Annotated in this window: 49 protein-coding genes, 2 pseudogenes and 1 riboswitch (2 of these 52 cut by a window edge); of the genes and pseudogenes, 20 read left to right on the top strand and 31 right to left on the bottom strand. The window is 63.4% G+C overall.

All coding sequences use genetic code 11. The features are described from left to right. From NKH41_RS06565 to NKH41_RS06550, 4 genes and pseudogenes are all read left to right on the top strand, one after another. Positions 1-443, top strand: the 3' portion of a protein-coding gene (locus tag NKH41_RS06565; protein ID WP_352767649.1) for an N-formylglutamate amidohydrolase. Its footprint begins 355 nt before the window's first position; the window shows 443 of its 798 coding nt (coding positions 356-798); its start codon lies beyond the left edge, outside the window; it ends in the stop codon at positions 441-443. 26 nt (positions 444-469) lie between these two features. Then, positions 470-778 carry a DUF1244 domain-containing protein gene (locus NKH41_RS06560; protein ID WP_352471171.1) on the top strand — a complete coding sequence of 103 codons (309 nt, stop codon included), beginning with the start codon at positions 470-472 and terminating at the stop codon, positions 776-778. Between the two features lie 11 nt (positions 779-789). Then, positions 790-1,250, top strand: a pseudogene (locus tag NKH41_RS06555) (cupin domain-containing protein). A 146-nt stretch (positions 1,251-1,396) separates the two neighbouring features. After that, the gene (locus tag NKH41_RS06550) at positions 1,397-2,578 is read left to right on the top strand and encodes an MFS transporter (RefSeq protein ID WP_352767647.1); all 1,182 of its coding nucleotides are present in this window, start codon (positions 1,397-1,399) and stop codon (positions 2,576-2,578) included. Here NKH41_RS06550 and NKH41_RS06545 read toward each other — a convergent pair. After that, positions 2,536-3,447 carry a LysR family transcriptional regulator gene (locus NKH41_RS06545; RefSeq protein WP_352613446.1) on the bottom strand — a complete coding sequence of 304 codons (912 nt, stop codon included), beginning with the start codon at positions 3,445-3,447 and terminating at the stop codon, positions 2,536-2,538. The genes NKH41_RS06550 and NKH41_RS06545 overlap by 43 nt on opposite strands. 93 nt (positions 3,448-3,540) lie before the next feature. Between NKH41_RS06545 and NKH41_RS06540 the strand changes: the two genes are divergently transcribed. Then, positions 3,541-4,500: an SDR family oxidoreductase gene (locus NKH41_RS06540; protein WP_352613444.1), complete on the top strand. Its 960-nt coding sequence runs from the start codon at positions 3,541-3,543 to the stop codon at positions 4,498-4,500. 66 nt (positions 4,501-4,566) lie between these two features. Here NKH41_RS06540 and NKH41_RS06535 read toward each other — a convergent pair whose 3' ends face one another. From NKH41_RS06535 to NKH41_RS06510, 6 genes are all read right to left on the bottom strand, one after another. After that, positions 4,567-4,725 carry a DUF3309 family protein gene (locus tag NKH41_RS06535; protein ID WP_023678456.1) on the bottom strand — a complete coding sequence of 53 codons (159 nt, stop codon included), beginning with the start codon at positions 4,723-4,725 and terminating at the stop codon, positions 4,567-4,569. 99 nt (positions 4,726-4,824) lie between these two features. After that, positions 4,825-8,001 carry an efflux RND transporter permease subunit gene (locus NKH41_RS06530; protein ID WP_352767645.1) on the bottom strand — a complete coding sequence of 1,059 codons (3,177 nt, stop codon included), beginning with the start codon at positions 7,999-8,001 and terminating at the stop codon, positions 4,825-4,827. Between the two features lie 2 nt (positions 8,002-8,003). Beyond that, positions 8,004-9,215: an efflux RND transporter periplasmic adaptor subunit gene (locus NKH41_RS06525; protein WP_352540279.1), complete on the bottom strand. Its 1,212-nt coding sequence runs from the start codon at positions 9,213-9,215 to the stop codon at positions 8,004-8,006. Positions 9,216-9,497: 282 nt separating this feature from the next. Then, complete coding sequence (locus tag NKH41_RS06520; protein WP_352767681.1) at positions 9,498-10,628, bottom strand: patatin-like phospholipase family protein; 1,131 nt, start codon at positions 10,626-10,628, stop codon at positions 9,498-9,500. A 26-nt stretch (positions 10,629-10,654) separates the two neighbouring features. Further along, the gene (locus NKH41_RS06515) at positions 10,655-11,437 is read right to left on the bottom strand and encodes a 3-hydroxybutyrate dehydrogenase (RefSeq protein ID WP_352767644.1); all 783 of its coding nucleotides are present in this window, start codon (positions 11,435-11,437) and stop codon (positions 10,655-10,657) included. 201 nt (positions 11,438-11,638) lie between these two features. Next, the gene (locus tag NKH41_RS06510) at positions 11,639-12,727 is read right to left on the bottom strand and encodes a citrate synthase/methylcitrate synthase (RefSeq protein ID WP_352767643.1); all 1,089 of its coding nucleotides are present in this window, start codon (positions 12,725-12,727) and stop codon (positions 11,639-11,641) included. 92 nt (positions 12,728-12,819) lie between these two features. Between NKH41_RS06510 and NKH41_RS06505 the strand changes: the two genes are divergently transcribed. Further along, positions 12,820-13,968 carry a citrate/2-methylcitrate synthase gene (locus NKH41_RS06505; RefSeq protein WP_352767642.1) on the top strand — a complete coding sequence of 383 codons (1,149 nt, stop codon included), beginning with the start codon at positions 12,820-12,822 and terminating at the stop codon, positions 13,966-13,968. 66 nt (positions 13,969-14,034) lie between these two features. Here the strand turns inward: NKH41_RS06505 and phaR are convergent, their stop codons facing one another. After that, positions 14,035-14,643 carry a polyhydroxyalkanoate synthesis repressor PhaR gene (gene phaR / locus NKH41_RS06500; RefSeq protein WP_023678449.1) on the bottom strand — a complete coding sequence of 203 codons (609 nt, stop codon included), beginning with the start codon at positions 14,641-14,643 and terminating at the stop codon, positions 14,035-14,037. Between the two features lie 278 nt (positions 14,644-14,921). On the opposite strand from phaR, the gene NKH41_RS06495 reads away from it, so the two are divergent. The 6 genes from NKH41_RS06495 (at position 14,922) to NKH41_RS06470 (ending at position 22,910) form a co-directional block, all read left to right on the top strand. Further along, entirely contained in the window at positions 14,922-16,106 is a 1,185-nt protein-coding gene (locus NKH41_RS06495; protein ID WP_352540282.1) for an acetyl-CoA C-acetyltransferase, read from the top strand. A 104-nt stretch (positions 16,107-16,210) separates the two neighbouring features. Beyond that, complete coding sequence (phbB, locus tag NKH41_RS06490; RefSeq protein ID WP_352767641.1) at positions 16,211-16,936, top strand: acetoacetyl-CoA reductase; 726 nt, start codon at positions 16,211-16,213, stop codon at positions 16,934-16,936. A 730-nt stretch (positions 16,937-17,666) separates the two neighbouring features. After that, positions 17,667-21,074: a helicase-related protein gene (locus NKH41_RS06485; RefSeq protein WP_352767639.1), complete on the top strand. Its 3,408-nt coding sequence runs from the start codon at positions 17,667-17,669 to the stop codon at positions 21,072-21,074. 12 nt (positions 21,075-21,086) lie between these two features. Next, entirely contained in the window at positions 21,087-21,473 is a 387-nt protein-coding gene (locus NKH41_RS06480; RefSeq protein ID WP_023680553.1) for an RNA-binding S4 domain-containing protein, read from the top strand. A 148-nt stretch (positions 21,474-21,621) separates the two neighbouring features. Beyond that, complete coding sequence (gene fdxA, locus NKH41_RS06475; RefSeq protein WP_292664799.1) at positions 21,622-21,960, top strand: ferredoxin FdxA; 339 nt, start codon at positions 21,622-21,624, stop codon at positions 21,958-21,960. Between the two features lie 368 nt (positions 21,961-22,328). Continuing rightward, positions 22,329-22,910, top strand: coding sequence for a CarD family transcriptional regulator (locus NKH41_RS06470; RefSeq protein ID WP_006327799.1), 582 nt, complete (start codon positions 22,329-22,331; stop codon positions 22,908-22,910). Between the two features lie 78 nt (positions 22,911-22,988). Here the strand turns inward: NKH41_RS06470 and NKH41_RS06465 are convergent, their stop codons facing one another. The 3 genes from NKH41_RS06465 to NKH41_RS06455 all read right to left on the bottom strand — a co-directional run bounded on the left by NKH41_RS06465 (position 22,989) and on the right by NKH41_RS06455 (position 25,335). Next, the gene (locus NKH41_RS06465) at positions 22,989-23,762 is read right to left on the bottom strand and encodes an amino acid ABC transporter ATP-binding protein (RefSeq protein ID WP_352767638.1); all 774 of its coding nucleotides are present in this window, start codon (positions 23,760-23,762) and stop codon (positions 22,989-22,991) included. Beyond that, positions 23,759-24,439, bottom strand: a complete 681-nt coding sequence (locus NKH41_RS06460) for an ABC transporter permease subunit (RefSeq protein ID WP_352471183.1) — start codon at positions 24,437-24,439, stop codon at positions 23,759-23,761. The genes NKH41_RS06465 and NKH41_RS06460 overlap by 4 nt, the downstream gene beginning before the upstream one ends. A gap of 122 nt (positions 24,440-24,561) precedes the next feature. Beyond that, positions 24,562-25,335, bottom strand: coding sequence for an amino acid ABC transporter substrate-binding protein (locus NKH41_RS06455; RefSeq protein WP_352454874.1), 774 nt, complete (start codon positions 25,333-25,335; stop codon positions 24,562-24,564). A 323-nt stretch (positions 25,336-25,658) separates the two neighbouring features. On the opposite strand from NKH41_RS06455, the gene NKH41_RS06450 reads away from it, so the two are divergent. Further along, positions 25,659-26,516, top strand: coding sequence for an RNA polymerase factor sigma-32 (locus NKH41_RS06450; protein WP_254816490.1), 858 nt, complete (start codon positions 25,659-25,661; stop codon positions 26,514-26,516). Positions 26,517-26,529: 13 nt separating this feature from the next. On the opposite strand, the gene NKH41_RS06445 is transcribed toward NKH41_RS06450, so the two are convergent. From NKH41_RS06445 to thiB, 4 genes are all read right to left on the bottom strand, one after another. Beyond that, positions 26,530-27,999, bottom strand: coding sequence for a M48 family metalloprotease (locus tag NKH41_RS06445; protein ID WP_352767636.1), 1,470 nt, complete (start codon positions 27,997-27,999; stop codon positions 26,530-26,532). A 254-nt stretch (positions 28,000-28,253) separates the two neighbouring features. Continuing rightward, the gene (gene thiQ / locus NKH41_RS06440) at positions 28,254-29,045 is read right to left on the bottom strand and encodes a thiamine ABC transporter ATP-binding protein (RefSeq protein ID WP_352613421.1); all 792 of its coding nucleotides are present in this window, start codon (positions 29,043-29,045) and stop codon (positions 28,254-28,256) included. Further along, positions 29,042-30,661: a thiamine/thiamine pyrophosphate ABC transporter permease gene (gene thiP / locus NKH41_RS06435; RefSeq protein ID WP_352767635.1), complete on the bottom strand. Its 1,620-nt coding sequence runs from the start codon at positions 30,659-30,661 to the stop codon at positions 29,042-29,044. Before thiP ends, thiQ begins: the two co-directional genes overlap by 4 nt. Before the next feature lie 488 nt (positions 30,662-31,149). After that, positions 31,150-32,163, bottom strand: coding sequence for a thiamine ABC transporter substrate binding subunit (thiB, locus tag NKH41_RS06430; RefSeq protein WP_352724343.1), 1,014 nt, complete (start codon positions 32,161-32,163; stop codon positions 31,150-31,152). A 43-nt stretch (positions 32,164-32,206) separates the two neighbouring features. Next, positions 32,207-32,321, bottom strand: a riboswitch (TPP riboswitch). Positions 32,322-32,448: 127 nt separating this feature from the next. Here thiB and NKH41_RS06425 point away from each other — a divergent pair. The 4 genes from NKH41_RS06425 (at position 32,449) to NKH41_RS06410 (ending at position 35,547) form a co-directional block, all read left to right on the top strand. Next, positions 32,449-33,093: a thiamine diphosphokinase gene (locus NKH41_RS06425; RefSeq protein WP_352540290.1), complete on the top strand. Its 645-nt coding sequence runs from the start codon at positions 32,449-32,451 to the stop codon at positions 33,091-33,093. 15 nt (positions 33,094-33,108) lie between these two features. Next, complete coding sequence (locus tag NKH41_RS06420) at positions 33,109-34,929, top strand: ABC-F family ATP-binding cassette domain-containing protein (RefSeq protein ID WP_352767633.1); 1,821 nt, start codon at positions 33,109-33,111, stop codon at positions 34,927-34,929. Positions 34,930-35,005: 76 nt separating this feature from the next. Continuing rightward, positions 35,006-35,248: a type II toxin-antitoxin system CcdA family antitoxin gene (locus NKH41_RS06415; protein ID WP_254816484.1), complete on the top strand. Its 243-nt coding sequence runs from the start codon at positions 35,006-35,008 to the stop codon at positions 35,246-35,248. Beyond that, positions 35,248-35,547: a CcdB family protein gene (locus NKH41_RS06410; RefSeq protein ID WP_352450813.1), complete on the top strand. Its 300-nt coding sequence runs from the start codon at positions 35,248-35,250 to the stop codon at positions 35,545-35,547. The genes NKH41_RS06415 and NKH41_RS06410 overlap by 1 nt, the downstream gene beginning before the upstream one ends. A 31-nt stretch (positions 35,548-35,578) precedes the next feature. Here NKH41_RS06410 and NKH41_RS06405 read toward each other — a convergent pair whose 3' ends face one another. Both NKH41_RS06405 and NKH41_RS06400 read right to left on the bottom strand, forming a co-directional pair. After that, positions 35,579-37,264, bottom strand: coding sequence for a hypothetical protein (locus NKH41_RS06405; protein WP_352683372.1), 1,686 nt, complete (start codon positions 37,262-37,264; stop codon positions 35,579-35,581). Between the two features lie 73 nt (positions 37,265-37,337). Beyond that, entirely contained in the window at positions 37,338-38,636 is a 1,299-nt protein-coding gene (locus NKH41_RS06400) for an adenylosuccinate synthase (RefSeq protein ID WP_023680654.1), read from the bottom strand. A gap of 321 nt (positions 38,637-38,957) precedes the next feature. Between NKH41_RS06400 and NKH41_RS06395 the strand changes: the two genes are divergently transcribed. Beyond that, the gene (locus tag NKH41_RS06395) at positions 38,958-39,860 is read left to right on the top strand and encodes a DMT family transporter (protein WP_352767631.1); all 903 of its coding nucleotides are present in this window, start codon (positions 38,958-38,960) and stop codon (positions 39,858-39,860) included. Positions 39,861-39,919: 59 nt separating this feature from the next. Here the strand turns inward: NKH41_RS06395 and serA are convergent, their stop codons facing one another. From serA to glmM, 5 genes are all read right to left on the bottom strand, one after another. Continuing rightward, positions 39,920-41,518: a phosphoglycerate dehydrogenase gene (serA, locus tag NKH41_RS06390; protein ID WP_352613405.1), complete on the bottom strand. Its 1,599-nt coding sequence runs from the start codon at positions 41,516-41,518 to the stop codon at positions 39,920-39,922. 183 nt (positions 41,519-41,701) lie between these two features. Continuing rightward, on the bottom strand, positions 41,702-42,877 hold the full coding sequence (locus NKH41_RS06385; protein ID WP_352500779.1) for a phosphoserine transaminase: 1,176 nt from the start codon (positions 42,875-42,877) through the stop codon (positions 41,702-41,704). Positions 42,878-43,059: 182 nt separating this feature from the next. After that, positions 43,060-43,809 carry an outer membrane protein gene (locus NKH41_RS06380; RefSeq protein WP_352767630.1) on the bottom strand — a complete coding sequence of 250 codons (750 nt, stop codon included), beginning with the start codon at positions 43,807-43,809 and terminating at the stop codon, positions 43,060-43,062. Positions 43,810-44,043: 234 nt separating this feature from the next. Beyond that, positions 44,044-44,883, bottom strand: coding sequence for an outer membrane protein (locus NKH41_RS06375; RefSeq protein WP_352613400.1), 840 nt, complete (start codon positions 44,881-44,883; stop codon positions 44,044-44,046). Between the two features lie 226 nt (positions 44,884-45,109). Further along, positions 45,110-46,462: a phosphoglucosamine mutase gene (glmM, locus tag NKH41_RS06370; protein WP_352471193.1), complete on the bottom strand. Its 1,353-nt coding sequence runs from the start codon at positions 46,460-46,462 to the stop codon at positions 45,110-45,112. A gap of 534 nt (positions 46,463-46,996) precedes the next feature. Here glmM and NKH41_RS34130 point away from each other — a divergent pair. Then, positions 46,997-47,350 (top strand): annotated as a pseudogene (locus tag NKH41_RS34130) (hypothetical protein); the annotation flags it as partial. Beyond that, positions 47,336-47,998 carry a hypothetical protein gene (locus NKH41_RS06365; protein WP_502895648.1) on the top strand — a complete coding sequence of 221 codons (663 nt, stop codon included), beginning with the start codon at positions 47,336-47,338 and terminating at the stop codon, positions 47,996-47,998. The pseudogene NKH41_RS34130 and the gene NKH41_RS06365, both read left to right, overlap by 15 nt. On the opposite strand, the gene NKH41_RS06360 is transcribed toward NKH41_RS06365, so the two are convergent. From NKH41_RS06360 to tolR, 9 genes are all read right to left on the bottom strand, one after another. Beyond that, complete coding sequence (locus tag NKH41_RS06360) at positions 47,965-48,357, bottom strand: hypothetical protein (protein ID WP_352767626.1); 393 nt, start codon at positions 48,355-48,357, stop codon at positions 47,965-47,967. The two genes, NKH41_RS06365 and NKH41_RS06360, sit on opposite strands and share 34 nt — an antisense overlap. 170 nt (positions 48,358-48,527) lie before the next feature. Further along, positions 48,528-50,453 (bottom strand): ATP-dependent zinc metalloprotease FtsH, encoded by a 1,926-nt coding sequence (gene ftsH / locus NKH41_RS06355; protein WP_023677989.1) that lies wholly within the window; start codon positions 50,451-50,453, stop codon positions 48,528-48,530. 106 nt (positions 50,454-50,559) lie between these two features. Continuing rightward, positions 50,560-51,993: a tRNA lysidine(34) synthetase TilS gene (gene tilS, locus NKH41_RS06350; RefSeq protein ID WP_352683364.1), complete on the bottom strand. Its 1,434-nt coding sequence runs from the start codon at positions 51,991-51,993 to the stop codon at positions 50,560-50,562. Between the two features lie 54 nt (positions 51,994-52,047). Further along, positions 52,048-53,157 carry a tol-pal system protein YbgF gene (ybgF, locus tag NKH41_RS06345; RefSeq protein WP_352540300.1) on the bottom strand — a complete coding sequence of 370 codons (1,110 nt, stop codon included), beginning with the start codon at positions 53,155-53,157 and terminating at the stop codon, positions 52,048-52,050. A 175-nt stretch (positions 53,158-53,332) separates the two neighbouring features. Then, positions 53,333-53,839, bottom strand: a complete 507-nt coding sequence (gene pal, locus NKH41_RS06340; RefSeq protein WP_023677992.1) for a peptidoglycan-associated lipoprotein Pal — start codon at positions 53,837-53,839, stop codon at positions 53,333-53,335. A gap of 246 nt (positions 53,840-54,085) precedes the next feature. Further along, on the bottom strand, positions 54,086-54,442 hold the full coding sequence (locus tag NKH41_RS06335) for a four helix bundle protein (RefSeq protein WP_352767679.1): 357 nt from the start codon (positions 54,440-54,442) through the stop codon (positions 54,086-54,088). Positions 54,443-54,522: 80 nt separating this feature from the next. Beyond that, positions 54,523-55,833: a Tol-Pal system beta propeller repeat protein TolB gene (gene tolB / locus NKH41_RS06330; RefSeq protein ID WP_352471197.1), complete on the bottom strand. Its 1,311-nt coding sequence runs from the start codon at positions 55,831-55,833 to the stop codon at positions 54,523-54,525. Between the two features lie 28 nt (positions 55,834-55,861). Continuing rightward, on the bottom strand, positions 55,862-57,028 hold the full coding sequence (tolA, locus tag NKH41_RS06325) for a cell envelope integrity protein TolA (RefSeq protein ID WP_352932282.1): 1,167 nt from the start codon (positions 57,026-57,028) through the stop codon (positions 55,862-55,864). A 7-nt stretch (positions 57,029-57,035) separates the two neighbouring features. Further along, positions 57,036-57,351 carry the 3' portion of a protein TolR gene (tolR, locus tag NKH41_RS06320; protein WP_023677996.1) on the bottom strand. It continues 143 nt past the right edge of the window, so the window shows 316 of its 459 coding nt (coding positions 144-459); the start codon falls outside the window, past its right edge — the gene reads right to left on this strand; its stop codon occupies positions 57,036-57,038.

The following is a 57,351-nucleotide window of genomic DNA, read 5'->3' as shown; positions in this document are numbered from 1 at the left end:
GCTTTTACCGCCCCTATCATGATGCCGTCAGCGCCATGATCGCCTCTGTGGCGCGAGCATCCGCGCAGGCACCCTTCATCTTTTCGGTGCATTCCTTCACACCGACCATGCAGGGCTTCGTGCGGCCGTGGCACGTCGGCATATTGTGGGATCTGGACGACCGCGTTGCGCGGCCGCTGATCGACATGCTCGCCGAGGACAAGAGCCTCATCGTCGGCGACAACGAACCCTATGACGGCGCACTGCGCGGCGATACCATGTTCAGGCACGCCATCGTCAACGGCTTTGCCCATGCGTTGCTCGAGGTCCGCCAGGACCTGATCGCCGACCGCAAGGGTGCCCTCACCTGGGCCGAACGGCTGGCGCCGATCGTTGACGCGATAGACCGACGTGCCGATATACATGCGGTGAAAATATTCGGCTCGCGCACCGGGCCGGTATGATGAGGCCCAAGGGAGGCCAACATGACATGACCGAACTCAGCGAAGAACAAAAGCGCGATTTCGAAGCCGCTGCCTTCCGCCGGCTGGTCGCGCATCTGCGCGAGCATTCCGACGTGCAGAACATCGACCTGATGAACCTCGCTGGCTTCTGCCGCAACTGCCTGTCCAACTGGTACCGCGATGCGGCGCAAGCCGAAGGTGTCGAACTCAGCAAGGAACAGTCGCGCGAGATCATCTACGGCATGCCCTATGCCGAGTGGCAGGCACTGAACCAGGTCGAAGCCTCCGACGCCAAGAAGGCCGAGTTCGAGGCAAGGCGCCCTAGGGATCACTAGGGGAGGATGCCGTGCCTAAGATTGACGTTCCGACGTGCCAGGACGCAAGGGCTCATCCTATCCACCGCCGTTCGATGCACCCTGTGCCGAACGCGTGCGCCAGCGGCTAGGCAACGCAGGTGGGCTCACCGACTTCGGCATCAATCTCATGCGCCTGCCGCCGGGCAACTGGTCGAGCCAGCGCCACTGGCATTCGCACGAAGACGAATTCGTCTACGTGCTTGAAGGCGAGCTGACGCTCGTCGAAGATGCCGGCGAGACGGTGCTGCGCGCCGGTGATTGCGCGGCCTTTCCGAAAGGATCAGGCAACGGCCATCACATGATCAATAAATCGGGCGCGATGGCGATCTATCTCGAAGTCGGTTCGCGCTGGCCCGACGACGTCGCCACCTGCTCCGACATCGACATGATAAGCACCAACGCTGACGGCCGGTTTGTGCACAAGGATGGCGGGCCTTATCCCGAGCCGTAGGAATTTCGGAGTGGACCGCCGAGGTGGTTGGCCGACGCGAGAGGACGTAGCGTCTGGTCCAAGCACTTTCGGCGAAGAGCGCTTGACTGCGAATTGAATCGATCTAATTTGCCGCGCAACGCCATTTCCGGACCGGATTCTACCCGATGGACGCGCAGAAAATCACGCAGATCGCGATTCGTGGACGCTGGGCAGTGGGCGGCATCTTCCTCGCCAACGGCTTCTTGACCGGCAGTTGGGCGCCGCAGATCCCGGTGTTCCTGACGCGACTCGACATTTCGAAGTTCACGCTCGGCTTGCTGATTCTGTTGTTCGGTGCCGGCGCCGTCACCGCCATGACCTGGTGCGGCCATCTGATCTCGAAGCATGGCTCGCGCACGGTGCTGCGCTGGTTCGGACTTGCCGGCAGCTTCGGCCTTTTGGTTGTGGCTCTGGCCCCCAACGTGCCCCTTGCAGCCATCGCCATGTTCATCTTCGGCGGTTCGATCGGCGGCATGGACGTCGCCATGAATGCCAATGCAGTGGCAGTCGAACGGCGGCTGTCCCGTGCCATCATGTCGTCCTCGCACGGCTTCTGGAGCCTTGGCGGTTTCGCCGGCGGCGCTTTGGGCGGTTTCGCCATCCAGAACTACGGTCACCTCGCCCATGCGACAGTGGTGACGGCTCTTGCCTTTGCCGTCATCGCCGTAGCGATCCGCTACCTGATCGCCGAGGACAAGCACCCGGTCGCCGAGCACCACAAATTCGCGTTGCCGGCAAATCCGGTGGTCTATCTGGTCGGACTTATGGCGCTGCTGACGATGATCTCCGAAGGCGCGGTACTCGACTGGGCAGCGCTGTATCTCCGGCAGGAACTCGGCGCCGATCTTGCCGTCGCAGGCCTGGCCTATGCCGCCTTTTCCGGTGTCATGGCCGTCATGCGCTTCCTTGGCGATGGCGTCCGCAACCGTTTCGGTGCCGTTACGACGTTGCGCGCCTCGGCCCTTGCCGCTGCTGCCGGCATGCTGGTGGCCGGGCTGGCTCCCTCGCCTTGGCTGGCCATTGCCGCCTTTGCCTTTTGCGGCCTCGGCATTGCCAACATGGTGCCGATCATCTTTTCGGCCGGCGGCAACCAGGAGGGCATGGCGTCCGGCACCGGCATGAGCGTCGTCACCACAATGGGTTACTCAGGCATTCTGGTGGCGCCGTCGGCGATCGGCTTCATCGCCGAGCACTCGAGCTTCGGCCCGATCTTCGTCGCTCTGTCCGGGCTGCTGGTCGTCGTGCTGGTGATGGCCGGCCTCGCTCACCGTGCCGAATTCGCTGCCGAGCCTGCACCGGCTGAATAGCGCTTGAACTCTTCGTAGAGGAAATCCGCGACGCGGCGGATGCGGACGCTGGTACGCACGTCGCGGTGCATGGCCAGCCACACCGGCAGCGTCGGCAGCGGGAGACCCGGCAGCACTGTCTCGACCAGCGGATCACGGTCGGCGAGCGGCTGCTGGCCAAAGCCGATGCCGTTTCCCGCCCGCACTGCTTCCCACAGCACGATCTGATTATCGGTCCTGAAGCGGAAGGCATTGCGGGCGAGCGGGACGCCGAACTGGGCGAAGCCGCGAATGATCTCATCGCTGCGGTCGAAGCCGACCAGATCATGGCCGGCAAGATCGCGGGCCTCGCGCGGACGGCCACGCCGGTCGAGGTAGGATTTTGCCGCGCAGGCGCGGAGCGGAATGTCGGTCACCTTGCGCGCGACCAGTTCATTCTGCGCCGGCTTGACCATGCGAATGGCGATATCGGCGTCGCGACGCAGCAGATTCTCGACCTGGTTCGAGGCGACGATCTCGACCTCGATGCCCGGCTCCTCGGTCCCAAGCCTCGCTGTGATTTCCGGCAGCACATAGGCCGCCACCACCTCGCTGGCGGCAATGCGCACCGTACCCTCTATCGCCTCGACAGATCCCAGCGCCAGCAGCGAAAAGGCGCTCGCCTGCTCGCTCACCGCGCGACCCCGTTCAAAGAGCGTGCTGCCTGCTTCCGTGAGCGCATAGCCACGCCGCCCGCGCCGGAACAGGGTGACGCCGAGCGCCTGTTCCAGCTCGGCGATGTGGCGGCCGAGCGTCGGCTGGCTTGCGGCAAGTTTTCGTGCGGCCGCCGACAGGCTGCCGGTCTCCGCCACCGTGACGAAACTCTTGATCAGGTTCCAGTCAATATCCATTCAAAATTGAATATCACATCGCCAGTCGTAGTCAATTTCCATTCGTTTGCGGAGAGACAATATTGGGGTCGTAACGCAACACGGAGACGAACAATGACCACGATCGCAATTCTCGGCGCCAATGGCCGCCTCGGCCGCACGGTGGCCAAGGCCTTCATCGATGCCGGCTACGATGTCCGTGCCATCACCCGCAGCGGCAAGGTGCCGGCCGAGCTCAAAGGCGCCACGGCGATCGCCGGCGACGCGCTCGACCGTGCTGCGCTGATCCGCGCGACCGAAGGCGTCGATATCATTTTCAACGGCCTCAACCCGCTCTACACCGACTGGAGCAAATGCCTGCCGATGGCCGAGAATGTGATGGCTGCCTGCCGGGCGAACGGCGCACTGCATCTCTTCCCGGGCACCGTCTACAATTACGGCTCGCAGATGCCGGCGGTGATCGCCGAAGACACGCCGTTTCGCCCGACGACGGAAAAGGGCCGTATCCGCGTCGCCATGGAAGATCTGTTTCGCCGCGAGGCCGACGCGGGTCTGGTGCGCACGATCCTGTTGCGCGCTGGTGATTTCTTCGGCGGCACCGGCAGCGGATCGTGGTTCGATCTGGTTGTTGCCGCCAAGATGACCAAGGGCGTCTATACCGCCCCAGGGCCGGTCGATCTCGTGCATGAATGGGCCTATCTGCCCGACCTGGCCAAGGCCTTCGTCGGGCTGGCTGACAATCTCGACAAGCTCGGCTTCTACGAGGCGCTGAACTTTCCTGGCCATGCGGTGACCGATCTGGACATCAAGGCGGCCGCGGAGAAGGCGCTCGGACGCACGCTGAAACTGACGTCGATGCCGTGGTGGGTGCTGCGTGCCGGCGGCCCGTTCGTGGCGATGTGGCGCGAGATCGTTTCGATGTCCTATCTCCGCTTCGAGCCGCACCGGCTGGTTTCAGGCAGGCTGGAAAGCGTCATCGGTACGATCCCGCACACGCCGCTGGAAAATGCGGTGTCGGAAGCGCTCGAGGATATCGGCATCGCCACGATCAAGACGACGCAAAAAGCTGCCTAACAACAAACCAAAAAAAGGCGGATGGCCTCACGGTCATCCGCCGCTGGTCGGGGAGGAAGGTTGCGCTCAGATCCGGCCCATCAACAGCAGCACCAGGACAACGATCAGGATGACGCCGACGATGCCGGATGGTCCGTAACCCCAGGACCGGGAATGCGGCCACGCCGGAACCGCGCCGATCAGAATAAGAATAAGGATAATGATGAGAATGGTGCTGATCGTCATCAGAAAATCCTCGCTTTGAGGTTGCAATGACGGAACAATGCAGAAGGCCGCCCATTGTTCCCGGGCGGCCTTTGCTTGATCAGGACGGCGATCCGGACTCTATTCGGCGGCCTTCGGGAAGGCGATCGCCGGTTCGGCGCCCAGATCGGCGTCCAGGCCTTTCGATGGGATTTCGGCCTTGCGACGCCCGAACAGGCGGCTGAACCAGGCCCGACGCGCACCGGGTTTGACCTTGGCGCGGGTGAATACCATCAGCATCGACGGCGTCACCACCAGCGTCAGCACGGTGGCGAAGGACAGCCCGAAAACGATCGCCGAGGACAGCGAAATCCACCATTGCGTCGACGGCGCGTTGATCGTCGTCTCGTGATGGAAGATTTCGAGGCCGAGGCCGAAGGCGATCGGCAGCACGCCGAGGATCGCCGACACCGCGGTCAGCACCACCGGGCGGGCACGCTCGCGGCAGGTCTGCAGAACGGCTTCGTATTTGTCCCAGCCCTCTTCGCGCAACCGGTCATAGGTGTCGATCAGCACGATATTGTTGTTCACCACCACCCCGGCCAGCGCGATGACACCGATGCCCGACATGACGATGCCGAATGCCTCTCCCGTCAGCAGCAGCCCGAGGAACACGCCGATCGTCGCCATGACCACGCAGGACAGCACCAGCCAGACGCTGGTGAACTTGTTGAACTGCGCCAGAAGCACGATGAAGATCAGGAAGATCGCCGCACCGAAGGCTTTGCTGAGGAAGGCACCAGCCTCCGCGCTGTCCTCATTCGAACCGGCAAGCTTCCAGCGAATGCCGCTGCCGAGGTTCATGTCGGCGACAGCTTTGGTGACCTCCTGCTGGACGGCAGCCACCTGGGCGCCGGCAGCGACGTTGGCCTGGACGACGACCGTTCGCGCACCGTCGATGCGGTTGAGGATACCGACCGTCGGCTCCGGCTTGCGCACGACGAAGTTCGAGATCGGCACCGAGCCTTGCGCGGTCTGCACCCTGAGTTCGTCGAGCGTCGACAGCGTGCGCCGATCCTCGGGCAGGCGCAGCCTGATGTCGACTGCATCGTCGGCGCCGGCGGGCCGGTACTCGCTGAGCTTCAGCCCGTTGGTCACCAATTGCACGACCGTCCCGACCGCGGTTGGGCTGATGCCGTACTGCGCCGCCTTGGCGCGATCGACCTCGAGCGCCCAGTCGACGCCGGGCGGCGCCAGGCCGTCGGAAATATCGATGACGCCGGGCACCTTGGCTATGCGCGCGGCGACGGCGCGGGCCTTGTCGTCAAGGCCCTTCGGATCGACGGCCGAAAGCCTGATCTGGATCGGCTTGCCGGTAGGCGGGCCGGCTTCCGGCACGCGAACCTCGACGTCGACACCGGGAATGCCGGCCATAACGCCGCGCAGTTCGTCCAGGATTGAGTTCGCCGATTTACGCTCGCGCCAATCGACGAATTCGTACTGGATCACGCCAACCACGTCTTCCGGAACATCCTGGCCGCCGCCCTGCGTCTTGCCGACACGGGTATAGACAGACTTCACGCCCGGCCAACCGAGCAGCCGATTTTCCGCGGTCTTGGTGGCCGCGTCCATTTCGGCAAGCGAAAGATTGCCGCGGGCGTGGACATAGAGCAGGCCGTAGTCAGGCTCGACATTCGGGAAGAATTCGACGCCGGCACCGAATTTCGAATAGGCGTAGCCGACGCCGAACAACAGCGCCACGGTGAGGACAAGCACGGTGATGGGATAATGCACCGCCTGCTTGACCACGGCCATGTACCGGCCGTCGCGATTGTCGTCGGGGTGATGGGCCGGCGCCTTGGCAAATATCGCGCCCAGCGTCGGCGCGAAGACCAGCGCATAGAGCATCGAGGCCGAGAGCGTCACGATCAGCGTGATCGGCATGTATTTCATGAAGTCGCCGATGATGCCCGGCCAGAACAACAGCGGCGAGAAGGCGGCAATGCGCGTCATCGTCGCCGCGATGACCGGGCCGGCCATGCGCTTGGCGGCAAGCGCGAACGCTTGCTCCTTCGGCATGCCCTCGCTCATGCGGCGCTCGGCGAATTCGGTGACGATGATGGCGTCGTCGACCAGCATGCCGACCGCCAGGATGAGGCTGAACAGCACGATCATGTTGATCGTGTAGCCCATCATTGCCAGCAACAGGATGCCGATCAGGAAGGACGAGGGGATGGCCAATCCGATCAGCAGCGAGGCACGGCCAGACAGCGCGTAGAGAATGACGATGAACACCAGGATGACGGCGATCATCACGTGGTTCTGCAGGTCGCCGAGCAACTGGTTCACGAAGACCGACTTGTCTTGCGTGTAGGTGACGTGCATGCCCTCCGGCATCGTCTTGATGAAGGCGTCGGACACCTCCCTGACCTTGCCAATCGTATCGATCAGGTTGGAGCCGATGCGCTTCTTCACCTCGATGGCGATCGCCGGCTTGCCGTCGAGGCGGGTGACCGTCTCGGCGTCCTTGAATGTGGAGCGGATGGTGGCAATGTCCTTGGCCTGCACCACCGCATTGGGGCCGGCGACGACCGGAAGCGCCGCCACATCCTCTGGTGTCTCGATAAGCGAGGGCACCTTGACCGCGTATTTGCCCTCGGATCCTTCGATGTTGCCGGCGGCGACAAGACTGTTGGAAGCGCCGACCGCACCGATCAACTGGTCGAGCTGCAGCCCGTAGGAAGACAGCTTCATCGGATCGATGACCACTTCGACGAGGTCGTCGCGCGCACCCTGCAGCGAGCCCTCGAGCACGCCAGGCACTTCCTCGATGCGGTCGCGCAGCTCGCGCGCCGCGGTCGTCAGCACACGCTCGGGCACCTCGCCCGACAGCGTCACGACCAGGACGGGGAACTCGGAGATGTTGACCTCGGAGACCACGGGCTCCTCAGCCGCTTGCGGCAGGTCGGCCTTGCCGTCCTGCACCTTGCTGCGCGTGTCCTGCAGCGCCGTGGCGAGATCCGTCTGTGGCTGGAATTCGACCAGCACATAACCGCCGCCCTGGAAGGCGGCCGAGCGCATCTCCTTGAGGCCTTTCAGGCTCTTCAGCTTGGCTTCCATCGGCCGCAGCAGGAGGCGCTCGGAGTCTTCCGGCGAGATGCCCTGGTAGATCAGACTGACATACATCATCGGAATCGGAACGTCGGGTTCCGCTTCCTTCGGCGTCGACTGGTAAGCGACCGCACCGGCAAGGATGAGAAAGACCAGGACCGAAATGGTCAGCCGGGCATTGCTGATTGCAAGTTTGACGATGTCCATGATTACTGCGTCCCGGCCGTCGCTTCGCCCAACAGCTTTTGAATGGTCGCCTGGTCGGCTTCGACCGGCTTGACCACTTCGCCTTCCTTCACCAGCTCCTGGCCGGCGACGATGATGCGGGCGTCGGCCGGAATGCCGCCGAGCACCAGGCCGGTCGGCGTGTCGTCGACCAGGTCGATCGGGAAGAACACGACCTTGTCGTCCTTGTCGACGGCGCGAATGCCGAGATCGCCCTTGTCGCCGAGCGTCACCACCGAGCGCGGCAGCATGACGGCGTCGGTCGGCTGGGCGCTGAGCGCAATTTCTGCCGTCATGCCGGCCGGTACGGAACCATCGGCGTTGGGGATGGCGACTTCGACGCGGAAGGTACGGGTTGCCGAAGATGCATCGCGGCTGATGTAGCGCACCGTGCCCTCGACATTCTGGCCGCTGACCAGACGCACATTTGCCTTGTCGCCGATCTTCAGATAGCCGAGATCGCGTTCGCTGACTTCGCCGCGGGCGATCACCGGATCGAGCTTCAGAATGGTCGCCACTTCGCCGCCCTGCATGACGGAACTGCCAAGCTCCACTGGCACCCGGTCGATGACGCCGTCGAAGGGCGCCTTCACCTCGTTGCGGTCGAGCTCGGCTTGCACGGCCTCCAGTTGCGACTTGGCCAGCGTCAGGTTGGAGCGGGCCGTGTCGAGCTGCAGCTTGGGCAGATTGCCGGTTTTCATCAGCCGCAGGGCAGCTGCCAGCTCTGCCTCACGTTGCACGACAAGCTGCTTGGCGTTGTCGACCGCCGAGATTTTTTCCTCGGCGGCAAGCATCAGGATCAGGTCGCCGGTCTTGACATGCTGACCCTGCTTGACCGGCAGCTTGTCGATGACGCCGGCGACGCGTGTCGCCAGGACGGCGCGCTTGTCGGCTTCGGTCAGTCCGGAAATGCGGATAGCGCGTGCATAGGTGCGCCGCGGCGGGGTTATGATCGCGACCGTGCGTAACGGCGCCTTGGGCTGTTCCGCCTCGGCAGTCCCCGGCTTGGCAGCCCCCTGTTTGCCAGTTTGGGGCTTGCCTGCGTCGGCTGCCTTGGGCTGCTCGACCTCTCCTGCCTTGGGCTTGTTGTCGGCGGACGCGCTGCCGACGGACGAGAACTCGCCTGTCGCCATCCAGCCAGCGAACCCGATGAGCACAACAATGGCTGCAAGCTTGTGAAACCTGAATTTCGGCATCGTCATTTTTTCCAGTGCGCGGGGTTCGGCCAGGCCGCATCTTCTACTTGGGGCGCGTCGCCGATATGGGTGCGCGCGAGGCCGTATTCAAATTGCCGTGATCGGCGAAGCGCGCTTCTACCTCAAAGTTGCATCGCAATATAGTCAGAAAAGTTGATGGATTGTTGCTTTGTCCGCAAAGATGCGGCCGCAGCATCGGCTGTTGATTGCCAAAACAGCGGCATGGCAGCAAGTGTCAGGATGATTGGACAGATTGCGAATGCCAGCTGCTTTGCGAAGCAGCTAGGCCGGACGGCGGGCGGCCTCGGGCTGCTTGCGCGCCGCAAGAAATTCCTTGACCCGCCGGCCCGGCGCCGGCCCGCGCACCGGCTTCAAGCCGTCGTCGAGTTCGCCGGACAGATCGATCGTCGGCCGCTTGCCGACGGCGTCATAATTTTCTTCCAGCCAATCACTGGCTGCGGTGCGGCCGAGGTCGCGCAGATAGGCAAGGAACGCCCATTCGGCATTGACCTTGGACGATGCCGACAGATCCTTGAACGCTTCGTCGGCATCGATGCGGTGCATGCGGATGTCGCGATATTCGCCGTGCGGCAATCGGCCGACGGCGATCAGTTCCTTGACGAAGGCGATCGAGCGGAATTCGCGCAACAGCCCGGCATTGAAGGTGATCTCGTCGATGCGGTTCTGGATCTCATTGGCGCTCTTCGGCGTTCCCTCGCGGACCACCGGATTGATCTGCACCAAAAGCACGTCCTCGGTGGCCGCCGTCTTGAAGAACGGGAACAGTGCCGGGTTGCCGCCATAACCGCCATCCCAATAGGGCACGCCCTTGATCTCGACGGCACGGAACAATTGCGGCAAGCAGGCCGACGCCATCACCGTGTCGAGGTCGATCTCGCCGTCCGAGAAGACGCGCAACTGGCCGGTCTCGACATTGGTAGCGGAAATGAACAGTTCAATCGACTTGCAGGCGCGCACATTGTCGAAATCGATCTCACGTTCGACCACGTCGCGCAGCGGATTGATGGCGAGCGGATTGGCGACATAGGGCGAAAATACCCGAGACATCGTATCGAACAGAAAATAGCCGGGCGTGTTCTCGATCGACCAATTGCCCCAGGCGACGTCCCAAGGCATGCGCTGTACCGGGCTGAAGCGGCCCTTTGCCGCCACCGCACGCCAGAAATCGTCGAGCTTCCGCCGCGCGCCCTCGACACCGCCGCGGACAAAGCCGTCGGCCAGCGCCACGGCATTCATGGCGCCGGCGCTGGTGCCCGAAACCGCCGTTATATCGAGGCGCCCGTCCTCGAGCAGCCGATCGAGCACGCCCCAGGAAAACGCCCCGTGCGAACCGCCGCCTTGCAGCGCGACGTTGATCTTCTTTGGCTCTTCCGCCTTGCCGTTTTTCGGTATGGCGTGGCCCTTGACCGCTGGAAGCCTCACTGAGCGGTCCAGCCGCCGTCGACAGAGATGTGCGTGCCGTTGATCTGCGCCGCTGCATCCGAGCACAGGAACACCGCGGCCGCCGCAACCTGCTCGACGGTGACGAACTCCTTGGTCGGCTGCTTTTCGAGCATGACCTCACGGACCACCGTCTCGCGGTCCATCTTGTTGGCCTTCATCTGGTCGGGGATCTGCGCCTCGACCAGCGGCGTCAGCACATAGCCCGGACAAATGGCATTACAGGTGATCTTGTCGCGCGCCAGCTCCAGGGCGACAGTCTTGGTCAAGCCCATAATGCCATGCTTGGCCGAGACATAGGCCGACTTGAACGGCGAGGCGACAAGGCCGTGGGCCGAGGCGACGTTGACGATCCGGCCGCCACCGGCCTGTTTCATCAACGGGATGGCGGCTGCGATGGTGTGGAAGGCCGATGACAGGTTGATGGCTATGATCGCATCCCATTTCTCGATCGGGAAGCTTTCGACCGGCGCGACATGCTGGATGCCGGCGTTGTTGACCAGGATGTCGACCGAGCCGAATGCCTCGGCTGCCTTTGCCACCAAAGCCCGGCACTCGGCCGGCCTCGACATGTCGGCCTTGACGTAGACGGTCTTCACCTCGTGGTGCTTCGCAATCGCGTCGGCGATGGCGTGATCGTCGGCGGTGTCGGAAAAGGAATTGACGACGACGTTGCAGCCTTCGGCCGCGAGCGCGTGGGCAATGGCCAGGCCGATGCCCGAGGTGGAACCGGTGACGATGGCGGTTTTTCTGGCGGTCAAGGCGGCTTTATTCCTTTCGAGGCGGGCTCCCGTGGAACCATGCTGCACTGCAACATATAGGCTCTCTGTCACCCAAGAACAGCGGATGTGTGGAGCAATGACATGAAATTTTTGTCATGTAGACCTCTCTCGTCCCGACGAGAGAGGTGTTCGGCACCGGCTGTTGCGACCGGTTTTCGCAAGTATGCGAGGGAAAAATCCTCAGGCGACGAGGTCCGGCACCGGCCCGATATAGCGCGACTGCGGCCGGATCAGCCGTCCGCTCGTCTGCTGCTCGCGCGCATGGGCAATCCAGCCGGCGACGCGCCCGGCAGCAAAGACGTCGGTGAACGCCTCTTTCGGAAAGCCCGCCGCTTCCAGCAGAAGTGCTGTGAAGAACTCGACATTGGTCTGGAGCGAGCGCGACGGCTTGGCGATGCGGAGCACTTCGAGCGCCGCTTGCTCCACGCTTTCGGCAAACGCCAGCCGGTGGCCGCTTTCGCCCCTGGCGCCGAGCTGGCGCACCACCGCTTTCAGCACGTCGGCACGCGGATCGCGCACGCGATAGATGCGATGGCCGAAGCCCATGATGCGGCGGCCGCGCGCGATCTCGCCACGCAGCCAGCCGGCGGCGTCGCCATGCGCCTCGATCGCATCCAGCATCTCAATCACCGGACCTGGCGCGCCGCCATGCAGCGGCCCCTTGAGCGCTCCGAGCCCGGCCAGCACCGCCGAAGTAAGCCCGGCCTGCGTCGAAGAGACCACGCGCGCGGCGAAGGTCGATGCGTTGAGGCCATGGTCGCAAACCGTCACGAGATAGGCATCGAGCGCCTTCGCCAATTTAGGCGAGGCCGCAATGCCGGTCAGCATCCGCAGCATGTCGGCGGCATGATCGGCCTTGCTATCGGGCGCAATCGGGCGTTCGCCGCGCTGCAAGCGCAGCAAGGCCGGCGTCAGCACAGCAGGTGCCGCAACCAGCCGCAGCGCGTCCGACAATTTGTCACCATCCGGCAGCAGGGCAATACCGGCGCGCATCGCGCTGTAGATATCGACGGATGTGAGAAACGGCAGCAAGGGTTTGATCTGCTCGAACACTTCGCTGCGCGCCCGACCGATCGCGTTCGCCAGCTCCCTGCCGTCGGGAAGATCGTCGAAAAAGCCGTCGAACAGCAGATGAACCACCTCGGCGTATTTCCAGCGACCTGCCAGTTCGGGCAACGAATGGCCCCGGATGGTCAGGCGGCCACCAAGACCGTCGACATCGGAGAGCACCGTTTCCGCCGCCACAACATCATCGAGCCCATTCGCCATCGGTTTTCTCCTTGACCCTTTCCGGGTGGTAAATAAGGGTTGGTGACTGGACCATCAATCTTGATCAATGGAATCAACATGACAAGGCTGACATGACGGAGTGGCTGACGCGGGACGAAGCCCTGAAGCGTCTCAAGGTGCGAGCCCAGACCCTCTATGCCTATGTCAGCCGCGGGCGCATCGGCGTGCGGCCGGACCGGGCGGATCCACGCCGCAGCCAGTATCGCGCCGACGACATCGCGGCGCTGGCGAGCCGCCGGGCTCGTGGCCGAAATCCCCAGGCAATCGCCGAAAGTGCAATTGCCTGGGGTGAGCCGGCGATCGCCACCACGATCTCGACCGTTTTGCATGGCCGCCTTGTCTATCGCGGCCAGGATGCGGTTGCTCTCTGCGAGGCTGCCACGCTGGAGCAGACGGCAAACCTGCTTTGGGCATCTGACGCACCAGTATCGTTCGTCTCGGCGAGCCGCCATGGCAACGGCGCAACTGGCCGGCCGGCTGCCTTCGCGGAATTGGCCGCGTTGGCGGCCAACGGCCGGCCTTCGCTCGGCCGAAGATCGGCTTCGCTCAACCACGATGCGGCCGGCGCCATAGCCGCTTTGGCCCAGGCGCTCGGCGCGATTCCCGGAACTGGTGCCGTGCACGAAAGGCTGGCGCGGGGATGGTCGCTCGATGCGGCCGGCGCAGACTTGATCCGCCGCTCACTGGTGCTGTTGGCCGATCACGAATTGAACGCATCGACCTTCGCCGCACGGGTCGCCGCGTCCACCGGCGCACCTGTTTCGGCCTGCCTGCTTGCCGGCCTCGCCACGCTCTCCGGGCCGCGTCATGGCGGCGCCGCGGAGGCGGTCATGATGCTGGCGGAAGATGCGCAGAGATTGGGGCCGGATGCGGCTGTCGGACGCTGGCTCGGTCACGACAGGCCGCTGCCCGGATTTGGCCATCCGCTTTATCCCGACGGCGATCCGCGTGCGGAACCGTTGCTGGCCGCGATAGATGTCGATGATGGGCTGTTACGGCTTTGCAATGCGGCCTTTGCGGCAACGGGCATGCGCCCGAACGTCGATTTCGCTTTGGCCGCGCTGACGCGCGGTCTCCGTTTGCCGTCCGATGCGCCGTTCCGCCTGTTCGCGCTCGGCCGCAGCGTCGGCTGGGCCGCGCATGCCGTGGAGCAGGTGACAAGCAACGGCCTGATCCGGCCACGCGCCCGCTACCAGGGGCCGCTGCCGGAGCAGCTCTAGCCGCGCTGTTTGCGAAGTCTCAGCGGCACCTGAGCGAAGGTTCGACGCGGCGCCTCGCCCCGGCAATCACGACATGGTGTCGAGCTTGCGCTGCATCGCGGCGATCTGCTCCTTCAGCTCCTGAAGGTCGTCGGGTTTTTCCGGCGTTTCCTTCCTGGCCGGTTCGGCCGGCGCTGCTGCCGGCGCCGAGCCCGCGGGCGGGAACGGCGTGAACAGCCGCATGGCGTTCTGGAACATTTCCATGTTGCGCCGCGTCTGCTCCTCCAGCACCTTGATCGGCGTAGCGATCTTCATCATGTCCATCGGCGACTTGCCGAGCGCATCTTTCATCTGCTCGCGAAAGCGCTCCTGCTCCTTCGAGAAGGCCAGCATCGACTGTTCGAGAAAGCTCGGCACGATCATCTGCATCTGGTCGCCGTAATAGGCGATGAGCTGACGCAGGAACGGGATCGGCAGCATGTTCTGCCCGTCCTTGTTCTCCAGCTCGAAGATGATCTGGGTCAGTACCGGATGCGTGATGTCGTCACCGGTCTTGGCGTCCTGGACAGTAAAGTCCTCGCCTCTTTTGACCATTTCAGCGAGATCCTCGAGCGTCACATAGGTGCTGGTGCCCGTATTGTAGAGACGGCGATTGGCATATTTCTTGATAACAATAGGTTCGTCTTTTGCGGCCATCTGCATCCTCCCCGGACACCGGGCAGCTTAAGTAAGCCGCCGGTAACGATTGCGCCTTTTTAAAGGATATGCGCAAAAGCGTCATGAATCCAAGCAGTTTGTGCAGTGCGGGAACATTTTATGCTGCGCAGCACGGACGGGCCGCCGTTGCAGCGACGGGCGGCATACTTGCGGGAGTGGGACGCCATGCCCATTTCGGGTTTGACTCGGGTTGTGGAAAGGGCAAGAAAAGTCCCCGACGGCACCCGAAATCGTTCCCCGAAAGCCTGGAGAAGAACATGTCCGCTTCCAACGCCATCGTTGTCGCCAGTGCAGCGCGCACGCCCGTCGGCTCCTTCAACGGCGCCTTCGCCAACACCCCAGCCCATGAATTGGGTGCCGTCGCAGTCAGGGAAGCGCTGGTCCGTGCCGGCGTCGACGGCAAGGAGGTGGACGAGGTCATTCTCGGCCAGATTCTGACCGCGGCTCAAGGGCAGAACCCGGCGCGGCAGGCGGCAATGGCTGCCGGCGTACCGCAGGAGGCGACCTCCTGGGGCCTGAACCAGCTCTGCGGCTCGGGCTTGCGCGCCATCGCGCTCGGCATGCAGCAGATCGCCCAGGGCGACGCGAGGATCATCGTTGCCGGCGGCCAGGAATCGATGTCGATGGCTCCGCATGCACAGCATCTGCGCGGTGGCGTCAAGATGGGCGATTTCAAGCTGATCGACACCATGATCAAGGACGGCCTGACCGATGCCTTCTATGGCTATCATATGGGCAACACCGCTGAGAACGTCGCCCGCCAGTTCCAGATCACCCGCGACGACCAGGACCAGTTCGCACTGGCTTCCCAGAACAAGGCCGAGGCCGCGCAGAAAGCCGGGAAATTCAAGGACGAGATCGTTGCCTTTACAGTCAAGGGCAGGAAGGGCGACACCGTCGTCGACCAGGATGAATACATCCGCCACGGCGCGACAATCGATGCCATGACCAAGCTCAAGCCCGCCTTCGACAAGGAAGGCACGGTGACTGCTGCCAATGCTTCCGGCATCAACGACGGCGCCGCCGCCGTGGTGCTGATGACCGAAGCGGAAGCCGCAAGGCGCGGCATCACACCGCTGGTGCGCATCGTTTCCTGGGCGACCGCCGGTGTCGACCCGCAGATCATGGGGACGGGACCGATCCCCTCCTCGCGCAAGGCGCTGGCCAAGGCCGGCTGGTCGGTTGGCGACCTCGATCTGGTCGAAGCCAACGAGGCCTTTGCCGCGCAGGCCTGCGCCGTCAACAAGGACATGGGCTGGAATCCGGCCATCGTCAACGTCAATGGCGGCGCCATCGCCATCGGCCATCCGGTCGGCGCCTCGGGCGCCCGCATCTTCAACACGCTGGTCTACGAGATGCGCCGCAGAAGTGCCAAGAAAGGCCTTGCCACGCTGTGCATCGGCGGCGGCATGGGTGTTGCCATGTGCGTGGAAGCATTGTGATGAGATAAGCGATACGAATAGGATGCTGGCGCAAGGCGAGTAGGGAATAGAGGGCAAACCCCACCGCTTCAACGCTCAGTCATCTGCATTTCCCGGGAGGACATATGACAAAGGTTGCAATCGTCACAGGCGGGTCGCGCGGCATCGGCGCGGCGATATCGGTCGCCTTGAAAAGCGCCGGCTATTCGGTCGCCGCAAACTACGCCGGCAATGAAGAAGCGGCGGCAAAGTTCAAGGCCGCGACCGGCATCCCGGTCTATAAATGGTCGGTCGCCGACTACGAGGCCTGCGCCGCCGGCATCAAACAGATAGAGGCCGATCTCGGTCCCGTCTCGGTGCTGGTCAACAATGCCGGCATCACTCGCGACGCGATGTTCCACAAGATGACGCGCGAGCAATGGAAAGAGGTCCTCGACACCAACCTTTCCGGCGTCTTCAACATGACGCATCCATTGTGGGGCGGCATGCGCGATCGTAAGTTCGGTCGCATCATCACCATCTCCTCGATCAACGGTCAGAAAGGCCAGGTCGGCCAGGTCAATTATTCGGCCTCGAAGGCCGGCGATATCGGCTTCACCAAGGCACTGGCCCAGGAAGGCGCGCGCGCCGGCATCACCGTCAACGTCATTTGCCCCGGCTACATCGCCACCGAGATGGTCAAGGCAATGGACGAGAAGGTCCTCAACGAGCGCGTCATCCCGCACATCCCGGTCGGCCGTCTCGGCGAGCCGGAGGAGATCGCGCGCTGCGTCGTCTTCCTCGCTTCCGACGATGCCGGTTTCATCACCGGCTCGACCATATCAGCCAATGGCGGCCAGTACGTCGCCTGATCGTTTGTCTTTACGTTGAGACAGATCCGCGCTTGGACGAACGGGCCTGCAAAACGGCCCGTTTCTATAGCGGTCTTCCCGTTGCAAGATCTCGATGCAGCACGCTGCCCCAATCCGGCACGCAAAGTTAACGGCAAACTCGCAGCTTGTGCAAAAGCCGCCCGGCAGCCTGTGGATTCTCGGTGGAAAAGCTGTTCACAACACAACATGTTGCGGTGAACAAACCAAGAAACTTCGGCTATCTCTGATTCGTCGCCGATTCGTTCCGGCTTTGAGCGGAACGTTAACGGCGAGAGCTGAAAACACCCTCGAAATGATTAAAGCGCGTTAGGAAACATCAATAATTTCATAACGTTGTGCGAAGCAGATTGGCCGGCCACGACCATTCACCGGCAAAGGTTAACCGCAGTGCTCGCTTGGATGCCGCTTGCATAAATCGGGCCAGTTTCCGTGATTCAGCATGTGGTGAGATACGCCGACAGAAAACCCAGATGTAGCCGTGAACAAACCCTGAATCAGCGCGAGTCAGTGATTCGTCGCTGATTCGTTCCAGACTCGTTCCAACTGTTAATCGGGAACAGATTTTCTGGCTTCGAACCGACCAATCGGCCTGCCCTCGGCATATTCCGCTTTCGCTTCGCGCCCGAAATCCCTATGTGTCGCCTGTCATACGCGGCCAATATGGGCGCGCTCCCGACAATGCGAGGCAGAGAGCCTTATTTCCAGGCCGATGAACATCCATCCGAAACACACTGAACCGCTGATCCTGTCGGGTCGAGACGTGACGGCCGTGCTCGGCCCGACCAACACCGGCAAGACCCATCTCGCTATCGAGCGCATGGTGGCGCATGAAAGCGGCGTCATCGGCCTGCCGCTCAGGCTGCTTGCCCGCGAGGTCTATACGCGCGTCTGCGAGAAGGTCGGCGCCCATAAGGTGGCGCTCATCACCGGCGAGGAAAAGATCCAGCCGGCTGGCGCGAAATACTCGGTCTGCACCGTGGAAGCGATGCCGCGCGAGACCGACGCCGCCTTCGTTGCCATCGACGAGGTCCAGCTCGCCGGCGATCTCGAACGCGGACACATCTTTACCGATCGCATCCTGCATCTGCGCGGCCGGCAGGAGACGCTGCTGCTGGGCGCGGCCACCATGCACGGCATCCTGCAGCGCCTGCTGCGGGGCGTGTCGGTGGTGACCCGGCCACGCCTGTCGCACCTTGCCTATGCCGGCTCGAAGAAGCTGACCCGCCTGCCGCGGCGCACCGCGATCGTCGCCTTTTCGGCCGACGAGGTCTATGCCATCGCCGAGCTGATCCGCCGCCAGCAGGGCGGTGCCGCCGTCGTGCTCGGCGCACTCAGCCCGCGCACCCGCAACGCCCAGGTGGCGCTGTTCCAGTCGGGCGACGTCGACTACCTCGTCGCCACCGACGCCATCGGCATGGGCCTCAACCTCGACCTCGACCACGTCGCCTTCGCCCAGAATCGCAAATTCGACGGCTACCAGTACCGCAACCTGACGGCGGCCGAGCTCGGCCAGATTGCCGGCCGCGCCGGCCGGCATCTGCGCGATGGCACCTTCGGCGTCACCGGCCAGGTCGATCCGCTGGATGATGAACTGGTCAACAAAATCGAGGCGCATGATTTCGACCCGGTGAAAGTACTGCAGTGGCGCACCGCGCATTTCGATTTCGCCAACCTCGATGCGCTGAAGCGGTCGATTGAGACCAACGCCCCGGTCGAAGGCCTGACGCGCGCGCTGCCGGCAGTAGACGCACAGGCGCTCGAGCATCTGTCGCGCGACGAGGACGTCCGGGCACTCACCACCGATGCCAGGCGCGTGGCGCTGCTGTGGGAAGCCTGCGCGCTGCCCGACTACAGGAAGATCGCGCCGGCCCAGCACGCCGACTTGATTGCCTCCATTTACATGGACCTTGCCAGGCATGGCCATGTCGACGAGAACTACATGGCCGAGCAGGTGCGCCGTGCCGACACCACCGAAGGCGACATCGACACGTTATCGCACAGGATTGCCCAGATCCGCACATGGACCTTCGTTTCCAACCGGCCCGGCTGGCTGGCCGATCGGGCACACTGGCAGGAAAAGACGCGCGAAATCGAAGACAGATTGTCGGATGCGCTGCATGAGCGGTTGACGAAACGTTTTGTAGACCGCAGGACTTCCGTCCTCATGCGGCGCCTTAGAGAAAACACGATGCCTGAAGCCGAAATCAGCCCAACCGGAACCGTCCTCGTCGAAGGCCATCACGTCGGCGAGTTGCAAGGTTTCCGCTTCACCGCCGACCAGAGCGCCGGCGGCGAAGACGCCAAGGCGGTGCGGGCGGCGGCGCAGAAGGCGCTTGCCGCCGAGTTCGAGGCGCGGGCCGAGCGCTTCGGCGCCTCGGCCAATGGCGACATCGCGCTGGGTTCGGATGGCACGCTGCGCTGGATCGGCGCGCCGATCGGCACGCTGGTCGCCGGCGAAGACGCTTTGAAGCCGCGTCTGGTTCTGCTGGCCGACGAGCAACTCACCGGCCCGGCACGCGACAAGGTTGCGGCGCGCGCCGAGCGCTTCGTAAACTTCCAGATCGAATCCCTGCTGAAGCCGCTGGTCGACCTCAAGAATGCCGAGCAGATCACCGGCATCGGCCGCGGCATTGCTTTCCAGCTCGTCGAGCATTTCGGTCTCATCAACCGTCGCGACATCGCCGACGAGATGAAATCGCTCGACCAGGAAGGCCGCGCGGCGCTTCGCCGTCTCGGCGTGCGCTTCGGCGCCTACCATGTCTTCGTGCCGGCGCTGATCAAGCCGGCGCCGGCCGGGCTGATAACGCTGCTGTGGGCGCTGAGAAACGACGGCAAGGACAAGCCCGGTTTCGGCGATGTCGTTCACGCACTGGCCTCCGGCCGCACCTCGGTGGTCATCGATCCGACCTTCGACAAGACCTTCTACAAGCTTGCCGGCTACCGCAATCTTGGCCGGCGTGCTGTACGCGTCGATATTCTCGAACGGCTGGCCGACCTGATCCGGCCGGCGACCAACTGGAAGCCGGGCCTCGGCCCTCGCCCCGACGGCGCCTATGACGGCCAGTCCTTCATGGTGACGCCGCCGATGATGTCGATTCTCGGCGCCACCGCCGACGACATGGAAGAAATCCTGAAGGGACTCGGCTATCGCGCCGATGCCAAACCGGCGGCCGAGGTCAAGGCGCGGCTCGAAGCACAGGACAATGCCGCGCGTGAAGCTGCCGCTGCAAAGCAGGCGGCGGAAGAGACTGCGCGCGTCGAGCAGGCGAGGATGGCGGAAGCATCTGCCGCGGCAGAGCCGCCGGCGGAGGCTTCGGAACCTGTGTCGGATGCGGCTCCTGTTGCGGAGGCGGCGGCCGAAGCTGTGACCGAAGCGACGGCAGAGCCTGTCGCGGAAGCTCCAGCCCCTGAAGCTGAGGCAGAAGTCACGCAAGAGACCCGGCCCGCCGCGGAGGCAACTGCTGAAGCGCCTGCGGAACCAACGGCCGAGCCAAGGGCGGAACCTGGGGCGGAAACTGAGGCTGCGGCACCGGCAGAACCGCCGGTTTCCGACACTACGGAAGCATCGCCGGCCGAACCTGCAGCGACGGCAGGAGCCGTCGCCGGCGAAGCTGCTCCAGAAGCCGAGGAGCCAAAACCCATCCTGTTATGGCGGCAGGGTCGTTTCGACCAGCGCCCGCGTCATCGCCAGCATGACAACCGCCCCCGGGACAATCATCGGGACAATCGCGCGCGCAATGGTCAAGCTGCGCCGGACAGCCGCAGCGATGCGCCGGTAGATGCCGGCGGGCAACCGACGCCGGGCGACCGGCCCGCCCGTCAGGGGCGCCACGACCAGCGCGACGGCGCCGGCAAGCCGCGCTTCGATCGCAGCAAGTTCAAGCCCAGGCCGCAAGGCGACGCGGCAGATCAGCGCGCCGGCAAGCCGCAAGGTGAACGCCCGGACCGGCGCGAAAACCGGCCCGACTGGAAGGCTGGCCGGCAGGACGGCAAAGGCGGCGCCCAAGGCGCAAAGCCGGCGTTCCAGCCAAAGCCGCGTGAGGAACGCCCGGTCCGCTTCGATCCGGACTCGCCCTTCGCCAAGCTCGCCGCGTTGCGCGACCAGCTGAAGAAGTAAGCTGCTCGTCCAATGGTCACTGATGCCCGCCAGCGCATCGACAAGTGGCTGTTCTTCTCGCGCGCGGTAAAATCGCGCACGCTGGCAGCCAAGCTGGTCGTCGCCGGACGCGTCCGCATCAATCGCGACAAAGCAGCGCAGGCCTCCGATACGGTCCGGCCGGGCGACGTTTTGACCATCACGCTGGAGCGGCGGATCTTCGTCTGGAAAGTCCTTGGCACCGGCGTACGGCGTGGCCCGGCCGAAGAGGCCCGCCTGCTCTACGAGGACATGTCGCCGCCCCCCGCGCCCAAGGGCGAGGCGCTTCCGGATGCGGTGCCGCCGTTGCGCGAGGCCGGCAGCGGTCGCCCGACGAAGAAGGAACGCCGCCAGACCGACCACCTGCTCGGCGACGATTGAGCAAGGTCGAACGCCCGCTTTGCCGGCCTTCCGGAATTCCATTCCGGAAACCGCGGCACCGCTGGCAGGGGCCGCCCTTGCCACCAGCGGACAAAGGCGTTACCTCACCAAAAAAGCCTAACAAAATGGGACGTCCCGGAGCCGACCAATGACCTATGTCGTGACCGACAATTGCATAAAATGCAAATACATGGACTGCATCGAGGTCTGTCCGGTCGACTGCTTCTACGAAGGTGAGAACATGCTCGTCATCCACCCGGACGAGTGCATCGATTGCGGCGTCTGCGAACCGGAATGCCCGGCCGACGCAATCAAGCCCGACACCGAGTCGGGTCTCGACAAATGGCTGCAGATCAACACCGAATATGCCGAGAAATGGCCCAACATCACCGCCAAGAAGGAGCCGCCGGCCGACGCTAAAAATTTCGATGGCGAAACTGGCAAGTTCGAGAAATATTTCTCCCCGGAGCCCGGCGAAGGCGACTGACGAGCCTGCCGGCTGCGGCGGCCTGACGCCGCGTAACAGACGTGATACATTAACTGCCTTGACAGGCGGCGACGGCGCGCGGCCTTCGCGCGTGCAGCAAAACCTTGATTCTTCCGACTTTTTGTGCTATATGAGCCAAACATGCCGGTGACACAACGTCGATTTATGGCGCAAACGCCCCAAATCACTGAAAGGTGAATTTCTCAATCCGGACCAGAGCGATCTGGGGCAGGCGGTCGCAATGTTGCGATTTGCCGGTCCTGGCCTTTCCGGTGAGTTCATCGTTGTGTGGCTAAGGACCGGTCACCCCGGTCGCACGAGTTCGGGCCGGCACGATGCCGGTACCACAACAAGGAGTTCAGGGCGTAATGGCAACGATCACCCCGCAGAAGAAGTCCACCGCAGCGCGCCACGGTTTCAAGACCGGCGAATACATCGTTTATCCGGCGCATGGTGTCGGCCAGATCGTCTCGATTGATGAGCAGGAAGTCGCGGGCCACAAGCTGGAGCTGTTCGTCATCGACTTCCAGAAGGACAAGATGCGCCTCAAGGTGCCGGTCGCCAAGGCGACCTCGATCGGCATGCGCAAGCTGTCGGAAGAGGATTATGTCGAGCGCGCGCTGAAGGTCGTGCAGGGCCGCGCCCGCGTCAAGCGCACCATGTGGTCACGCCGTGCCCAGGAATATGATGCCAAGATCAACTCCGGCGATCTGATCTCGATCTCGGAAGTGGTGCGTGACCTTTACCGCGCCGATAACCAGCCGGAGCAGTCCTATTCCGAGCGCCAGCTCTACGAGGCGGCCCTCGACCGCATGGCCCGCGAGATCGCGGCCGTTAACCGCATGTCGGAGACCGAAGCGGTCCGCCTCATCGAGGTGAACCTCAACAAGGGCCCGAAGCGCGGCGCTAAGGCCGACAACGAGGAAGCCGAGCAGGAAGAAGCCGCCTGAGCTTTTCTCGTCTTCGAATTCAGAAAAACCCGGCCTCGCGCCGGGTTTTTTGTTTTGGCTGACCGGCGACGGGCATATCTAACCTTCGCCGCCGCCTTCCCTTTCCGCCTCGTGCTTCAGCGTGGCGATGAACCGCTTGGTCCGCTGGCGCTCCGGATTGCTGAACAGCACCGCGGCCGGGCCTTGTTCGACGATGTTGCCGGCATCGAGGAACACCACTTCCCGCGCGATCTTGGAGGCGAGCCGCAGATCATGCGTCGCCATCGCCATGGTCGTGCCCTCGCTGGCGAGCTTGCCGAGCACATCGACCACCTCCTGCGCCAGTTCCGGATCGAGTGCCGAGGTCGGCTCGTCGCAGAGCAGGACTTTCGGCGAAGGCGCCAGAGCCCGGGCAATCGCCACGCGCTGCTGCTGGCCACCTGACAGCGTCGCCGGCCAGGCATCGGCCTTGTGCGCCATGCCGACCTTTTCGAGCAGGGCCAGCGCCCGTTCGCGCGCCCTCTCCTTGGGCCATCTCAGCACCGTCACCAGCCCCTCCATGATGTTCTCGATCGCGGTGCGATGCGGAAACAGCTGGAAATTCTGGAACACCATGCCGGTCTGCAGCCGCAGCCGCTGGATATCCCTGGTCGAGACCCTGCCGCCGGGGCGGAATTCGAGTGCATCGTCGCCGATCCGTACCGTGCCTGAAGTCGGGAGCTCGAGCAGGTTGATGCAGCGCAAAAGCGTGCTTTTCCCTCCGCCCGACGGTCCGACAAGCGCCGTAACGCTGCCTTCCTCGATGGTGACGGTCACGCCCTTCAGCACAAGATTGTCGCCGAAACGCTTTTCGATGTTGGTGAGGCCGATCATGCGCGCGCCTCCAGGAAGCCGCCATAACGGTTGAGCCGCGTTTCCAGCCGCGCCTGCAAGGCCGACAGCACGGAGCTCATGATCAGATAGAGGGCCGCTGCCTCGACATAGAGGATCAGCGGCTCATAGGTGGTGGCGACGATGCGCTGCGCTGCCTGGAACATCTCCGGCACGGTGATGGCGGCGGCGAGCGAAGTGTCCTTGACCAGCGAGATGAAGGTGTTGGACAGCGGCGGCACGGCGACGCGCCCCGCCTGTGGAAGAATGGTGCGCCGCATTGCCTGGGCCCAGGTCATGCCGATCGAATAGGCCGCTTCCCACTGGCCCTTGGGCACCGAACCGATGACGGCGCGGATGATTTCCGACGAATAAGCACCGATGTTCAAGGTGAAGCCGATCAGTGCTGCCGGAAAGGCGTCGAGCAGGATGCCGACCGATGGCAGGCCGTAGAAGATAAGGAACAGTTGCACGAGAAGCGGCGTGCCGCGGAATATCCAGACGTAGAAGCGGACCACGGCGACCAGCGGTTTGGGACCGAACAGCCGGACAAGCGCCACAACCAAGCCTAGGACAAGACCGAATGCAAACGACAGCAGCGTCAGCGGCACGGTGAAGATCAGTGCAGCCCATAGCAGCGTAGGCAGGGATTCCAGCATCAATTGCAGCCAGTGCGGCACGAAGGCTCCTCCTTGCCAGATTGCCGTCGCTCATATCACGCGAAAGCGGCGGGCCGTCAAAAGACAGCTCGCCGCGATATGAACGACGCGGGCCGGCGTTCGGCCCACACGAGAAAGCCGTTTTACTTCGAAACGTCCTGGCCGAAATAGGTGTCGGCGATTTTCTTGTAGGTGCCGTCGGCCTTGATGTCGGCCAGCGCCTTATTGATGGCGGCCACCAGTTCCGGATCGCCCTTGCGCACGATGACGCCGGAATAGTCGGCGTTTTCTTCCTGGGCGGCAATCTTCACATTGGCGTCGGGCTTGTGCTTCTTGAAGTCGAGGAAGGACAGGCTGTCGTTGATGGTGGCGTCGGCGCGGCCCGTAAGAAGCAACTGGATCGACTGGTCGAAGCCGTCGGTGCCGACGAGTTCGGCGCCGTTGGTTTCAGCCAGCTTGCCGAAGTTCGAAGTCAGCGATTGCGCCGCCTTCTTGCCCTTGAGATCGGCGAAGCTCTTGATATCGGTGTTGTCGCCGCGCACGATCAGCACCGCCTTGGAGGCGATGTAGGGATCCGAAAAGTCATATTTGGCCTTGCGCGCCTCGGTGATGCCGACCTCGTTGATGACGGCATCGTAGCGGTTGGCATCGAGACCGGCGATCAGCCCGTCCCATTTGCCTTCGAGGAACTGGGCTTTGACGCCGAGGCGCTCGGCGATGGCCCGCGCGATCTCGACGTCGAAGCCGACCAGCGCGCCGGAAGCATCATGATAGGTGAAGGGCGCATAGGTTCCTTCTGTGCCGACCTTGAAGACGCCGGACTGCTTGATCTGGTCGAGATTGGCGCCGGCGTGACCGGCGGCGATGGCCAGAACCTGCAGCGTTCCGGCGATGATGAGCGATTTGAGCCATTTCATTTTTCTGTGATCCGTCCTTGGCCGTATCCGGCGTCATTGCGAGTGCCGGAAAATGACAGATGCGCGATGCCAGAATAAGAAACTGAATTTCAAAAATCTCCCGCCCTTGAAATCCAATTCTCAACCAGCATCTCCCGGCGCCATCCGGCTGAGTCAAGGCCGGCGGCGAATCGCCTGGAACAGCGCAATCGACATGACAGTCCGGGGGAACATTCCCCCGCATGGCACGTTCTTCGCTGTTGTAGGGCGCGGCGCCGCCATTTCAACCATCGGCGCCAACTCACGATTCGATCGCACCGCAACGCCTGGAGCAGGAGCGCGGCATGATGGAAGACAGTGCAGGACGGACCATGGTTCGCGCGGCGATGAAAGCCCCTTATCTGGAACGTGACGAAGAGCATCTCCTGGCGCTGCGCTGGAAGGAAAACAATGACCAGCACGCGCTGCACCGCATCACCGTCGCGCATATGCGGCTGGTCATTTCCATGGCGTCGCGGTTTCGCCACTACGGCCTTCCGCTGGGCGACCTGATCCAGGAAGGCCATGTCGGGCTGCTGGAGGCCGCGGCCCGTTTCGAGCCCGAGCGCGAGGTGCGGTTCTCGACCTACGCGACTTGGTGGATTCGCGCCTCGATGCAGGACTATATCCTGCGCAACTGGTCGATCGTGCGCGGCGGCACCAGCTCGGCGCAAAAGGCGCTGTTCTTCAACCTGCGGCGTCTGCGCGCCCGCCTGGCAAACGGCGCCGAGCAGACGTCGAATGCCACGCTCTACCGCGAAGTGTCGGCGGCTCTCGGGGTATCGGAGGCCGATGTGGCGATGATGGATTCCCGCCTTTCGGCGCCGGACAGCTCGCTCAACACACCGCTAGCCGACGATGCGGGCGCAACCGAGCGGATGGAGTTCCTGGTTTCGGATGACCCGCTGCCCGATGAGGTCGTCGGCGATACGATCGACGTCGAACGCCGCTCGGTGTGGCTGAAGACGGCACTCGGCGCTCTCAATGCGCGCGAGCTCAGGATTATCGAGGAACGCCGGCTGAGCGACGAGGGCGCGACGCTCGAAGCGCTCGGCGAGACGCTCGGCATCTCCAAGGAACGTGTCCGGCAGATCGAGGCGCGCGCCATGGAAAAGCTCAAGGCGGCGCTGGTAAAGCAGAATCCGGAATTTCTCGCAGCCTGAATCGCGTCGCCTGCTATTTGTCGGTGACGATCTTGACCTTGTCGCCGGCCGAAACCGCGGCACCCGGCGACAGCGCGTTGAGCACCCTGAACAAATCCAGCTTGCGGTCGACGCCGACCATCTGCGCGGCCAGGGAGCCCATTGTCTGGCCGGGCTGCACCGTGACGATGCGGATACGCAGCGGCTTCAACGCCGCCTTCTCGGCAGCACTCAGGATGCGGAACGAGCCGCTGACCGAGCGCGCCACCGTGCTCAGCGAGGTGCTGGCCGACGGTGCAGCAGTCAGCAAGCGGTAGACCTGGCCGCCGGCGCGGATCACCGCAATGTCGAATTGCCAGCCATCGGCGCCGGCATGCGCGGTTGCCGCTTCGTTGCCGTTGATCGTCTCCTGGCGCACGCTGCTGTCGTCGAGGCCGGCAACCCAACCGCTGCGGATGTAGTCGGTCAGCGAGCGGTTCTTGTCGATCGAAACGCCGTCGAAGCGGATCGCCATGTCGCCCGGGCCGGTCGCCGTCACCGCCGCCGCCGAATTGTCGATGACGAAACCGTTGGGCACCGAGAACGACACGCCGAGGCCAGGGTGCAGGAAGATTTCGCCGCGCACGTAGCCTTCCTCCGGCGTGTCGCCGTAAAGCAGCCCGTCTACGCCGGCAAGAAATGAATCGCGGTCGCGCGACCCGACACCGGGCGCGCCGAACTGGCGGGCGTGGCGCTGCGCGAGATCGATTCGCTGCGGCGTGTTGGGGTGCGTCGCCAGGAAGTCGAGGCTGGCGTCGGTGGCGCCGCTGATCGAGCGGAAATCGGTATAGGCCGACATCGACTGCAGGAAGCGGCCGGCGGCGTAGGGATCGAAACCGGCTTCGCCGATCGACTTGATGCCGATGGCGTCCGCCTCCAGCTCCTGATTGCGCGAGAACTGGGCCAGCCTCAGCTTGCCGCGGATCAGCGCCGCCTTGGCCGTCGGGTTGTCGCCGAGCACGTCCGAAACGACCTTGGTCGCCAACCCCTCTTCGGCTTCCAGCTGCTGGCGCTGCAGGCCGTGGTTGGCGGTAACGTGGCCCATCTCATGCGCGATGACGGCGGCAAGCTCGGCGGAATCGTTGGCCAACGCAAGCAGGCCGCGGGTGATGTAGAGATAGCCGCCCGGCAGCGCGAAGGCATTGACGTTGGGCGAGTTGAGGATGGTGATGCGGTAGGTCTGGGTTGGGTTGGCCGACACCACGGTCAGTCTGCCGACGACCTTGGCCACCATGCGCTCGAGCTTGGGGTCGGAATACTCGCCGCCATAGGTGGCGAGGATGCGCGGGTGCTGCGACTTCGCCAGTTGGGCGAGCTTGCTGTTGGCGGCGACATTGTCGACCGTGATCGGCTTGTCGGAGGGCTGGAAGCCCGATTCCTGCACGTCGGGAGGCGTGAACATCTGGCAGCTTGCCAGCGCCACGGCAAGACCGGCCAGCGCCAGAAAGCGCGCCAGCGGTTTCACCCTCCGATTGTCGATGCCGGTCGGCAGATCGGCTTCCTTTCAAGTCCTGGCACGTGACCGCGAAAATCGGGCGCGATTTCCGAAAAGCATCACGCGCAAAATCAAGTGCTACGGCGTCCTTCGTGCGTCCGACGGATACGAGGCAGCAAGGGCAAATCACGGCCTAAGCCGGACCAGCTCCTGGCGGACCTAGCCACACTACCTCGACCATGGCAAGCAAGCGCCGCTTCGCCTTCCGCCGGTTTGACCATAAATTATGTCCGCTTCCGGGCAACATCTCGTGATCCAGCCGCAAACGGACCCGAGCCGATATAGCGTCGGAATGCCTCCGGTCCAGCCCCGACGAAAAAATCGGCGGCGGTGCCGGTCGCGGCAACCGTGCCACCATCCAGGAAAACCATGTTTTGGCCGATACGGCGCGCATCGTCCGGCTGGTGCGTGACGAATAGCACCGTCATGCGCTGCTCCGAATGAACGTCGGCTACCAGATCGAGCATGTCATCGCGCAGTGCCGGTCCGAGCGAAGCGAACGGCTCGTCGAGCAACAGCACCGGCCGGTCGCGCACCAGGACCCGGGCGAGCGCGACGCGCTGCCGCTCGCCGCCGGAGAGTTCGCGCGGCAGCCGGCTTTCCTTGCCGGCAAGGCCGACGCGCTTCAGCGCTGCGGCGATTGCGGCGCGGTCAGCCTCGCTCAGCCTGAGCGAAGGCGAGCGGCCGAGCCCGACATTCTGCTCGAGGGACAGATGGGCAAACAGGTTGTTTTCCTGGAACACCATCGATACCGGCCGCGCTGATGGCGGCGCAGTGCTGACGTCGGCGCCGCCGATCAGCACGCGGCCCGACCGCGGCGTCTCGAAGCCGGCCACCAGATTGAGCAGCGTCGACTTTCCCGAACCGCTCGGCCCCATGATGGCGGTGATTTCCGACGCCGGGAAATCGACATCGAATATAAGCGGCGTTTCACCATAGCTGAACGAGACATTATCGAGCCGCACGGCCGCGCCTTTTTCCACCGAAATGGACCGTTCCGGGCTGATCGGCATCATGATTTCTCCCTCCTTCCCAGCCAGTCCGCGGCCAACACCAGCGCCAGGCAGACAAGGCCGAGCAGCAGCGCCAGGCCGGCGGCATCCTCGGTGCGGTAACTGCCCATGCGCGCCAGCAGCAGATAGGGCAAGGTCTGCACGGAATCGCTGCCGAACAGCGCAATGACGCCGAGATCGCCGAGCGACAGCGCCATGGCGAACGCGAAGCCGGTGGCGAGCGGCCGCCGCAGCGACGGCCAGTCGACCAGCCGCAACCGGTTCCAGCCCGAGATGCCAAGCTGTGCGCAGAGCCGTTCGTGGCGTTCGCTCGCCGCGTCATAGGCAGGGCGGATGGCGCGGATGGCGAACGGCATCGCCATCACTGCATTGACCGCAACGACCATGACAGGGGCGATCGCAAAGACATCGCCGACGGTGCGCAAGAACAAGAACCAGCCGGCACCGATGACGATGGGCGGCACCACCAGGACGAACCCCGCACCGGTGTCGGCCAGGTGTTCGAGCAGCGTCCTCCTGCCGCTCCGCCGGGTGAGCGCCAGCGCCCGGCGCGCCATCACCAGCGACAGCGACAACGCCACAGAGAGCAGCGCCGATAGGAGGGAGAGCACGGCACTGGTCGCCGTCGCTTGCCGCACCGCGCTCTCGCCGGCCAGGCGGCCGAGATCGGCGCCAAGCCCGGCTGCCAGCGTGGCCGCCATCGGCCCGGCGACAAACAGCAGTGCGAGCCCGATCGCCAGCGCGTTCAGCACGGTCTCGGCCGCACCGGCTGAAAAATACCGGCGCGGCGCCACCGGCAGATTGGCGTCGCCGGTCATATTGGCGCCAAGCCGCGTCAGTGCCAGCACGACGACGAAGGTCAGGGCAATCTGCAGGAGGGTCAGCGTCACCGCCCGCGCCGGGTCGAAGTCGAAACGCAGCGCCTGGTAGATGGCAACCTCGAGCGTCGTCGCGCGCGGCCCGCCGCCGAGCGTAAGCACGATGGTGAAGGAGGTGATGCACAGCATGAAAACGAGCCCGGCAACGCCCGGCAAGGCCGCACGCAGCGGCGGCCATTCGATCAGCCGGAAGGCCGGCGCAGCACCCATGCCAAGCTGGCTCGCCAGCCGCCATTGGTTAGCCGGCACGGTCTGCAACGCCTCCAGGAACAGCCGCGTCGCCAGCGGCAGGTTGAAGAAGACATGGGCAACGAGTATGCCCGACAGGCCATAGATGCCGGGCCAGCTCTGGCCGCCTAGCGCGCCCAGCGTGCCGGCAAAATAGCCGGCGCGGCCATAGAGCGCCAAGACACCGAGTGCGGCAACAATGGCCGGCAGCGCCAGTGGCACGGCGAAAAGCTGGAGGATGAAGCCTCGCCCGAAAAAACGCGGATGCCGCGACAGGGCGCGCGCGACGAACAGCGCCGGTGCAACGGAGAGCAGGGTCGACAGCAGAGCCTGCCAGAGCGTGAAACGGACGACGCGCAAGAGATAGGAATCGAAAGCGGAGGCGGCGCCGGACAGGTCGCGTGTGGCTTCGACGACGAGCCCGGCGAATGCACCGCCGATCAGCAGCGCGATGGCGGCGAGCGCGACGATGCCGGCAGTGACGCGGGGATCGGCCGGATGACGCGTACGCATGTCGTGCTACCCGACACTACGACAGGCGTTGATCGAAGGAAATACCTGGCAAAGGCCGAGCCCACCCCTCTCTGGCCTGCCGGCCATCTCCCCCTCAAGGGGGGAGATTGCGCACTCAGCCGCCTTCGCCAATCTCACAAGTGGCAGGACGAGGAGAGGCGACAAAGCTGCCGATCTCCCCCTTGAGGGCAGGGCTATCGCATTTGGATTCTTACGAAGTTGGACCCCCACCCTAACCCTCCCCACAAGGGGGAGGGAACGCTGCCGCATGCCCTTACTTCCCCTTTTGGCGCCGAAAGGCAGACAATTTGCCGAGGTCAGTGCCAACGGAAGTCTCCCTCCCCCTTGTGGGGAGGGGTTAGGGGTGGGGGTACGTCGTAGAGCGAAAGCCTCGGCGTTCCATCTGCGATAGCCGTGCCCTTGAGGGGGAGATGGCCGGCAGGCCAGAGGGGGGTGGCTTGGCGCAAACATGCGACGAGGCTTGAGCCCTACTTGCTCATCGCCGCAAGCCACTCATCGACCCAGGCCTTGCGGTTGGCCGCGACGTCTTCCGGGCTGAACAGCAGGGTCTTGGTCGGCTTGACCAGCTTGTCGAACGCCGGGTTGAGCGGCTTGTCGGTTTTGCCGGCCGGGAACATCCAGTTGGTTTCGGGAATGACATCCTGGAATTTCGGTCCGGTCATGAAGGCAATGAACTTTTCCGCCAGCGGGTTCTTCGCGCCCTTGGTGGTGATCCCCGCAACCTCGATCTGCAGATATTCGCCCTCCTCGAAGGACGCCGCCTGGTAGCGCTCGGTGTTTTCGGCGACCATGTGGTAGGCCGGCGAGGTCGTGTAGGACAGCACCATCGGCGCCTCGCCCTTGGTGAACAGGCCGTAGGCCTCGCTCCAGCCCGGCGTTACCGTCAGCACCTTCGCCTTGAGTTTGGCCCAGGCTTCCGGCGCCTTGTCGCCATAGACCGACTTGACCCACAGCAGCAGGCCAAGGCCCGGCGTCGAGGTGCGCGGATCCTGGATGACGATCTTCTCTCCGGCATCGCCCTCGACCAATTCCCTGAGGCTCTTCGGCGGGCTCTTCAGTTTTTCGGTGTCGTAGACGACGGCGAAATAGCCATAGTCGAACGGCACGAAAATATCGTCGCTCCAGCCGCCCGGTACATTGACGCCCGAGACGGCGCCGTGCGGCGAAAACAGGCCGGTTGCCTTGGCGTCGGCGGTTAAGTTGGTATCGAGGCCAAGTACGATATCGGCCTTGGTCGCGGCGCCTTCCAGCTTCACACGGTTGAGCAGCGCCACGCCGTCGGCGACCGAGACGAATTCGACGACGCAACTGCATTCGGCCTCGAAGGCCTTCTTCACTGCCGGTCCCGGACCCCAATCGGCGGTGAAGCTTTCATAGGTATAGACCGTCAGTCTATCCTGTGCCGATGCCTGCCCTGGCAGGGCGAGCGCGGATGCCGCAAGCAGGACAATTGAGACAAGAGAGTGGAAAAAACTGCGCATCGGCGCCTCCTTCGTTCGCGTTGAAAGGAATTGAGGCGTCGGGCTGTCCGAAACGTCTAATCCCTCCGCCGGTACAAACCGGATCAGGTTCAGCGGGTTGGCAGTCTTGCCTCTCAGCCGGTCCGCGAAGATCGCGTCCGGCACCCCGTTAGAGCGTTGCGACACATAGGCCCGGCCGAAGTGCTGCGCAAGCGGAAGTTTGCCGGACATCCAAAGCCCAGCCTTCCGTTTCGTCTGCCGTTTCATCTTCCGTTTCCGGGGCAGGGCTGGTAAGGGCCACGAGATATGAGCACATTCACCATCCTGCTTGGCGGCGATCTCATCCGCACGCCGCTGCTCGACCGCCAGGTCGAAGGCTCGCGCGTCATCGCCGCCGACGCCGGCATCGGCCATGCCCGTATGCTGGGCCTGAGGCCGGAACTCTGGGTCGGCGATTTCGATTCCGTGCCTGCCGAGTTGCCGGAGGATCTGGCCGCCGTGCCACGGCAGGTGTTTCCTGCCGAAAAAGACAAGACCGACGGTGAACTCGCTATCGCCGCCGCGCTCGAACGCGGTGCGACCAGCCTTGTGCTCGCAGGCGCCTTCGGCGGCAAACGTACCGACCACATCTTCCTGCATCTGGCGCTGAGCGTCCGGCTGGCGGAAGGCGGGACGAAAGTGCTTTTGACCAGTGGCGTACAGGAAGGCATTCCCTTGCTGCCGGGAAAGACTGGCTTCGACTATGCCGACGGCACGCTGTTTTCGGTGCTCGGCTTCTCCGATCTCGCCGGCCTGAGCGTCACCGGCGCCAAATGGCCGCTCGACCATGTCGAGGTTGCGTTCGGCTCGTCGCTGACCATTTCCAACGAGGTCAATGGCCGGCTCGAAATCGCGCTGGCCAGCGGCCGCGCGCTGCTGCTCGCGCATCCCTACCCTCTTCCGGAAAGCTGAGCCCAGAAAGCTGATATGGCGCCGCCACTTCTCAATCTCGACGGGATAAAGCTGACCTTTGGCGGCACGCCGTTGCTCGACGGTGCCGCCTTGACGGCCTCGGCTGGCGACAAGATTGCCCTGGTCGGCCGCAACGGCTCTGGCAAGTCGACGCTCCTCAAGATCGCCGCCGGGCTGATCGAACCGCAGGATGGCGAAGTCTTCCGCCAGCCCTCGGCAACCGTGCGCTACTTGCCGCAAATGCCCGACATGGACGGTTTTGCGACCGTCCGCGCCTATGTCGAGGCGGGGCTCGGGCCTGCCGACGATCCCTACCGCGCCACCTATCTGATGGGGCATCTCGGCCTGACCGGCGAGGAACGGCCGAACGACCTCTCCGGCGGCGAGGCGCGGCGCGCCGCCCTCGCCCGCGTCATGGCGCCGGAGCCCGACATTCTCCTCCTCGATGAGCCGACCAATCATCTTGACCTTTCGGTCATCGAATGGCTGGAGGAGGAGCTTGCCCGCACCTCCTCGGCACTGGTCGTCATCTCGCATGACCGCCGTTTTCTCGAGCGCGTGTCACGCGCCACAATCTGGCTCGACCGCGGCCAGACCCGCCGTCTCGACAAGGGCTTTGGCTATTTCGAGGAATGGCGCGACACGGTGCTGGAGGAGGAAGAGCGCGAGCAGCACAAGCTCGGTCGCCAGATCGTGCGCGAGGAGCACTGGCTGCGCTATGGCGTGACAGCGCGGCGCAAGCGCAACATGCGCCGGCTCGGTGAGTTGCAGACCATGCGCCAGCGCTTTCGTGGTCATCGCGGCGCCGAGGGTGCGGCGACGATGACAGCCAGCGACGCCGCCGAATCCGGCAAGCTGGTGATCGAAGCCAAGAACATCGAGAAGACCTTTGGCGATCTGACCGTGGTCAAGGGATTCTCGACCCGAATCCAGCGCGGCGATCGCGTCGGTCTGGTCGGGCCGAACGGCGCCGGCAAGACGACGCTGTTGAAGATGCTGACCGGCGAATTGAAGCCGGACGCGGGCACGGTGCGGCTCGGCACAAATCTGGAGATCGCCACGCTCGACCAGAAGCGCGAAGCCGTCGACCCGCAGGAGACATTGGCGCAGTATCTCACCGACGGGCGCGGCGAGAACCTCGTCATCAATGGCGAGCAGCGCCACGTCGTCTCTTACATGAAAGACTTCCTGTTCAAGCCGGAACAGGCGCGCACGCCGGTGCGCGAGCTTTCGGGCGGCGAGCGGGCGCGGCTGATCCTCGCCCGCGTTTTGGCGCGGCCGGCAAACCTGCTTGTGCTCGACGAGCCGACCAACGACCTCGACATGGAGACGCTGGAGCTGCTGCAGGAATTGGTCGCCGGCTTTGCCGGCACGGTGATCCTGGTCAGCCACGATCGCGATTTCCTCGACCGCACCGTGACCAGCATCATCGCGCCGGATGGTGACGGCCGCTGGATCGAATATGCCGGCGGCTATTCCGACATGCTGGCGCAGCGCGGCGGCACCAGGCTGGACGACCGCAAGGCGCGACCAAAGGCCGAGACGGGCGACGCGACGGCGGCAAGCAGGAACGAAGCGGCCGCACCGAAGGGCCCGGCCAAGAAACTGTCGTTCAAGCAGAAATTCGCGCTGGAATCGCTGCCCAAGAAGATCGAGGCGGTGTCGGCCTCGATCTCGCGGCTGGAGAACAACATCGCCGATCCGGCCTATTACGAGCGCGATCCGGCCTCGTTCCAGAAGACGATTGCCGCGCTCGACAAGGAGCGCGTCACACTGGCAGCGCTCGAGGAGGAATGGCTGGAACTGGAAATGCTGCGCGAGGAGATGGAGGGGTAATTCGCGAGTTCAAGCACCTTGTCATTGCGACTAGAGAGGAATGCGCATATATTATGCGCATACTGCGGAGGTGATCATGCGCAAGATAGCTGTGAATGCGGTTCGCCAGCCGGCAAATCTGTCGATCGACTCAAAGCTCATGAAGGAAGCCAAGGGGCTCGATGTGAATGTCTCGCGCGCCGCTGAAGCCGGCATCGCCGAGGCCGTGGCCGCCGAAAAGACGCGGCTGTGGAAGCTTGAGAACCGCGCGACGATAGATGCCTGGAACGAATATGTCGAAAAACACGGTATTCCGCTGGCAGAACATCGGCAATTCTGATGGCGCGCTACGACGTCTTCGCGGGTAGCATCGAAGGCGGCTATCTCCTCGACGTCCAGGCCGATCTGCTAGACCATTTCAAGACCCGGGTGGTCGTCCCGCTTTTGCCGGCTGCGATGGCGCCATCACCAATGCGAAAGCTCCATCCGATTTTCGAGATCAATGGTCGGAAATTGGTCATGGCCACCCATTTGATCGCCACGGTTGCGGCGACGGAACTGGGCGAGAGCCGACTGAATCTGACGAGGCATCACGACGAGATCGTGGCCGCGCTCGATATGCTGTTCCAGGGCTTCTGAGCCAGAGAGGCGTTGGGCTGGTGAGCCGACCTCACCCCGCCGTCTTTGTCTGCCAGGCCTTTAGCGCCTCGTCAAACACCTTCTCGCCTGGAATGCCCTTTTCCATGGTGAGCAGCGCCCGCCGCCCGGTCTTGTAGACGACCGGCACGTCGATCCAGTCCTGACCTCTGAGCAAGGTCAGATTGGCGTCTTCATCCGCCTTGGTATCGTTGAGCGCAACCAGGAAGAAACCGTCGGCGATCTTGGCCGGGATGCCGATCAGCGGGCTTCCGGCATCTTGCTCGGAGCCCTTCATGGCGACACGCAGGATGTTGTCGACGCCGCCGCCCTCGAAGCCGTCAGGCGTCAGGAAGATCATCTCGATAATATGGCTGGCCGGCAGCGTCTGGTCGGTGTTGCGACGGATCGTCATGCGCAACTGGATATCCTTGCCTGGAATGGTCGCCTCGGCGCGGATCGCCGGCTCGGGCGGCAGGTCGCCGCCGGGCGATTCCTGCACCAGCGACCAGACGATGTTGCCGGGCTCGGCCGAGCCTTGAGCGGTGCTGGTGCGCTCCTCGTAGAAGATCGCCTTCTGGCCGACGGCCAACGTGGCTTGCGGCGGAACTGCCGTTGGTGCCGCTGCCGGTGCTGGCGGCGGGGCGGCCGCTGCAGGCGCTGCTGCCCCGTTGGCGGGCGGCGTTGCGGGAGTTGGTGCAGCGGACCCATCGACTGCTGGAGCATTGGCCGTGGCTTGCGTGTCGGCGGGTGCGGCCGGAGCCGGCGCGGCCGGTGCCGGGGTGGTCGGCGCTTGTGCGGCCGATGGCGGCGTGGTCAGTGCGGCGACGGATTCGCCTTCGCCGATGCCCGCCTGCCCGGCCGCGGGGCCGGGATCGACTTCGTGCCCCTCGGGCGTCAGGCGCTGCGTGAACTTCGCGCCCTCGCCGGCATCCGTCGGAGGCGCGGCGGCCGGTACGGCCGCATCGGCCACCGGCTTGGCCGGGGCTGGTTTTACCAGCGGTTCGGTGGCGACGGCTGTGGTCGAGTCGAGGCCGAGCATGCTGCCGAACGCATCCTTGTTCAGCCAGATGCCATAGCCACCACCGGCAATGACGAGCAAGGCAATGGCGGCGGCGATCACACCGCCATAGCTGCGCCTGCGCTCGGCAGGATAGAGCCGCTGGAACCTGTCCTCCGCGGGGCCGCCGTCGTTGGAAAAGTCGTCGCCCGGAAAAACGCCGTCTTGGCCGTCAGCCGTCGGAAGATCCATATCGGACGGCGGCGGACCAGCGCGCTCCTGAGAAAGAGCGACGGGCTGCGGCTTTTGCCAGTTCGGCGCCGCCTTGGCGGGCGTGGGCTGCCAGGCCGGCCCAGTCTTTGCTGGCTCCGTCTTTGCCGGCTCGGTCTTGGCCGGCTGCCATGCCGGCTCCGTCTTTGCTGGCTGTCGGATATGGCTGGACTGGTTCTTGTTGCGGTCGATGGAGGAGAAGATGTCCTCCAGTTCCGCCAGCGGGTCGGGTGGCGGCGCAGGCTTGGCATAGTCCCGCTCGACTTTGGCGATGGCGTCTTCCAGTGCACGCATCTGCCGGTCGACATCGGAAGGCGTCATGGTGGCCTTCTCTGCGAGTTGTTTCGCGATTGACGAACGGGCCCTGTCATAGACCCTAGCGCGCACTTCCGCCGACGGCTCACCGAGTTTATCGAGCGCCTTTTTCAGAATAGGAACAAAATCTACCATACGTCAGTCGACCTGCATTTGTTTCTGGGCCGGCCCCCGCAAATCAGCCGCAATGCCCGGAAAGGCTGAGAAACTAGTCTTGAAACGGATCGGTCACAAGTATCGTGTCGTCCCGTTCAGGGCTGGTGGAAAGGAGTGCGACCGGCGCGCCGATCAGCTCCTCGATGTAGCGGACGTACTTCACCGCCTGGGCCGGCAGGTCGTTCCAGCTGCGCGCACCGGCGGTGGTGCCTTTCCACCCCTCCAGCGTCTCGTAGACCGGTTCGACGCGGGCCTGCGCACCCTGGCTGGCCGGCAGGTAATCGATCGCCTCGCCGTCGAGTCGGTAGCCGGTACAGACCTTGATCTCGTCCAGCCCATCGAGCACATCGAGCTTGGTCAGCGCAATGCCCTTGATGCCGTTGACGGCGACGGCCTGGCGGACCAGCACGGCATCGAACCAGCCGCAGCGGCGCTTGCGGCCGGTGACGACGCCGAATTCATGGCCGCGCGTGCCCAGGAACTCGCCGATCTCGTTCTTCTGTTCGGTTGGAAACGGGCCTTCGCCGACGCGCGTCGTATAGGCCTTGGTGATGCCGAGCACATAACCGATGGCGCCCGGCCCGACACCCGACCCGGCGGCGGCCTGGCCGGCAACCGTATTGGACGAGGTGACGAACGGATAGGTGCCGTGGTCGATGTCAAGCAACGTCCCTTGCGCGCCCTCGAACAGGATGCGCTCGCCGGCGCGGCGCTTGTCGTCGAGGATTTTCCAGACGCGGTCCATATAGGGCAGGATCTCGTCGGCCACCGAGATCAGCTCGCTCATGATCGCCTCGTGCGTGACCTCGGCATGGCCGAGCCCGCGCCGCAGCGCATTGTGGTGCGTCAGCAGCCTGTCGACCTTCAAGGGCAGCGTTTCCAAATCCGCCAAATCCATCACCCTGACCGCGCGCCGGCCCACCTTGTCTTCATAGGCGGGACCGATGCCGCGACGGGTCGTGCCGATCTTCGTTCCGGAATTGGAAGCGGCGTCCTCGCGAAATCCGTCCAGCTCCCGGTGCAAGGACAGGATAAGCGCGGTGTTTTCGGCTATTTTCAGGCGGTCTGGCGTCACCTCGACGCCCTGCGCCTTCAATTTCGCAACCTCCGCGACGAAAGCGTGCGGATCGAAGACGACGCCATTGCCGATGATGGACAGCTTGCCTTGCCGCACCACGCCGGACGGCAGCAGCGACAGCTTGTAGACCTTGCCGTCGACGACCAGCGTATGGCCGGCATTGTGGCCGCCCTGGAAGCGCACGACAACATCGGCGCGCTCCGACAGCCAGTCTACGATCTTGCCTTTGCCCTCATCGCCCCATTGCGAGCCGACGACCACCACATTGGCCATATTTCTTTTCCCTTGAGACGCCGCACGAGCAGCTTGAAACAGTTCGAAACGACAGGCCTCTATCGCATCGGCCCCCAAAATCGGAATCGATTTTCGGAAAGCACGACGCGAGGATTAAAGCCTTCCGACGCGTACTTTGTAGCGTCCAATTGCACGCACGTCGTTCTATAGCGTCAAGACCCGGCGAGCGCGACCACTCTTTGCCGCCCAAAACGCTCCGAGGCACAACAATTTTCGCCTTTGACATCATTTACTTGGGCTGGCGGTCGCAATAGGCCCACACCGACCGTCAAATTCCCTCTGCCTGGCCGGGAGTTCACGATGCATCGAGCCGCCTATCTGTTCCTGCTGTTCACCACCTTGCTGTGGGGCGGCAACTCCGTGGCGGGAAAGCTGGCGGTCGGTCATATCTCCCCGATGACGCTGGTCTTCCTGCGTTGGCTGCTGGCGGTTCTGATTCTGCTGCCGATCGGCTGGGGAACGCTACGCCAAGACTGGCCGGTGGTGCGCAGGCATTGGTTGCTGCTTGGCGGGCTCGGCGCTTGCGGCTTCGCCTTCTTCAACACGATCTTCTACACGGCGCTCAACTACACGACGGCGATCAACGTCTCGATCGAGCAGGCGGCGATACCGATCGTGATCATCATCGCCAATTTCCTGCTGTTTCGCCTGCGGGTGAACCGGGTGCAGATCGCTGGCGTCGTGCTGACCATCATTGGCGTCGCGGTGACGGCGAGCCATGGCGACCTGCGCCAGCTTCTCAAGCTGGATCTCAACTTTGGCGACGCGATCATGCTGGTCGCCGTGCTTTGCTACTCCTTCTATTCGGTGGGGTTGCCGCTGAAGCCGGTCATCCGCTGGCAGAGCCTGATGCTGGCGCTGTCGGTTGCCGCACTCGTCACATCGCTGCCTTTCTTCCTGTGGGAGATTGCCGCCGGCAAAGTCATCGTCCCCGATGCCCGCGGCTGGGCGGTCGCGTTCTATACCGCCATCGGTGCTTCGGTCATCTCGCAGATCTTCTATATCAGGGGCAATGAGCTGATCGGCGCCAACCGCGCCGGCCTGTTCATCAATCTGGTGCCGATCTTCGGCACGCTGCTATCGGTGCTGATTGTCGGCGAGACATTCCAGCTCTATCAGGCGCTGGCTCTCGCGCTGGTGCTCGGTGGCATCAGCCTCGCCGAATACAGCGGACGGAAGATGGCGGCATCCGCTGCTGAATGAAGTCGCTTGCCGCGACGTTCCACCGCCCCGCGTGCTGCTGCACACGGGGCGACCGAATTTCAGGCTATCCCAACATCGAAATGCAGCCGCTTGGCAGAGTCGATCGACTTGTGCGAGCGCACCTGCGCCAACACGTTTTCCGGGAATGGCGCATCGAGATAGAGCAATGCGATGGCATCACCGCCCGGCCGGTTGCGGCCGAGCTGGAAATTGGCGATGTTGACGCCGTTCTCGCCGCACACCGTGCCGAGCAGACCGATGATGCCGGGCGCGTCGGCATTGGTCGTGTAGAGCATGTGCTGGCCAACCTCGGCGTCGAGATTGATGCCCTTGATCTGGATGAAGCGCGGCTTGCCGTCCGAAAAACACGTGCCGGCGATCGAGCGCGTCCTGTGCTCGGTCTTGACCGTCAGCTTGATATAGCCGTCGAACACGCCCGACTTGTCGCGCTTGACCTCGGCGACGATGATGCCGCGCTCCTTCACCATGATCGGCGCCGACACCATGTTGACGTCGGCGACCTGCGGCCGGATCAGCCCGGCAAGAGTGGCGCTGATCAGCGCCCGCGTGTTCATCGTCGCGGTCGAGCCGTCGAACAGGATCTCGACCTCCTTGATCGGATCCTCGGTGACCTGTCCGACAAAGGCGCCGAGCACTTCGGCGAGCTTGACGAAAGGTTTCAGCCGCGGCGCTTCCTCGGCGGTGATCGATGGCATGTTGATGGCATTGGAAACGGCGCCCTTGATCAGATAGTCCGACATCTGCTCGGCGACCTGCAGCGCGACATTCTCCTGCGCCTCCATCGTCGAGGCCCCCAGATGCGGCGTTGCCACCACATTCTCCATGCCGAACAGTGCGTTGTTCTCCGCCGGTTCGACCTCGAACACATCAATGCCGGCGCCGGCCACCTTGCCGCTCTTCAAGGCCGCGATCAGGTCGGCCTCGACGATCAGCCCGCCACGGGCGCAGTTGATGATACGCACGCCGGTCTTCATCTTGGCGATCGCCGCGGCGTCGATGATGTTGCGCGTCTTGTCCGTCAGCGGCGTGTGCAGCGTGATGAAATCGGCGCGGGCGAACAGCTCGTCGAGCTCGACCTTTTCGACGCCGAGCTCCTCGGCGCGGCTGTCCGACAGGAATGGATCGAAGGCGATGACATGCATCTTCAGGCCGACGCCGCGCGTAGCGACGATCGAACCGATATTGCCGCAGCCGATGATGCCCAGCGTCTTGCCGGTGATCTCGACACCCATGAAGCGGTTCTTTTCCCATTTGCCGGCGTGGGTCGACGCGTTGGCCTCCGGTATCTGGCGGGCCAGCGCGAAGATCATGGCGACGGCATGCTCGGCGGTGGTGATCGAATTGCCGAAGGGCGTGTTCATCACGATGATGCCCTTGCGGCTCGCCGCCGGGATGTCGACATTGTCGACGCCGATGCCGGCGCGGCCCACGACCTTCAGCCTGGTCGCAGCATTGATCAGCTTCTCCGTGACCTTTGTCGCCGAGCGGATGGCCAGCCCATCATACTGGCCGATCACTTCGAGCAGTTTTTCCTTGTCCTTGCCGAGATCCGGCAAATAGTCGACCTCGATGCCGCGATCCCTGAATATCTGCACGGCGGTGGTGGAAAGTTTGTCTGAGACGAGAACGCGGGGCATTGGCTTGGTCCTTTGCGATTGGCGTCCCTCCCCTTTGAGGGGAGGGTCGGCGCGAAGCGCCGGGGTGGGGTCGTTGCGGCCGGATGCGGCCAAATCTTTTTCTTTCTGGATGGCGGATCGTTGAGCGGGTGGAGGCGACCCCACCCGGCCCTTCGGGCCACCCTCCCCTCGAGGGGGAGGGAGTCAGGCCGCCGCTTTGAGCGACGCCTTTTGCGCGGCAAAGGCCCAGTCGAGCCAGGGCAGCAACGCTTCGAGATCGGAGGTCTCGACTGTCGCCCCGCACCAGATGCGCAGGCCGGGCGGTGCATCGCGGTAGGCACCAATGTCGTAGGCGACGCCTTCCTTGTCGAGCGCCGAGACAATTGCCTTGGCGAATGCAGCCTGTCCGTCGGCGTCGAGTGCAGCGACTTGCCGGTCGATGAAGGAAAGGCAGACCGACGTGTTCGAACGCGTCGCCGGGTCGACGGCAAGATGGCCGAGCCAGGAAGATTTCCGGACAAAGCGATCGAGAACGGCGGCATTGGCATCCGCTCTGGTGACCAGCGCGTCGAGGCCGCCGATCGACTTCGCCCAACGCAGCGCGTCGAGATAGTCCTCGACGCACAGCATGGACGGCGTGTTGATGGTCTCGCCCTTGAAGATGCCTTCAATGAGCTTGCCGCCCGAGGTGAGGCGGAAGATCTTCGGCAGTGGCCAGGCCGGCTTGTAGCTTTCCAGGCGTTCGACGGCGCGCGGGCTGAGGATCAGCATGCCGTGCGCGCCCTCACCGCCCAGCACCTTCTGCCAGGAGAAGGTGACGACGTCGAGTTTCTGAAAATCGAGCTGTTGCGCAAAGGCCGCCGAAGTCGCGTCGCAGATGGTCAGGCCCTTGCGGGTGGCCGGGATGAAATCGCCGTTCGGCACGCGCACACCCGACGTCGTGCCGTTCCAGGTGAAGACCACGTCGCGGTCGAAGTCGATTTTGGTCAGGTCCGGCAGTGCCCCGTAGTCAGCCTCTAACCTGCGCACATCGGCGAGCCTCAGCTGCTTGACCACATCGGTGACCCAGCCGGAGCCGAAGCTCTCCCAGGCCACCATGTCGACGCCGCGTTCGCCGAGCAGCGACCACAGCGCCATTTCGACCGCGCCGGTATCCGAGGCCGGCACGATGCCGATGCGGTAATCCGCCGGAACCTGGAGGATTTCCCGGGTCAGCTCGATCGCTTGTTCGAGCTTGGTCTTGCCGATCTTGGCGCGGTGCGAGCGCCCGAGCGCGGCATTTTTGAGCGCCTCGACCGACCAGCCGGGGCGTTTTGCACAGGGACCTGAGGAAAAATTGGGATTTGCCGGACGGAATCCGGGCTTCGCATGCGTGGTCATCGTGGTCTATCCTTCCAGATAGTGGCCCCTCGTTGGGGAGGGGTGGCCCACGGATGGCGATATGCGTTCAGACTTTCGGCGTCAAGGGGAAAGTTTTTGTCGCTGTCAGGATATTGCCGGGGGCGAAACGCAAACGGCGGGCCTGCGACCCGCCATTGTCAACGCCTCGGCTTCGATCGAGCCTACCACAGATCGTAGCGTAGTCCGACTTTGACTTGATGATTGTTGATCCCTTTGCGGATCGGAAAAGAAGTCAGACTCTCGGCAGTCACATATTCGGCGTCTGGCGCGGAAAAATACTGATAGCCCAGATCGACCGAGACGTTCTTGGACACTTGGTACGCAAGCCCGGCATTCAGCGTGTAGGCGAAGGAGTACTGGGTCTTGTTGTCACGCCGGACGAAATCGTCGGTGGGGTCGGCGTTGTCGGTGAAGTAGCTCGCCGACAGGCGACGCTTGCTCTGCACGACACCGACACCGGCGCCGAGATAAGGTGTGATTCCGACATAGGTGCCAAGGTCGATATAGCCGTTGAGTATGCCTGAGAAGGCATAGTTCTTCAGGGTCGCCGATGCCACGGTCGTTCCGTCGTTATAGCCGACGTCGATCTTGTTGCCGGGAAGATAGCCGACATTGAGATCGGCGCGCAGATAGTCGTTGAAATGGTAGCCGAAGCCGATGCTGGCGAAGATGGGATCTTCCTTTTCGTCGAAGCTCGCGGGTGTAAAGGCGAAATGCTCATCCTTGAAGCTCTTCTGCATCAGATAGGAGACATCGCCGCGCAGATACCATCCCGAGCCAACCTCGACCGGTACATAGTCGGGCGCCTGGTCGACATAGACCGGCGGTTCGTAATCGGCGCCAAGCGCCGGCGTCAGCGGCACCAGGACGACTGCTGCAAGCGCCAGTGCTATAGGCGATTTGAATGTCATGGTCCTCGGCTCCCGAACTTGGCGCATTCGCGATCGCGCGCGCCGTTTCAGACAGCATTGTTAACCATAGTGGTTAAGTGCGGGTTAAGGATAACAAGGCGTTAGCAATTGATTTGATCCGTTTTCGCTCCTCGAGCCGGACGGTGTTACAGGGCAACGCAGCATCTTTAGGCAGCCAAACGAAACCGCCCGGCATCAGCCGGGCGGTCGACGAATTCCTCGATTTCGAAGCGACTACTTCGTGTAGACGGGCTCGGGTTCCGGGACGTAAGGCTCCGGCGGCGCACAGTCCGACCTGCCGAACTGGTAGCGCAGGCCGCCGCGCACTTCGTGAACGTTGATACCTTTGTCATAGCCGGGGCCGACATTGGGGAGGGAGGCATAGTCGAACATCTTACCGCCGTTGATGTGGCTGAAGCGGTAGCCGACATCTAGTTTGACGCGGTCAGTCAGGCAGTAGGATGCGCCCGCCATGGCAGCATAGGCAAACCGCCAGCCCTTGCCGCCGGCATGATCAAATGAACCGTCGCTGTCCACGTTGTGCAGTTCATCCCACTTGACCCAGGCACCGCCGATGCCGGCGCCGACGTAAGGCGTGATCCCATGCCAGGTGCCGATATCGACATAGGCGTTGGCCAAGAGCAGCAGCGCCGAATAGGACGAGGTATCGACGGACGTGCAAGGCGTTTGCTGTGGGCCGCAGAAGCCGTTGGTCGAGCCGCGGAATTTGGACTTGCTCATCCAGTCCAGGGTGAGATCGGTGCGGAAATGCTCGTCGATCTGGTAACCAACACCGCCGCCGGCCGAGAAGGCGCCATCCAGCTTGCCTGTATCGAACTTGCCGGGATTCTGGGGCGCCACACCGTAGGTGATGTAGTCGCCACCACGAAACTTCGACCAGTGATAGTCGATGTCGCCGCGGATATACCAGCCGCCGAATTCGGCCGGCTGCTCATAGGCAACCGGTGGCGGTGCCTCCTCGACGACGGGCGGCTCGACGAAATCGGCGGCGAATGCCGGTCCGACGCCGGCAAACAGCGCGGCCAGAAGAGCCATTCTAGCTGTGTTGAACATGCTTATCACCCCTGAGAACCCTCGAACGGCGAACGCGCCCGAAATGTGATTGACCTCAGTTGTGGATAATGAATCGGAAAGGTTAAAAGGCGTTTAACCGTATTGATTAACCACGAATCTCTAAAAGTGGAGCAATCTGGCGGCCGTTGCTGCAGGCGGAGCTGGCCGCGACCCAATAAAAAAGCCCGCCGGCAAGGCGGGCTTTTGAACCGATGTTGGAGGGAGATCAGGCGGCGCTGCGCGTTTCCGAAATGACCTCGACGATGTCGTTGACCACGGACTCGACAAGCTGCGGGTCGTCGCCCTCCGCCATGACGCGGATGAGCGGCTCCGTGCCGGATGGCCGGATGACCAGGCGCCCGGCCTTGCCGAGGCGATTGCGCGCATCTTCGATCGCCGCCTTGACCGGCGCCTCCTCCAGCGGCTTGCCGCCGGAAATATGCACATTCTTCAAAAGCTGCGGCACCGGCTCGAATTTCTTCGACAGTTCGCTGACCGGTCGGTTATGCCGCTTGATGCAGGCGAGCACTTGGAGCGCCGAGACGAGGCCGTCGCCGGTGGTCGAGAAATCGGACAGCACGATGTGGCCCGACTGTTCGCCGCCGACATTGAGTCCATGGGCACGCATGTGCTCGACGACATAGCGGTCACCGACCTTGGTGCGATGCAACTGCAGGTTCATGTCGCCGAGGAAGCGTTCGAGGCCGAGATTGGACATCACCGTCGAGACGACGCCGCCGCCGGCCAGCCGTCCGCTCTGCTGCCAGGATTCGGCGATCAGCGCCATGATCTGGTCGCCATCGACGATCGCGCCGTTCTCGTCGACAATGACGACACGGTCGGCATCGCCGTCGAGAGCAATGCCGATATCGGCGCGCACCTCGTGCACCTTCTTTTGCAGACCGGCCGGATGAGTCGAGCCGCATTCCTTGTTGATGTTGAAGCCGTTGGGCTCGACATTGATGGCAACGACCTCGGCGCCGAGTTCCCACAGCGCGTCGGGCGCCACCTTGTAGGCGGCGCCATTGGCGCAATCGACGACGATGCGGAGGCCCGACAGCGACATCGAGCGCGGCAGCGTGCGCTTGGCGAATTCGATATAGCGGTCATGCACGCCGTCGACGCGTTTGGCGCGGCCGAGCCCATCGGAATCGGCGAGCGCCAGTTCGATATCCTTGTCGAGCATCCCCTCGATACGCTCCTCGATCTCATCGGACAGCTTGTAGCCATCGGGGCCGAACAGCTTGATGCCGTTGTCGTAATAGGGGTTGTGCGAGGCAGAGATCATCACGCCGATATCGGCGCGCAGCGAGCGCACCAGCATGGCAACAGCCGGCGTCGGGATCGGGCCGAGCAGGAAGACATCCATGCCGGCGGCGCACAGGCCGGACACCATGGCGTTCTCGATCATGTAGCCGGAAAGCCTGGTATCCTTGCCGAGCACGACGCGGTGGCGGTGGCTGCCGCGCTGGAACGAGAGGCCGGCGGCCATGCCGACCCGCATGGCGACCTCCGCCGTCATTGGAAACTTGTTGGCGCGCCCACGAATGCCGTCCGTACCGAAATAATGTCCTGCCATGTTCGCCAGCTTCCCGATGGTTCTTTCCGAGCATCTCATGCCATAAAATGGCCCAAGCCCCGTCATCACATTGTATGATTATGGACGACCAATCCTTAGAAAATTGTTGTTTTGTGTGTTTTACGTCACGCTAGTGTGTTGATTTTCAAGTTCCGAGCCCTTGTTGCGGCAGCAGCATCAGAAACGTCAACTCAAACCTCATCTGGACCCTTTTGGCTGTGGCAGTGTGGCCTTGAACCCGAATCCGCATCGTGCTGCTCCAGACAGCGGTGGCTCAGGTCCGCCGCAGCCGCCGATTTGACTGGCTGTCATTCGACGCAGTGTCCTCGCTGGGAACCAGCCATAGGCGCGCGCTCCGTGCAATGCACCCGGACGAACTTGGCGGGGAGACGGTCCCGGCAACGAATTCATCACCTTAAAGAAAAGAATGCACTTCTAAATTTGTCTCTACGCTACTTAGCATCTGGCGCAACCAGCCGTTGAGCGCTATTGCTGCACTGGGACATATCATGAACCGCCGCAGGGAGAAAACGCATGCTCATCCACCGACTTGCCACTTTGACGGGTCTTGCCGTCGCGACCTTATTCCTGGCGGCGCCTGCCAGCGCGCTGACCATGGCCGAATGCAGCACCAAGTATAATGCCGCCAAGGATGCGGGAACGCTTGGCGGGCAGAACTGGAACCAGTTCCGCAAGGCCCAATGCGGCACCGATGCTTCCGCCGCTACAACCGAACCCGCGCCAGCCAAAGCCACGGCCAAGGCTGCCGACACGACCAAGGCAGCCGCCGCCGACGATGCGGCGCCGGGCCTGACGGCGAAGGAGTGCAGCACCAAATACCAGGCCGCCAAGGCTGCCGGCACGCTCAACGGCATGAAGTGGAACGATTTCCGCAAGACCCAGTGCGCCGCCGGCGCAACTGCGGCCGCACAACCCGCCGCCAAGACCAAAGCAGCGGCGGCCAGCAGCGATGACGCAGCGCCTAGGCTGACGGCCAAGGAATGCAGCACCAAATACCAGGCCGCCAAGGCTGCCGGCACGCTCAACGGCATGAAGTGGAACGACTTCCGCAAGAGTGAATGCGCCGCCGGCGCAACTGCAGCCGCACAACCCGCCGCGGCACCTGCCAAGGCGACGACAGCCACCGCGACCGATACCGGCAAAGGCGTCAGCATGGCGGATTGCAGCGCCAAATATCAGGCTGCCAAGGCCGGCAACACGCTGAACGGCATGAAGTGGAACGACTTCCGCAAGAGCCAATGCGGCGCCGGCGCAGCCGACGACGACACCCTCCCGGCTCCCGATGCCAAATACACCGGCGATCCGCAACCGCCGACCATCACCGCCCCCCAGGGCGTGAAATTCCCGACGGCGATCTCCAAGAAGTATGCAACCGAGACCCCGGCCAAGGGCCGCATGCACACCTGCCTCGACCTCTATTACGCCAACAAGGACGCCAACACGCTGGGCGGCCTCAGGTGGATCCAGAAGGGCGGCGGTTTCTACAGCCTCTGCAACGCCAAGCTGAAGAGCTGACCGGCGCCACCATCCGACGACATGAGCCCGCGAGCCGCAAGGTTCGCGGGCTTTTTGTTGCTGCCGAACAAGTGAGAGGGCCTTCCGAGGTCGAACCAACTGTCAGATCGCGTTTCTTGGTTCTGTCCGGCCGACATCGATCTCGGCACCACCGGAACTTTCATGGCCAGAAGCAGAAAACCCGCCTCGGCGGGCGGGTCATTCAGCGCCAATTGGCACCACACCCAAATTGATAGCATAGCTGCCGGCACAAAGCAAGAACAAAATGTGGCGCCGCCGGCAAAAAATGCGAGCTTCATTCTCCGGCGCGCCTTGTCGATCTTCCCGAAGTCGTCAACGAGGCCGATAGAAGGCTCCATTCCTTCGCGCCTCTCTCTGTCCTGCCGGACATCCCCCCGCGAGGCGGGAGATTGGCCGTCATCGTCACTTTCGCCAATTTCCTGCGATGCAGGAAGGGTCGCATTCCCCAAGAGAAAACGCCGCGGTTAGAGCCGCGGCGTTTCGAAATCGATCTGTGCCGGGCCGGAGCCTAGCTTGACGGCTGAGGTTCCATGCCGCCTTCGGGCTCGGGGCCTTTCTTGCGGCGGCCGGACTTCGGCACGGCCGAGCCGCGGCTCGGCGGCGTGTCGTCGCCAAGGTCGCGCGCGGGCTTATTGCCGGCGATCAGCTGCTTGATCTCCTCGCCGGACAGCGTCTCGTATTCGAGCAGGCCCTGCGCCAGCGCGATCCATTCCTTCTTTTTCTTGGTCAGGATGGACCTTGCCGTCGAATAGGCCTCGTCGATCAGCCGGCGCACTTCGGCGTCGATGATTTGCGCCGTCTCTTCCGAGATGTTCTGCGTGCGCGCCACCGAATGGCCGAGGAACACCTCCTCCTGGTTGTCGCCATAGGCGACATGGCCGAGCTTGTCGGAGAAGCCCCAGCGCGTCACCATGGCACGCGCCAGCTTGGTCGCCTGCTCGATATCGGAGGAGGCGCCGGAGGTGATGTTCTCCTTGCCGAACTTGAACTCCTCGGCGACACGGCCGCCCATCATGATGGCGAGGCGCGAGATCATGTATTTGTAGCTCATCGAATAGCGGTCGCCTTCCGGCAGCTGCATGACCATGCCGAGTGCCCTGCCGCGCGGAATGATGGTCGCCTTGTGCAGCGGATCGGCCGACGGCACGTTGAGCGCCAGGATGGCATGACCGGCCTCGTGATAGGCGGTCAGCTCCTTCTCGGCCTGTGTCATCGCCGACGAGCGGCGCTCGGCGCCCATCATGATCTTGTCCTTGGCGTCCTCGAATTCGGCCATGGTGACGAGGCGCTTGTTGCGCCGCGCCGCCATCAGGGCGGATTCGTTGACCAGGTTCATCAGATCGGCGCCGGAAAAGCCCGGTGTGCCGCGCGCGATCACCTTGAGGTCGACATTGGGCGCCAGCGGCACGTTGCGCACATGCACCTTCAGGATCTTCTCGCGGCCGACGATGTCGGGGTTCGGCACCACCACCTGGCGGTCGAAGCGGCCCGGCCTCAGCAGCGCCGGATCGAGCACGTCTGGCCGGTTGGTGGCGGCGATCAGGATGATGCTTTCGTTGGATTCGAAGCCATCCATCTCGACCAGCAGCTGGTTCAGCGTCTGCTCGCGTTCATCATTGCCGCCGCCCAGGCCGGCGCCGCGATGGCGGCCGACCGCGTCGATTTCGTCGATGAAGATGATGCAAGGCGCGTTCTTCTTGGCCTGGTCGAACATGTCGCGAACGCGGCTTGCGCCGACGCCAACGAACATCTCGACGAAGTCCGAGCCCGAAATGGTGAAGAACGGCACGTTGGCTTCACCCGCGACCGAGCGGGCGAGCAGCGTCTTGCCGGTTCCAGGAGGACCGACGAGCAGCACACCGCGCGGGATCTTGCCGCCGAGCCGCTGGAATTTCTGCGGGTCGCGCAGGAACTCGACGATCTCTTCCAGATCTTCCTTGGCTTCGTCGACGCCGGCGACGTCCTGGAAGGTGACGCGGCCATGTGCTTCGGTCAAAAGCTTGGCCTTCGACTTGCCGAAGCCCATGGCGCGGCCGGAACCGGACTGCATCTGGCGCATGAAGAATATCCAGACGCCGAGGATGAGGATCATCGGCAGCCAGGAGATCAGGGTGCCGAACAGCGAATTGGAGCCGTCGGATTCAGGACGCGCATTGATGGTGACGTTCTTGTCCTGCAGCCGCGAAACCAGTGACGGGTCCCCAGGCGAATAGGTCTGGAAGCCGTTGGAACTGTCCGTGTAATTGCCGGAGATACGGGCGCCGGCGATGGTCACCGACTTGATCCGTCCCGCCGCGACTTCCTGCAGGAACTGCGAATAGGGAACATCGCTCGAGGCTCCACGCGTCTGCGGCGTCTGGAAAAGATTGAAGAGAGCGATGAGCAGGACCGCTATGATCGCCCAGAGCGCGAGGTTGCGATAATTCGGATTCATCAATTGTCCCGTTGGCGCCCGCTGGGCGGACACGCGTCGTGAGAGGAAACTTGGCCCTAACATAGGGAGAGCGTCTCCCATTGCCAAGCATAACAGCAGGTCTCGGTTAAGCTTTCGCCCGTGGTAGGCCGGCATTGTGGCCGCCGAACGGCACGGCTGGAACGGGCGCCGCGCCAAGCAACGCGGCGACGGCATCGGCCGGCGCCAGATCGAAGGACGGCAGGAAACGGGCGAAGGGCGCGACTGCCGGATATGCGGCGACAGCCGCCTGCATCGGGCCTTCCCCGGGCAAACCCCGGCCTTCCCCGAGCAAACCGAGGCATTCGCCGTCCCGCCAGAGCGCCGGCTCGGCGGCCAAGGCGGCACGCACAAGGCTTGCCGGCGTGCCATGCCCTTCAATTGCCCGCTTTGCGGCAAGAGCCGCCCCGAGCGGTGCTACCAACAGCGGCGCGATCAACAATGCACCTGGGCTGTCGCCCAATGTGATCCGTCTGCGGCCGTCCCACAGGGCATTGCCGGAAACCGCAACAGCGGGCGGCAGATCGCGCAATTCGCGGTGCAGAAAGATGCCGGTACGCCGGGCATCGACCACGGTCCGCGACAATGTGGCACAAAGCGGCCCGGTGCGGAACCGGCCGAAAAGGGCTTCGCTGCGGGCCTGGTCGGGAAGGAAGGCGGTGCCGCCGGTCGCCGCCAGCAGGATGCGCAGCGCATAAATGGCCGACCGGCTGTCGGCGGCCGTCGCAAAATCCCGATCGAGCCGGACGAGGCCGGCGGCCGGCCTGGAGGCCAAGCTGCGGATCAGCATGGCCGCGCGATGTCCCAGCTGCTCACGCTCGACCGCCGCCTTTCTGGCCAGCGCCATAGCTTCAGCCATGCGAGGCGCATCGTCGCCTTCAACAAGTGCTGCGCGGACGCGCGGCCGCTCGAAAGCGGTGTCGGCATTGGTCGGATCTTCGATCCAGACAACCTGTTCACGCCGCAGGAATTCGCGCAGCTCAGCACGCCTTACGCCGAGCAGCGGCCGCACGATCCAGTGCCGCCACTCGTAGAGGGTTGCCGGCGCCATGCCGGCAAGGCCCCGCCCTTCCTCGCGCGGCCTCTCCTCACCTGGCCCGTCGTCACGTGCTTGCCTCATCAGCACGGTCTCGGCCTGGTCGTCGGCGGTGTGGCCGGTCAGGATCAGGCCGATGCCTGCCGCTTCGGCGGCCTCGGCGAGCAGCCGGTAGCGCGCCTCGCGCGCGGCGGCGGGCAGGCCGGTCGATGGTTTGTGCCCCGACCAGGCGAGGATGCGATGGGCAATGCCGCGCGCCGCGCACAGCCTGGCCACGGCTTGCGCTTCCGCTGCCGCTTGCGGCCGCAATTGATGATCGATCGTTACCGCCAGCAATTTCGTTGCCGGGGCGTTACGATCGAGATGGGCTTTGAGGAGGAGGAGAAGGGCGGTCGAGTCGCTGCCGCCGGACACGGCCGCAACAGCGCCGTTGGAAAAGTCGATCCGCGAAAAATCCGAAAGGTCAGGCTCGCTGTCGAGCGTCATGCATGTCGCCCAAGCGTGGGCCCGGTTTTGCGGCAACGACACGCAACGGAAAAACTAGCACGCCGCGAGTGCCCTTTCCTGCTTGACCCGCTCCTTGAGCGCGCCGGAAATATCGGGGTAGCGCTTGCCGATCTCGCTGAAAGTGGCACAGGCCACGTCGCGCTGCTTCAGCCCGACCAGTGAAACGCCGAGCTTCAGCAGCATGTCTGGCGCCTTCTTGGCCTTGGGATAGTCCTTGCTGGCAGCGAGGAAAGTCTCGGCCGCATCGCGGTATTTCTGCTGGCCGAGCAGCGATTCACCAAGCCAGTAATGCGCGTCCGCTGCTTTGGCGTCCTTGGGAAAACGGGCGATATGGTCGCGGAAGCCCTGTTCGGCGGTGCTGTAGTCGCCCGACAGGATGAACTGGTAAGAATTGCGGTAAAGCTCTTCCGGATCGTTGGTCGACGGGAGTGCCGCGACCACCGTATCATCGGATTTACCGGCCTTGTTGCCGGCTGCGCTGGCGCCGTTGGCTGGGGCCGTATTCTGCCGCGGCGCATTCGCTTGCGCATTGCCATCGGCTTCGACGACATTGCCGTTTTTGTCGACGGTGATGGTGCCGAACGTCTTGGGCGGCGCGCCGGGGATCAGCTTGCCGGGATCGCCGTTGGGCGATTCGACGATGACGTCCTCGACGCTCTTATCGCCTGCTGGCGGCGCGTCCGCAGCGGCTGGAGCCGGCGTTGCCGGCGCCTCCGCCACGTTACCGTCGCCATTGGGGCTGTCGCTGCTGGGCGCGGCCTCGGACTTCTTCTGCTCCGCCGGCTGCTGCGCGCCTTGCGGACCGCCTTCCAGCTGCTGGAAGCGGAATTCGTTGTCTTCCTGCTGCTTGCGGATCTGCTCCTGCATCTGCAGGACCTGGAAATTGAGTTCCTCGATCTTGCCATTCATCTGCCGGAGCTGTTCCTCCAGCGCCGGAGTGCCGGTACCATCCTGTTGCGCGAATTGAACCTGATCCGGCTTTTTCTTTTCGCCGAAAATGCCGGGCAGTTTGATCGTCGGCAGGTGGAAGGAAAAACCGCTTTCCGATGACTGCCCGGTGCCGTTTGCCCCGTCAGCAAGTGCCGCGATACTTGATACGAGCAGCAGCGCAAGCGTGCCGCTCAAGACCGATCTGAAATGCATGTGCCTCTCGCCGTGAAACCGTTAGCCTGTTGCGCGCCCTTTCCAACCGAAGTGGCCAGGCGCCCTCGGCTCTTAACAGGACGTGAGACTTCGGCCAAATTTTGTTTGGAGCGGGCAGATATGAAAAAGGCGGCCTTTTGGCCGCCTTTCGCACCAGGTGTTGCATTTATGCCGATCAAGAACCGGCGCCGCCCAGTGTGGTTACGGCGCGGCGGTTCTGCGACCAGCAGGAGATGTCGTCGCAAACCGCGACCGGACGCTCCTTGCCGTAGGAAATGGTCTTCAGGCGCTGCGCCGAAACACCCTTGGCGACCAGGAAGTCGCGTGTGGCGGCAGCACGGCGGGCGCCGAGCGCCAGATTGTATTCGCGCGTGCCGCGCTCGTCGGCATGGCCTTCGATGACGATGGCATACTGCTTGTACTGGTTCAGCCACTGCGCCTGGCGCGACAGCGTCGTCTGCGCATCGGCGCGGATCGAGGACGAATCGGTGTCGAAGAAGATGCGGTCGCCGATGTTGACGGTAAAGTCCTGGGCCGATCCGGGCGTTGCCGCGCCGGCGCCGTTGAGGCCGAGATCGGCGGCGCTGTTCGGCGTCTTCTTCGAGGCGCAACCGGTGATCGCGAGCATCGCGACCAGCGCGATCATGACCGGGTTTGTGGTAAGTGCTGCGATACGGCCCATGCCGCCTCTCCTTCGCAATTCGAGTGATTTCATTGATCGTCCAGTAACCACGTTTGGGTTAACCGACGCTCAAGAAACACGGTTAAAATTTGGTTTCGGCTGCCGTCCGCAACCGTTCTGCCGAGGGGCGACAATGAGCGCGGACCGTAGGCGGAAATGCGGCCAAAACATGAAAAAAGAGGGAATTGAGGAACTGAAGAACTGAGGAATTGAGGAATTGAGGAATCGAGGAATTGAGCAAAGAGATCACCTCAGCTTCTCTCTGAGATTGACCAGCACTCCGTAGATACGGGCATAGGATTGCAACCAATGGTCGCGTTGCGCCTGTGTGATGTACTCGAGGTCGAACGCATACGAACTCCAGGTCTCCACCTCACTGCATGATCCTATGGCCATTGAAATGAAGCGTGCGAATTCGGGCTTGGAGTGAGCCTGTTTGGCAAAGCCTTCGGCCAAATTGGCGCAGATCGCCTTGCTGGAACGACGTAGTTGATCGGCGAGCGCGTATTGCTCCATTTTCGGAAAAGCAAGCGTGGCTCTGTGTACCCCAAGGGAAACCGCATAGGCACGCTTATAGACTTCTAAATCCCTCGCGTGCTCGATGTAGACCCCCTGCCTTCTCCATTCTTCAGTTCTTCAACTCGTCAACTCGTCAGTTCTTCAATTCCTCAGTTCTTCTTCCATCACTCCAGCAGCGGCGACCAGGCCGGATCCGAGGCGAAGTTCGCCGTCGGGATCGACTGTTCGTTGCGGCCGGTGAGATCGACCGAAACAAGTTTTGGTCCACCATTGGAATCGCGGAAGAACATCAGCACCCGGCCGTTGGGCGCCCAGGTCGGCCCTTCCTGCTGAAAGCCGGTGGACAGGATGCGCTCACCCGAACCGTCGGTGCGCATGACGCCGATCTGGAATTCGCCGCCGGTCTGCTTGGTGAAGGCGATGAGATCGCCGCGCGGCGACCACACCGGCGTCGAATAGACGCCGTCGCCGAACGAGATGCGGGTCTGGCCCGAGCCGTCGGCGCCCATCACGTAGATCTGCGCACGGCCGCCGCGATCCGAGGTGAACACCACCTTGCTGCCGTCAGGCGAGTAGGACGGTGAGGTGTCGATGGCGGTCGAGTTGGTGAGCCTGGTCGTCGAGCGGCTTCTCAGATCCATGGCGAAGATGTTGGAATTGCCGTCATCGCGCAGCAGGCTCATGATCACCTTCTGGCCGTCCGGCGAAAAGCGCGGCGCAAACGTCATGCCGGGGAAATTGCCGACCAGCTCGCGCTGCCCCGTCTCGATCTGCAAAAGGTAAACCCGCGGCTGGCCGCTCTCGTAGGACATGTAGGTGATTTCCTGCCGGTTCGGCGAGAAGCGCGGCGTCAGCACGATCGATTTGCCGTTCGAGAGATAGCGGACGTTGGCGCCGTCCTGGTCCATGATGGCAAGCCGCTTCTTGCGCGCATTCTTGGCACCGGACTCATCGATGAAGACGACGCGCGTGTCGAAATAGCCCTTCTCGCCGGTCAGCCGCTCGTAGATCGCATCGGCGATGATATGGCCGACGCGCCTGGTATTGGCGTCGTTGGCGAAGAACTGTTCGCCCGAGAGCTGCTGGCCGGCGAAGGCGTCCCACAGCCGGTACTGGGCGCGGACACGGCCGTCGGCTTCCTTGCCGACGCTGCCGGTGACCAAAGCCTGGGCGTTGATTACCTTCCAGTCCTCGAAGCGGGGCGTGGCATCCGGGTTGGAGATCTTTTCAATGAAAGCGCTCTTGTCGATCGGAGCAAACAGGCCCGAGCGCTTCAAATCGTCGATGACGATCCCCGATATCTCCGCGCCCAACGCGTCGCCCGATTGAAAGTCGGTGATGGCGATCGGCAGAGGCTCGATATTGGGTTGAGTCAAATCGAGTTGGACCAACGCCTTTGCCGGCAGCGTGGCGAGCCCGCTCATGGCGGTCGCAATCGTGCCGATCAGCATCAGCGTCGTAAGCAACTTCTTCATTCGTTCAGCCTCGTTGTTCTCTCGGCAATCAATACATGTCGCTGGGGATGAAATTGACCTCGACCTCGTTCCATCCCAGTTCGCCGTCATATTTTGCGACGGGCAGATTGTAGGGCGCACATCGCAGCACTGCGCGCCGCGCGGCTTCCGAGGCAACTCGGGAGCCCATTGAGCCATCGCCGGCGGATCCGACTTCCGGAGCGCCGTCGATCTCGCCATTTTGCGTGAGCTTCATCCTGATGGTGACTTTTTGGCTGTCGCCATCGAATGTGCCGGGTGTCACACTCCAGCAGCGTTTGATCTGGGCCTTCAGGCCATCAAGCTCGCTCTGTGAGAGTTTGGTGCCTTGGTTCTTCTCGCCGCCGAGCGAAGCCTGCTGGGTCGAGCGCTTGGCGCCGCCGCCGGACGGCTTCTGCTTGTCGAGCAGCGCCGAAATCTCATCTGCATTGAATTGCTTGTCGTCCGATTTCGGCCTGGACGAGGCTTCCTTGACCGGCTTGTCGGTGTCCTTGCGCTCCGGCGCCTTCGCGCTCTCGGCCTGGGCCGGCTGCGGCTTTGGCCGAGCCTCGGGTGCCGGCGCCGAGTCCGGAAGCTGCGCCTCCTCGGTCGGCGGTTGCTTGGCAATCGCCTCGGCGACGGCATCCGGCTTGACCTCGGGCTGCGGATCGATCGCGGCGGTCTTGTCCTGCGGCGGCGTGGGCGTCGGCTCCTTGGCCGGCGCCGGCTTGGGATCGGTCTGCTTGACCGGTTCGGGCTTGACCTCTTCCTTCGGCTGCGGCACCGGCGCTACCTCCGTTGCGGGAATAGGCTTCGGCTTTTCCGGCGGCTTCGGTACGTCCTCGGGCTTGGGCTTTTCGACCGGCGTCGGCGCAGGTGGCGGAGCCGCCGTCATGTCGACCGGCTTGGGCTTGGCCTCGGGCGTCGGCGGCTTGTCGGTATCGATGCTGTTCTCGCCGACTTTCTGGGCATCGGGAACGATGTCGGGACGCTGTGTCGGCAGCGGCGCCGGCTTTTCGTGCATCACGGCTTTCTTGTCGCCCTGCAAAACCTGCGAGACGGCCTCCATCGGCACAATGTCGACTGCGACCGACTCGACATCGGACGACGGAAGCGCAGCCGGCGCCGACAGCGTGAACAGCCCGAAGGCGATCGCCACCGTATGCAAGATCACCGATGTGGTGAGGCCGGTCCTCATCTCGCGTTTATTGATCCTGTTTCGGCAGTGTAATCAGGCCGAGGTTCTTGTAGCCGGCGTCCTGGATGAGACCCATGACCACCATCGCGTCGCCATAATTGGTGGTCTTGTCGCCCTTGACGTAAATGCGCTCTTCGTAGCCGGTCTTAGAAATCGCCTTCAGCTTGGCGATCAGCTCCTCCTGCGGAATTTCGGTCTCCTGTACGAAGATCTTGCCTGTGCCGTCGATCGTAATCGTAATCGGCTGGGTATCGGCGTTCATCGCCTTGGCCTTCGTCTCCGGCAGGGTGACCGGCACGCCGACCGTCAACATGGGTGCGGCG

Source organism: Mesorhizobium sp. M1169 (assembly GCF_040318345.1).
In the GTDB taxonomy this organism is placed as follows: Bacteria; Pseudomonadota; Alphaproteobacteria; order Rhizobiales; family Rhizobiaceae; genus Mesorhizobium.
The sequence above is the reverse complement of the archived record's forward strand: the minus strand, read 5'-3'. Positions and strand labels throughout refer to the sequence as shown.

Coding starts and splice junctions, on each gene's coding strand:
- NKH41_RS06365 (WP_502895648.1), top strand. CDS start 47,336: ATGAAGTGGAACGATTTCCGCAAGACCCAGTGCGCCGCCGGCGCAACT.
- tolA (WP_352932282.1), bottom strand. CDS start 57,028: ATGAGGACCGGCCTCACCACATCGGTGATCTTGCATACGGTGGCGATC.
- NKH41_RS06405 (WP_352683372.1), bottom strand. CDS start 37,264: ATGGTAGATTTTGTTCCTATTCTGAAAAAGGCGCTCGATAAACTCGGT.
- NKH41_RS06470 (WP_006327799.1), top strand. CDS start 22,329: ATGGCAACGATCACCCCGCAGAAGAAGTCCACCGCAGCGCGCCACGGT.
- NKH41_RS06505 (WP_352767642.1), top strand. CDS start 12,820: ATGACGGAGTGGCTGACGCGGGACGAAGCCCTGAAGCGTCTCAAGGTG.
- NKH41_RS06400 (WP_023680654.1), bottom strand. CDS start 38,636: ATGGCCAATGTGGTGGTCGTCGGCTCGCAATGGGGCGATGAGGGCAAA.
- pal (WP_023677992.1), bottom strand. CDS start 53,839: ATGGGCCGTATCGCAGCACTTACCACAAACCCGGTCATGATCGCGCTG.
- NKH41_RS06375 (WP_352613400.1), bottom strand. CDS start 44,883: ATGTTCAACACAGCTAGAATGGCTCTTCTGGCCGCGCTGTTTGCCGGC.
- ftsH (WP_023677989.1), bottom strand. CDS start 50,453: ATGAATCCGAATTATCGCAACCTCGCGCTCTGGGCGATCATAGCGGTC.
- NKH41_RS06480 (WP_023680553.1), top strand. CDS start 21,087: ATGGTCACTGATGCCCGCCAGCGCATCGACAAGTGGCTGTTCTTCTCG.
- NKH41_RS06525 (WP_352540279.1), bottom strand. CDS start 9,215: ATGCCGAAATTCAGGTTTCACAAGCTTGCAGCCATTGTTGTGCTCATC.
- phbB (WP_352767641.1), top strand. CDS start 16,211: ATGACAAAGGTTGCAATCGTCACAGGCGGGTCGCGCGGCATCGGCGCG.
- NKH41_RS06560 (WP_352471171.1), top strand. CDS start 470: ATGACCGAACTCAGCGAAGAACAAAAGCGCGATTTCGAAGCCGCTGCC.
- NKH41_RS06540 (WP_352613444.1), top strand. CDS start 3,541: ATGACCACGATCGCAATTCTCGGCGCCAATGGCCGCCTCGGCCGCACG.
- NKH41_RS06465 (WP_352767638.1), bottom strand. CDS start 23,762: ATGATCGGCCTCACCAACATCGAAAAGCGTTTCGGCGACAATCTTGTG.
- tilS (WP_352683364.1), bottom strand. CDS start 51,993: ATGACGCTCGACAGCGAGCCTGACCTTTCGGATTTTTCGCGGATCGAC.
- NKH41_RS06425 (WP_352540290.1), top strand. CDS start 32,449: ATGAGCACATTCACCATCCTGCTTGGCGGCGATCTCATCCGCACGCCG.
- NKH41_RS06550 (WP_352767647.1), top strand. CDS start 1,397: ATGGACGCGCAGAAAATCACGCAGATCGCGATTCGTGGACGCTGGGCA.
- phaR (WP_023678449.1), bottom strand. CDS start 14,643: ATGGCCGCAAAAGACGAACCTATTGTTATCAAGAAATATGCCAATCGC.
- NKH41_RS06415 (WP_254816484.1), top strand. CDS start 35,006: ATGCGCAAGATAGCTGTGAATGCGGTTCGCCAGCCGGCAAATCTGTCG.
- NKH41_RS06410 (WP_352450813.1), top strand. CDS start 35,248: ATGGCGCGCTACGACGTCTTCGCGGGTAGCATCGAAGGCGGCTATCTC.
- NKH41_RS06420 (WP_352767633.1), top strand. CDS start 33,109: ATGGCGCCGCCACTTCTCAATCTCGACGGGATAAAGCTGACCTTTGGC.
- ybgF (WP_352540300.1), bottom strand. CDS start 53,157: ATGCATTTCAGATCGGTCTTGAGCGGCACGCTTGCGCTGCTGCTCGTA.
- fdxA (WP_292664799.1), top strand. CDS start 21,622: ATGACCTATGTCGTGACCGACAATTGCATAAAATGCAAATACATGGAC.
- NKH41_RS06395 (WP_352767631.1), top strand. CDS start 38,958: ATGCATCGAGCCGCCTATCTGTTCCTGCTGTTCACCACCTTGCTGTGG.
- NKH41_RS06510 (WP_352767643.1), bottom strand. CDS start 12,727: ATGGCGAATGGGCTCGATGATGTTGTGGCGGCGGAAACGGTGCTCTCC.
- NKH41_RS06385 (WP_352500779.1), bottom strand. CDS start 42,877: ATGACCACGCATGCGAAGCCCGGATTCCGTCCGGCAAATCCCAATTTT.
- NKH41_RS06455 (WP_352454874.1), bottom strand. CDS start 25,335: ATGAAATGGCTCAAATCGCTCATCATCGCCGGAACGCTGCAGGTTCTG.
- NKH41_RS06495 (WP_352540282.1), top strand. CDS start 14,922: ATGTCCGCTTCCAACGCCATCGTTGTCGCCAGTGCAGCGCGCACGCCC.
- NKH41_RS06450 (WP_254816490.1), top strand. CDS start 25,659: ATGATGGAAGACAGTGCAGGACGGACCATGGTTCGCGCGGCGATGAAA.
- tolB (WP_352471197.1), bottom strand. CDS start 55,833: ATGAAGAAGTTGCTTACGACGCTGATGCTGATCGGCACGATTGCGACC.
- serA (WP_352613405.1), bottom strand. CDS start 41,518: ATGCCCCGCGTTCTCGTCTCAGACAAACTTTCCACCACCGCCGTGCAG.
- thiB (WP_352724343.1), bottom strand. CDS start 32,163: ATGCGCAGTTTTTTCCACTCTCTTGTCTCAATTGTCCTGCTTGCGGCA.
- NKH41_RS06380 (WP_352767630.1), bottom strand. CDS start 43,809: ATGACATTCAAATCGCCTATAGCACTGGCGCTTGCAGCAGTCGTCCTG.
- thiP (WP_352767635.1), bottom strand. CDS start 30,661: ATGCGTACGCGTCATCCGGCCGATCCCCGCGTCACTGCCGGCATCGTC.
- NKH41_RS06535 (WP_023678456.1), bottom strand. CDS start 4,725: ATGACGATCAGCACCATTCTCATCATTATCCTTATTCTTATTCTGATC.
- NKH41_RS06530 (WP_352767645.1), bottom strand. CDS start 8,001: ATGGACATCGTCAAACTTGCAATCAGCAATGCCCGGCTGACCATTTCG.
- glmM (WP_352471193.1), bottom strand. CDS start 46,462: ATGGCAGGACATTATTTCGGTACGGACGGCATTCGTGGGCGCGCCAAC.
- NKH41_RS06545 (WP_352613446.1), bottom strand. CDS start 3,447: ATGGATATTGACTGGAACCTGATCAAGAGTTTCGTCACGGTGGCGGAG.
- NKH41_RS06485 (WP_352767639.1), top strand. CDS start 17,667: ATGAACATCCATCCGAAACACACTGAACCGCTGATCCTGTCGGGTCGA.
- NKH41_RS06360 (WP_352767626.1), bottom strand. CDS start 48,357: ATGGAGCCTTCTATCGGCCTCGTTGACGACTTCGGGAAGATCGACAAG.
- thiQ (WP_352613421.1), bottom strand. CDS start 29,045: ATGATGCCGATCAGCCCGGAACGGTCCATTTCGGTGGAAAAAGGCGCG.